Source organism: Chromatocurvus halotolerans, assembly GCF_004340525.1.
GTDB classification, from domain to species: domain Bacteria; phylum Pseudomonadota; class Gammaproteobacteria; order Pseudomonadales; family Halieaceae; genus Chromatocurvus; species Chromatocurvus halotolerans.
In genome coordinates this window covers 1-55,239 of the sequence record NZ_SLWX01000015.1, presented here as the reverse complement: position 1 = coordinate 55,239, position 55,239 = coordinate 1, and the positions used below count along the sequence as shown (strand labels likewise).

General features: G+C 59.5%; 64 protein-coding genes and 1 tRNA gene (1 of these 65 only partly in view). 38 read left to right on the top strand and 27 right to left on the bottom strand.

From position 1 onward, the window contains the following. The 3 genes in view from EV688_RS14140 to EV688_RS14130 are tightly spaced (at most 8 nt apart) and all read left to right on the top strand, a layout consistent with a single transcriptional unit that may run on beyond the window. Positions 1–1,121 carry the 3' portion of a type I secretion system permease/ATPase gene (locus EV688_RS14140; protein ID WP_117319330.1) on the top strand. Its footprint begins 637 nt before the window's first position, so only the last 1,121 of its 1,758 coding nucleotides appear in the window; the start codon falls outside the window, past its left edge; it ends in the stop codon at positions 1,119–1,121. A 4-nt stretch (positions 1,122–1,125) separates the two neighbouring features. Further along, on the top strand, positions 1,126–2,472 hold the full coding sequence (locus EV688_RS14135) for an HlyD family type I secretion periplasmic adaptor subunit (RefSeq protein ID WP_117319331.1): 1,347 nt from the start codon (positions 1,126–1,128) through the stop codon (positions 2,470–2,472). A gap of 8 nt (positions 2,473–2,480) precedes the next feature. Continuing rightward, positions 2,481–3,788 (top strand): TolC family outer membrane protein, encoded by a 1,308-nt coding sequence (locus tag EV688_RS14130; RefSeq protein ID WP_117319332.1) that lies wholly within the window; start codon positions 2,481–2,483, stop codon positions 3,786–3,788. 28 nt (positions 3,789–3,816) lie between these two features. Here EV688_RS14130 and EV688_RS14125 read toward each other — a convergent pair whose 3' ends face one another. Next, positions 3,817–4,617, bottom strand: coding sequence for an ABC transporter ATP-binding protein (locus EV688_RS14125; protein WP_240624441.1), 801 nt, complete (start codon positions 4,615–4,617; stop codon positions 3,817–3,819). 377 nt (positions 4,618–4,994) lie between these two features. Here EV688_RS14125 and EV688_RS14120 point away from each other — a divergent pair, with 377 nt between their 5' ends. After that, positions 4,995–5,963 carry an Rpn family recombination-promoting nuclease/putative transposase gene (locus tag EV688_RS14120; RefSeq protein WP_117319334.1) on the top strand — a complete coding sequence of 323 codons (969 nt, stop codon included), beginning with the start codon at positions 4,995–4,997 and terminating at the stop codon, positions 5,961–5,963. A gap of 202 nt (positions 5,964–6,165) precedes the next feature. Here EV688_RS14120 and EV688_RS14115 read toward each other — a convergent pair whose 3' ends face one another. The 3 genes from EV688_RS14115 to EV688_RS14105 form a co-directional block, all read right to left on the bottom strand. After that, positions 6,166–6,423, bottom strand: coding sequence for a helix-turn-helix domain-containing protein (locus EV688_RS14115; RefSeq protein WP_240624442.1), 258 nt, complete (start codon positions 6,421–6,423; stop codon positions 6,166–6,168). A 109-nt stretch (positions 6,424–6,532) separates the two neighbouring features. Further along, on the bottom strand, positions 6,533–6,787 hold the full coding sequence (locus tag EV688_RS17925) for a HepT-like ribonuclease domain-containing protein (RefSeq protein WP_424282684.1): 255 nt from the start codon (positions 6,785–6,787) through the stop codon (positions 6,533–6,535). A gap of 34 nt (positions 6,788–6,821) precedes the next feature. After that, positions 6,822–7,115 carry a nucleotidyltransferase family protein gene (locus EV688_RS14105; protein ID WP_117319337.1) on the bottom strand — a complete coding sequence of 98 codons (294 nt, stop codon included), beginning with the start codon at positions 7,113–7,115 and terminating at the stop codon, positions 6,822–6,824. Positions 7,116–7,498: 383 nt separating this feature from the next. Between EV688_RS14105 and EV688_RS17480 the strand changes: the two genes are divergently transcribed. After that, complete coding sequence (locus tag EV688_RS17480; RefSeq protein WP_162883989.1) at positions 7,499–7,672, top strand: hypothetical protein; 174 nt, start codon at positions 7,499–7,501, stop codon at positions 7,670–7,672. 46 nt (positions 7,673–7,718) lie between these two features. Here EV688_RS17480 and EV688_RS14100 read toward each other — a convergent pair whose 3' ends face one another. Beyond that, complete coding sequence (locus EV688_RS14100) at positions 7,719–8,495, bottom strand: ABC transporter permease (RefSeq protein WP_240624443.1); 777 nt, start codon at positions 8,493–8,495, stop codon at positions 7,719–7,721. Positions 8,496–8,574: 79 nt separating this feature from the next. Between EV688_RS14100 and rsmA the strand changes: the two genes are divergently transcribed. From rsmA to EV688_RS14085, 3 genes are read left to right on the top strand one after another with little or no spacing between them, the layout of a single operon-like run. Then, the gene (gene rsmA / locus EV688_RS14095) at positions 8,575–9,375 is read left to right on the top strand and encodes a 16S rRNA (adenine(1518)-N(6)/adenine(1519)-N(6))-dimethyltransferase RsmA (protein ID WP_117319370.1); all 801 of its coding nucleotides are present in this window, start codon (positions 8,575–8,577) and stop codon (positions 9,373–9,375) included. Further along, positions 9,368–9,781 (top strand): Co2+/Mg2+ efflux protein ApaG, encoded by a 414-nt coding sequence (gene apaG, locus EV688_RS14090; RefSeq protein ID WP_117319338.1) that lies wholly within the window; start codon positions 9,368–9,370, stop codon positions 9,779–9,781. Before rsmA ends, apaG begins: the two co-directional genes overlap by 8 nt. Positions 9,782–9,820: 39 nt before the next feature. Then, on the top strand, positions 9,821–10,657 hold the full coding sequence (locus tag EV688_RS14085) for a symmetrical bis(5'-nucleosyl)-tetraphosphatase (RefSeq protein WP_117319339.1): 837 nt from the start codon (positions 9,821–9,823) through the stop codon (positions 10,655–10,657). A 23-nt stretch (positions 10,658–10,680) separates the two neighbouring features. Here the strand turns inward: EV688_RS14085 and EV688_RS14080 are convergent, their stop codons facing one another. Beyond that, positions 10,681–11,112 (bottom strand): putative toxin-antitoxin system toxin component, PIN family, encoded by a 432-nt coding sequence (locus EV688_RS14080; RefSeq protein WP_117319340.1) that lies wholly within the window; start codon positions 11,110–11,112, stop codon positions 10,681–10,683. Continuing rightward, complete coding sequence (locus EV688_RS14075) at positions 11,109–11,345, bottom strand: ribbon-helix-helix protein, CopG family (protein WP_117319341.1); 237 nt, start codon at positions 11,343–11,345, stop codon at positions 11,109–11,111. Before EV688_RS14075 ends, EV688_RS14080 begins: the two co-directional genes overlap by 4 nt. Before the next feature lie 235 nt (positions 11,346–11,580). On the opposite strand from EV688_RS14075, the gene EV688_RS14070 reads away from it, so the two are divergent. The 4 genes from EV688_RS14070 to EV688_RS14055 all read left to right on the top strand — a co-directional run bounded on the left by EV688_RS14070 (position 11,581) and on the right by EV688_RS14055 (position 15,316). Continuing rightward, positions 11,581–12,384, top strand: coding sequence for a S1/P1 nuclease (locus tag EV688_RS14070; RefSeq protein ID WP_117319342.1), 804 nt, complete (start codon positions 11,581–11,583; stop codon positions 12,382–12,384). Positions 12,385–12,502: 118 nt separating this feature from the next. Next, the gene (gene abiEi / locus EV688_RS14065; protein ID WP_117319343.1) at positions 12,503–13,042 is read left to right on the top strand and encodes a type IV toxin-antitoxin system AbiEi family antitoxin; all 540 of its coding nucleotides are present in this window, start codon (positions 12,503–12,505) and stop codon (positions 13,040–13,042) included. Continuing rightward, complete coding sequence (locus EV688_RS14060) at positions 13,035–13,946, top strand: nucleotidyl transferase AbiEii/AbiGii toxin family protein (RefSeq protein WP_205686717.1); 912 nt, start codon at positions 13,035–13,037, stop codon at positions 13,944–13,946. Before abiEi ends, EV688_RS14060 begins: the two co-directional genes overlap by 8 nt. 149 nt (positions 13,947–14,095) lie before the next feature. After that, the gene (locus EV688_RS14055) at positions 14,096–15,316 is read left to right on the top strand and encodes a multifunctional CCA addition/repair protein (RefSeq protein WP_117319345.1); all 1,221 of its coding nucleotides are present in this window, start codon (positions 14,096–14,098) and stop codon (positions 15,314–15,316) included. A gap of 54 nt (positions 15,317–15,370) precedes the next feature. Here the strand turns inward: EV688_RS14055 and EV688_RS17920 are convergent, their stop codons facing one another. Continuing rightward, positions 15,371–15,517, bottom strand: a complete 147-nt coding sequence (locus EV688_RS17920; RefSeq protein ID WP_420867067.1) for an MbcA/ParS/Xre antitoxin family protein — start codon at positions 15,515–15,517, stop codon at positions 15,371–15,373. Then, positions 15,457–15,666 (bottom strand): antitoxin Xre-like helix-turn-helix domain-containing protein, encoded by a 210-nt coding sequence (locus EV688_RS17915; protein ID WP_420867066.1) that lies wholly within the window; start codon positions 15,664–15,666, stop codon positions 15,457–15,459. The genes EV688_RS17920 and EV688_RS17915 overlap by 61 nt, the downstream gene beginning before the upstream one ends. A gap of 189 nt (positions 15,667–15,855) precedes the next feature. On the opposite strand from EV688_RS17915, the gene EV688_RS14045 reads away from it, so the two are divergent. Then, the gene (locus EV688_RS14045; RefSeq protein ID WP_117319346.1) at positions 15,856–16,110 is read left to right on the top strand and encodes an AbrB/MazE/SpoVT family DNA-binding domain-containing protein; all 255 of its coding nucleotides are present in this window, start codon (positions 15,856–15,858) and stop codon (positions 16,108–16,110) included. Then, entirely contained in the window at positions 16,104–16,481 is a 378-nt protein-coding gene (locus EV688_RS14040) for a type II toxin-antitoxin system PemK/MazF family toxin (protein ID WP_117319347.1), read from the top strand. Before EV688_RS14045 ends, EV688_RS14040 begins: the two co-directional genes overlap by 7 nt. A gap of 41 nt (positions 16,482–16,522) precedes the next feature. Here EV688_RS14040 and folK read toward each other — a convergent pair whose 3' ends face one another. From folK to tsaD, 3 genes are read right to left on the bottom strand one after another with little or no spacing between them, the layout of a single operon-like run. Next, on the bottom strand, positions 16,523–17,035 hold the full coding sequence (gene folK, locus EV688_RS14035) for a 2-amino-4-hydroxy-6-hydroxymethyldihydropteridine diphosphokinase (RefSeq protein WP_117319348.1): 513 nt from the start codon (positions 17,033–17,035) through the stop codon (positions 16,523–16,525). Next, positions 17,035–17,394 (bottom strand): dihydroneopterin aldolase, encoded by a 360-nt coding sequence (folB, locus tag EV688_RS14030; RefSeq protein WP_117319349.1) that lies wholly within the window; start codon positions 17,392–17,394, stop codon positions 17,035–17,037. Before folB ends, folK begins: the two co-directional genes overlap by 1 nt. Next, positions 17,391–18,434 (bottom strand): tRNA (adenosine(37)-N6)-threonylcarbamoyltransferase complex transferase subunit TsaD, encoded by a 1,044-nt coding sequence (tsaD, locus tag EV688_RS14025; protein WP_117319350.1) that lies wholly within the window; start codon positions 18,432–18,434, stop codon positions 17,391–17,393. The genes folB and tsaD overlap by 4 nt, the downstream gene beginning before the upstream one ends. 214 nt (positions 18,435–18,648) lie before the next feature. Between tsaD and rpsU the strand changes: the two genes are divergently transcribed. From rpsU to EV688_RS14000, 5 genes are all read left to right on the top strand, one after another. After that, positions 18,649–18,864 (top strand): 30S ribosomal protein S21, encoded by a 216-nt coding sequence (gene rpsU, locus EV688_RS14020; protein ID WP_117319351.1) that lies wholly within the window; start codon positions 18,649–18,651, stop codon positions 18,862–18,864. Positions 18,865–18,888: 24 nt separating this feature from the next. Next, positions 18,889–19,344: a GatB/YqeY domain-containing protein gene (locus EV688_RS14015; protein ID WP_117319352.1), complete on the top strand. Its 456-nt coding sequence runs from the start codon at positions 18,889–18,891 to the stop codon at positions 19,342–19,344. 117 nt (positions 19,345–19,461) lie between these two features. Next, the gene (dnaG, locus tag EV688_RS14010) at positions 19,462–21,405 is read left to right on the top strand and encodes a DNA primase (RefSeq protein ID WP_117319353.1); all 1,944 of its coding nucleotides are present in this window, start codon (positions 19,462–19,464) and stop codon (positions 21,403–21,405) included. Positions 21,406–21,719: 314 nt separating this feature from the next. Then, positions 21,720–23,525 carry an RNA polymerase sigma factor RpoD gene (gene rpoD / locus EV688_RS14005; RefSeq protein WP_117319354.1) on the top strand — a complete coding sequence of 602 codons (1,806 nt, stop codon included), beginning with the start codon at positions 21,720–21,722 and terminating at the stop codon, positions 23,523–23,525. A gap of 103 nt (positions 23,526–23,628) precedes the next feature. Continuing rightward, complete coding sequence (locus EV688_RS14000) at positions 23,629–24,204, top strand: chorismate--pyruvate lyase family protein (RefSeq protein WP_162883990.1); 576 nt, start codon at positions 23,629–23,631, stop codon at positions 24,202–24,204. Here EV688_RS14000 and EV688_RS13995 read toward each other — a convergent pair. After that, a complete protein-coding gene (locus EV688_RS13995) occupies positions 24,190–24,681 on the bottom strand; it encodes a helix-turn-helix transcriptional regulator (RefSeq protein ID WP_162883991.1) in 492 nt (163 codons plus the stop codon). The two genes, EV688_RS14000 and EV688_RS13995, sit on opposite strands and share 15 nt — an antisense overlap. 146 nt (positions 24,682–24,827) lie before the next feature. On the opposite strand from EV688_RS13995, the gene EV688_RS13990 reads away from it, so the two are divergent. Continuing rightward, positions 24,828–25,448 carry a cytochrome b/b6 domain-containing protein gene (locus EV688_RS13990; protein ID WP_117319357.1) on the top strand — a complete coding sequence of 207 codons (621 nt, stop codon included), beginning with the start codon at positions 24,828–24,830 and terminating at the stop codon, positions 25,446–25,448. A 65-nt stretch (positions 25,449–25,513) separates the two neighbouring features. Next, entirely contained in the window at positions 25,514–26,626 is a 1,113-nt protein-coding gene (locus EV688_RS13985; RefSeq protein ID WP_205686719.1) for a peptidase M42, read from the top strand. Here EV688_RS13985 and EV688_RS13980 read toward each other — a convergent pair. Beyond that, the gene (locus EV688_RS13980; RefSeq protein ID WP_117319358.1) at positions 26,623–27,093 is read right to left on the bottom strand and encodes an Lrp/AsnC family transcriptional regulator; all 471 of its coding nucleotides are present in this window, start codon (positions 27,091–27,093) and stop codon (positions 26,623–26,625) included. The two genes, EV688_RS13985 and EV688_RS13980, sit on opposite strands and share 4 nt — an antisense overlap. 200 nt (positions 27,094–27,293) lie before the next feature. Between EV688_RS13980 and ald the strand changes: the two genes are divergently transcribed. From ald to EV688_RS13965, 3 genes are all read left to right on the top strand, one after another. Then, complete coding sequence (gene ald, locus EV688_RS13975; protein ID WP_117319359.1) at positions 27,294–28,412, top strand: alanine dehydrogenase; 1,119 nt, start codon at positions 27,294–27,296, stop codon at positions 28,410–28,412. A 155-nt stretch (positions 28,413–28,567) separates the two neighbouring features. Next, positions 28,568–29,911, top strand: a complete 1,344-nt coding sequence (gene aptA / locus EV688_RS13970; protein WP_117319372.1) for an omega-aminotransferase AptA — start codon at positions 28,568–28,570, stop codon at positions 29,909–29,911. 108 nt (positions 29,912–30,019) lie between these two features. After that, positions 30,020–30,502 (top strand): FKBP-type peptidyl-prolyl cis-trans isomerase, encoded by a 483-nt coding sequence (locus tag EV688_RS13965; RefSeq protein ID WP_117319360.1) that lies wholly within the window; start codon positions 30,020–30,022, stop codon positions 30,500–30,502. Between the two features lie 121 nt (positions 30,503–30,623). Here the strand turns inward: EV688_RS13965 and EV688_RS13960 are convergent, their stop codons facing one another. Then, on the bottom strand, positions 30,624–31,256 hold the full coding sequence (locus tag EV688_RS13960; protein WP_117319361.1) for a urate hydroxylase PuuD: 633 nt from the start codon (positions 31,254–31,256) through the stop codon (positions 30,624–30,626). Between the two features lie 229 nt (positions 31,257–31,485). On the opposite strand from EV688_RS13960, the gene EV688_RS13955 reads away from it, so the two are divergent. Next, positions 31,486–31,562, top strand: a tRNA-Ile gene (locus EV688_RS13955). 125 nt (positions 31,563–31,687) lie between these two features. Here the strand turns inward: EV688_RS13955 and drt2 are convergent. Continuing rightward, positions 31,688–32,965 carry an antiviral reverse transcriptase Drt2 gene (drt2, locus tag EV688_RS13950; RefSeq protein WP_117319362.1) on the bottom strand — a complete coding sequence of 426 codons (1,278 nt, stop codon included), beginning with the start codon at positions 32,963–32,965 and terminating at the stop codon, positions 31,688–31,690. A gap of 535 nt (positions 32,966–33,500) precedes the next feature. Continuing rightward, the gene (locus EV688_RS13945; protein ID WP_117319363.1) at positions 33,501–34,079 is read right to left on the bottom strand and encodes a DUF4145 domain-containing protein; all 579 of its coding nucleotides are present in this window, start codon (positions 34,077–34,079) and stop codon (positions 33,501–33,503) included. Between the two features lie 149 nt (positions 34,080–34,228). Between EV688_RS13945 and EV688_RS13940 the strand changes: the two genes are divergently transcribed. After that, on the top strand, positions 34,229–35,329 hold the full coding sequence (locus EV688_RS13940; RefSeq protein WP_117319364.1) for an MrcB family domain-containing protein: 1,101 nt from the start codon (positions 34,229–34,231) through the stop codon (positions 35,327–35,329). A 55-nt stretch (positions 35,330–35,384) separates the two neighbouring features. Here the strand turns inward: EV688_RS13940 and EV688_RS13935 are convergent, their stop codons facing one another. From EV688_RS13935 to EV688_RS13915, 5 genes are all read right to left on the bottom strand, one after another. Next, entirely contained in the window at positions 35,385–36,839 is a 1,455-nt protein-coding gene (locus EV688_RS13935) for a rolling circle replication-associated protein (protein WP_131917679.1), read from the bottom strand. Between the two features lie 836 nt (positions 36,840–37,675). Next, complete coding sequence (locus tag EV688_RS13930; protein WP_117319366.1) at positions 37,676–37,879, bottom strand: helix-turn-helix domain-containing protein; 204 nt, start codon at positions 37,877–37,879, stop codon at positions 37,676–37,678. A gap of 147 nt (positions 37,880–38,026) precedes the next feature. Further along, positions 38,027–38,407: a hypothetical protein gene (locus EV688_RS13925; protein WP_131917677.1), complete on the bottom strand. Its 381-nt coding sequence runs from the start codon at positions 38,405–38,407 to the stop codon at positions 38,027–38,029. Positions 38,408–38,595: 188 nt separating this feature from the next. Further along, positions 38,596–39,930: a tyrosine-type recombinase/integrase gene (locus EV688_RS13920; RefSeq protein ID WP_117319368.1), complete on the bottom strand. Its 1,335-nt coding sequence runs from the start codon at positions 39,928–39,930 to the stop codon at positions 38,596–38,598. A gap of 299 nt (positions 39,931–40,229) precedes the next feature. Next, positions 40,230–40,568 carry a transposase gene (locus EV688_RS13915; protein ID WP_276309910.1) on the bottom strand — a complete coding sequence of 113 codons (339 nt, stop codon included), beginning with the start codon at positions 40,566–40,568 and terminating at the stop codon, positions 40,230–40,232. A 415-nt stretch (positions 40,569–40,983) separates the two neighbouring features. Between EV688_RS13915 and EV688_RS13910 the strand changes: the two genes are divergently transcribed. Continuing rightward, on the top strand, positions 40,984–41,829 hold the full coding sequence (locus tag EV688_RS13910; protein WP_131917675.1) for a hypothetical protein: 846 nt from the start codon (positions 40,984–40,986) through the stop codon (positions 41,827–41,829). Positions 41,830–42,110: 281 nt separating this feature from the next. On the opposite strand, the gene EV688_RS13905 is transcribed toward EV688_RS13910, so the two are convergent. From EV688_RS13905 to EV688_RS13890, 4 genes are all read right to left on the bottom strand, one after another. Further along, a protein-coding gene (locus tag EV688_RS13905; RefSeq protein WP_117319692.1) for an IS3 family transposase occupies positions 42,111–43,267 on the bottom strand; the annotation gives its coding sequence in 2 pieces (ribosomal slippage) (positions 42,111–43,027 and positions 43,027–43,267; 1,158 coding nt in all). A gap of 63 nt (positions 43,268–43,330) precedes the next feature. After that, positions 43,331–43,618 carry a hypothetical protein gene (locus tag EV688_RS13900; RefSeq protein ID WP_117319693.1) on the bottom strand — a complete coding sequence of 96 codons (288 nt, stop codon included), beginning with the start codon at positions 43,616–43,618 and terminating at the stop codon, positions 43,331–43,333. 507 nt (positions 43,619–44,125) lie between these two features. Beyond that, a complete protein-coding gene (locus EV688_RS13895; RefSeq protein ID WP_117319694.1) occupies positions 44,126–44,953 on the bottom strand; it encodes a tellurite resistance TerB family protein in 828 nt (275 codons plus the stop codon). A 9-nt stretch (positions 44,954–44,962) separates the two neighbouring features. Continuing rightward, complete coding sequence (locus EV688_RS13890; RefSeq protein ID WP_117319695.1) at positions 44,963–45,442, bottom strand: hypothetical protein; 480 nt, start codon at positions 45,440–45,442, stop codon at positions 44,963–44,965. Between the two features lie 188 nt (positions 45,443–45,630). Here EV688_RS13890 and EV688_RS13885 point away from each other — a divergent pair, with 188 nt between their 5' ends. The 11 genes from EV688_RS13885 (at position 45,631) to EV688_RS13845 (ending at position 53,693) form a co-directional block, all read left to right on the top strand. Then, positions 45,631–46,173 (top strand): JAB domain-containing protein, encoded by a 543-nt coding sequence (locus tag EV688_RS13885; protein ID WP_117319696.1) that lies wholly within the window; start codon positions 45,631–45,633, stop codon positions 46,171–46,173. Between the two features lie 139 nt (positions 46,174–46,312). Then, positions 46,313–46,858, top strand: coding sequence for a hypothetical protein (locus EV688_RS13880; protein WP_117319697.1), 546 nt, complete (start codon positions 46,313–46,315; stop codon positions 46,856–46,858). A gap of 218 nt (positions 46,859–47,076) precedes the next feature. Beyond that, positions 47,077–47,253: a hypothetical protein gene (locus EV688_RS17475; protein ID WP_162884014.1), complete on the top strand. Its 177-nt coding sequence runs from the start codon at positions 47,077–47,079 to the stop codon at positions 47,251–47,253. Positions 47,254–47,255: 2 nt separating this feature from the next. Beyond that, a complete protein-coding gene (locus tag EV688_RS17470; protein WP_162884015.1) occupies positions 47,256–47,429 on the top strand; it encodes a hypothetical protein in 174 nt (57 codons plus the stop codon). 63 nt (positions 47,430–47,492) lie between these two features. Then, positions 47,493–47,756, top strand: a complete 264-nt coding sequence (locus tag EV688_RS13875) for a hypothetical protein (RefSeq protein ID WP_117319698.1) — start codon at positions 47,493–47,495, stop codon at positions 47,754–47,756. A gap of 231 nt (positions 47,757–47,987) precedes the next feature. Further along, positions 47,988–48,668, top strand: a complete 681-nt coding sequence (locus EV688_RS13870; RefSeq protein ID WP_117319699.1) for a hypothetical protein — start codon at positions 47,988–47,990, stop codon at positions 48,666–48,668. 96 nt (positions 48,669–48,764) lie between these two features. After that, on the top strand, positions 48,765–50,783 hold the full coding sequence (locus EV688_RS13865; protein WP_162884016.1) for a bifunctional DNA primase/polymerase: 2,019 nt from the start codon (positions 48,765–48,767) through the stop codon (positions 50,781–50,783). A gap of 78 nt (positions 50,784–50,861) precedes the next feature. Continuing rightward, positions 50,862–52,040, top strand: coding sequence for a tyrosine-type recombinase/integrase (locus tag EV688_RS13860; protein ID WP_117319701.1), 1,179 nt, complete (start codon positions 50,862–50,864; stop codon positions 52,038–52,040). Positions 52,041–52,166: 126 nt separating this feature from the next. After that, positions 52,167–52,526 carry a hypothetical protein gene (locus EV688_RS13855; protein WP_117319702.1) on the top strand — a complete coding sequence of 120 codons (360 nt, stop codon included), beginning with the start codon at positions 52,167–52,169 and terminating at the stop codon, positions 52,524–52,526. Further along, entirely contained in the window at positions 52,526–52,720 is a 195-nt protein-coding gene (locus EV688_RS13850; protein ID WP_117319703.1) for a hypothetical protein, read from the top strand. The genes EV688_RS13855 and EV688_RS13850 overlap by 1 nt, the downstream gene beginning before the upstream one ends. Positions 52,721–52,967: 247 nt before the next feature. Beyond that, on the top strand, positions 52,968–53,693 hold the full coding sequence (locus EV688_RS13845) for an HNH endonuclease (RefSeq protein ID WP_117319704.1): 726 nt from the start codon (positions 52,968–52,970) through the stop codon (positions 53,691–53,693). Between the two features lie 981 nt (positions 53,694–54,674). Here the strand turns inward: EV688_RS13845 and EV688_RS13840 are convergent. Beyond that, positions 54,675–55,106, bottom strand: coding sequence for a transposase (locus EV688_RS13840; protein ID WP_279388121.1), 432 nt, complete (start codon positions 55,104–55,106; stop codon positions 54,675–54,677). Positions 55,107–55,239: the final 133 nt, after the last annotated feature.

Here is a 55,239-nt window from a genome sequence, read left to right as displayed (position 1 = left end):
AGCGCCTGAGAAGCCGCTGGTCCGAGCGCAACCAGAGCGTGGTCTATTACCAGGGGCTGGCCAGCGACCGCGCCGGCATCTTCACCGCCGCGTCCAAAACCCTGCGGCTTGCCGTGCAGTCGCTGGCGCTTGGTCTTGGCGCCTATCTCGCCGTGCAGCAGGAAATCTCCCCGGGCACCATGATTGCGGGTGCCATCCTGCTGGGTCGGGCGCTGGCGCCGGTGGACCAGATGATCGGTGCCTGGAAAGGCTTTGTCTCCGCCCGCGGCCAGTACCAGCGTCTGAATGAGCTTCTCGACAAATTTCCGGCAACGGAGTCCGGCCTCACGCTGCCCGCGCCCGAGGGCGCCATCAGCGCTGAAGGTGCCGCCATCGTCCCGCCGGGGGCGCGTACGCCAGTGGTGATGGGAGCCACGTTTGCCATTGCGCCGGGCGACGCCGTGGGCGTCATCGGGCCAAGCGCGGCCGGCAAGTCCACGCTTATCCGCGCCATTATCGGCATCTGGCCAACCGCTGCCGGGGCCGTACGCATCGATGGGGCCGAGTCCACGTCTTACAACCGGGAGCAGCTGGGCCCACACATCGGCTATCTGCCCCAGGACATTGAGCTGTTCGACGGCACGGTGGGCGAGAACATTGCCCGCTTTGGTGAGCTGGATGCCGAGCGCATTGTGCAGGCGGCTCGCGATGCCGGTGTGCACGAGATGATTCTGCAGTTGCCCAACGGCTATGACACGGTCATCGGCCAGAGTGGCGGCGTACTGTCAGGTGGCCAGCGCCAGCGCATTGGCCTGGCACGGGCGCTGTATGGCGAGCCCGCCATCGTGATTCTGGATGAGCCCAACTCCAACCTTGATGACCAGGGCAATGCCGCGCTGCAGCAGGCGCTGCGCAAACTGAAGGAACGCGGCTGCACGCTCCTGATTATCAGCCATCGCACGGCAATTCTCAGTGAGGTCGACAAACTGCTGCTGATGCGCGAGGGACGCGTCGCCGATTTTGGCCCTCGTGATACGGTATTGACCCGCCTGAAGGGGCAGACCGAGGGCCTGAAACTGGCAAGCCCGGCGCCCCGCCCGGGCGCAAACACAGCGCCGCCATCGACCACGGGGCAGGGCTAAGGGCATGAGCGAACCCACACAGCAAGAGCAGTTACCCAGCACCACCACGGACGCCCCGGCCAACCTCCCGGTCGCCGAGACCTCGGACGCCAGCCCACGGCGCATTGGCACAATAATCGTGCTGCTGGTGTTCGGCGTTTTCGGCCTGTGGTCCGTGCTCGCCCCGCTGGACAGTGCGGCACTGGCACCGGGCGTTGTCGCCGTACAGGGCCATCGCAAGGCCGTGCAGCACCTTGAGGGCGGCATTGTTAAACAGATTCATGTCCAGGAAGGCGAGCGCGTCCAGGAAGGACAGCCGCTACTGGAGCTTGATGCAACGCAGTCACGGGCAGAACTCGGCATTGTGATGGGGCAGTATTATGCCGCCCGGGCACTCTCCGACCGGCTTGCCGCTGAACGCGCTGGCGTGGACGACATTACCTTTTCGCTGGAGCTTGAGGTCGACGATGAGCGGGCGCGCGAAGCCAGGCTGAATGAGCGCAGCATTTTCGATGCACGACGGGATGAGCGGCTCGGACAGATCAACGTGTTTGAACTCCAGATAGAGCAGCTGGAGGCCCAGATTGAAGGGCTGCAGGCGCAGCTCGAGGGCAAGCGCACCGTTGCCAGGCTTCTCGACGAGGAAATTGTCGACCTCACCGCCATGCTGGAAGAGGGCTTTGTCGACAAACAGCGCCTGCGGGAATTGCAGCGCACGCGCTCCACCGTCCTTGGCGAAATTGCCAATCATGAGTCATCCATCGCGGCTTCACGCGTCCGCATCGGTGAGGCGCGGCTGGAAATTCTGCAGCTTAACCGCACCTTTGTGAAAGACGTGGCCGATGAAGCCTCGGAGACGCAGGCAAAGCTCTTTGACCTCACGCAGCGACGCATCGCACTGGAGGATCGCACACGCCGCGTGATACTGCGGGCGCCCGTCTCTGGCCTGGCCTTCGGCATGAACACCCATACCATCGGCGGCGTCGTGAAACCCGGCGACACGCTTCTGGAAATTGTCCCGGAGAACGATGAGCTGATTGTGGATGCCAGAGTATCGCCGGCAGACATTGACCGGGTAGAAATTGGCACACAGGCGGAAATCCGCTTCAGCGCGTTCAAAAACACGTATACGGTGCAGGGAACACTGGTCAAGATCTCCGCAGACCGCCTTGTTGATGAGCAGACCGGCAATCCCTATTACGCCGCCGATGTCGCCATAGAGCGCGCGGGACTCAGCGAGCGCCTGAACGGTGGTCAACTGCTTCCGGGCATGCCCGCCGAAGTGCTGATCAAGACCGGCGAACGCACACTGCTGCAATACCTGATAACGCCTGCCAGCAATATGCTGGCACGCTCCCTGAACGAGGACTGACGCGCCATATGGTTCTTCGCCTCGCGCTGTTTTTTCTGGCGCTGCAAACCAGCGTTGCCGCCACCGCCATGGATACGCTGCTCGACGTGTACGGACTGGCGCTGGAAAATGACCCCAACATCAACATTGCGCGCCTGCGCGTCGAGGGCGGCGAGGCGGGCAGTCAGATTGCGCGAGGTAGCCTGCTGCCACAGGTCACTGCCAGCGGCCAGTGGACAGACAACCAGGTCGCGTTTGATGATGCCCAGGGCACCCGACAGAATTTCCCGGGCGAGCGGCGCAATATCCAGCTGCGGCAGATGCTGTTCAACTGGCAAAGCATTTCCGCCAGTCGGCGCGCCAGTCGCGTTGTCGATCAGCGGGAGAATGAACTGCTCGAGGCACTCGGTCAGCTCTCCATCGACGTGTCTGAACGTTACCTCAATGTGTTGCTGGCCGATCGCAACGTCGAGCTGCTGCAGGCCGAAAAGACGCTGGTTGAAGAGCAGCTTGAAGAGGCAACTGCGCTTTACGAGCGCAAGCTTGCCCGCATTACCGACCTGCTGGAAACCCGTGCCCGCGTCGACACCGTGCGCACAGAACTGATCGACGCTGAAAACGAGGCCGCGCTGGCGCGGGAGGAAATTACCGCACTCACCGGCACGGGGGTAGCGGCGCTCGCAGATGTGAGGGAATCGGCGGAGTTACCGCCACTGTCGGGCGATATAAAAACCTGGGAAGCCCGTGCGGTGTCTGATAATGCGCTGCTGCTGAGCAAGCAGGACGCGATAGAGGCCTCGCGCATGAGCGTTGAAGAGCAGCGCGGTGGACACCTGCCAACCGCAGATCTGGTGCTCAGTTACCAGGAAGCCGACGTTGGCTTTGATAACCTGCAGTCGCCGCCGCGTGAAGTGGAATACATTGGCATTGAAGTAAGCATACCGCTGTTTCGCGGCGGTGCCACGCGCGGACGCATGCGCGAGGCCTGGTCCAATTACTACATTGCACAAGAGGAAGAAACGGCCGTGCGGCGCGAAGTGCTCAAACGCGTGCGCAGCGCCTGGCTTACCACCACGGCGGCGAAGCGCCGCGTGGAGGCAAGCAAGCTCAGCGTCGAATCCGCCAACACCTCCTATGAGGCCATGCGCAAGGCGCGTGGCCTGGGAAGCGCCACGTCAGCCGCCGTGCTCGAGGCCCTACACAACCGCACTCGGGCCCAGCGTGACTACTGGCAGGCCGTGTATGGCTATCTCTTCAACTGGTTGAGCCTTCAGCGCGAGGCCGGTGCCCTGGATGCCGACGTTTTGCAGCAGCTCGACGTGCTGCTGTCGCAATGACCAGAGAGCTGGCAAGCCTTATGCGAGATCAGGCGGGCGCAGTCCCCGAGGGCTGGGCATACACGTCCAGCACCCCGTCAACCTCCCCCTCAGCCGCTACCCGCGCCTCCTCCAACAACACCGCCCGCCCACACAGCTGCCGCACCTGCTCCGCCATATGCGACACCAGCACCACCGTCTGATCCCCACCCACCTTGTCGCGCATGGCCGTTGACGCCTTCTGCCGGAAAGCGGCATCGCCCACCCCCAGCACTTCATCAATCAGCAACACATCCACATGGGTCATCAATGCGGTGGTGAACCCCAACCGCGCACGCATGCCTGCAGAATAGGTTTTCACCGGCTCGTCAAAGGAATGTCCGAGCTCGGAAAACTCCTGAATATCAGCAAGATACCCCTCAGCCTCACGCTTCGTCGCGCCCTGCAACATCGCGGAAAGCAGCGCATTATCCCGCCCGGACAGCGAGGGCTGAAAGCCCAGTCCAATGGTGAGCAAGGAACAGCTGATGCCCGGCCGGCGCCACACGGTTCCCCGCGAGGGCGCCAGAATACCCGCCATCAGCCGCAGCAGGGTGGTCTTGCCGGCGCCGTTGCGACCAATAATGCCCAGGGTCTCGCCGCGGTGCAGCTTGAGGGACACGCCATCGAGCACCCGGTGCACGCCGTGCTCGAAGTTGTCCTTGCGGGCATGGTAACTGTGGTAGACATCCACCAGCTCCAGCATTACCTCGCCACGGGCGACGCCAGCGCCAGCGCTGGAGACGCACCTGTCGCCAGGCGCGTCCCCGACAGCGCCCGCCACCCTTTGCTGGCCCTTCTCTACGCTCACGCCGTAATCGCCTTCAGTGCCATGCGGGCCTTCGAGTCGATAAGGCGGCTGAGATTCTGGCTGAGGGTTTGTCTGAGCGGCATGCGGCTGTCTGCGTCGATTATAAAGCGCATGTTACCAGCCTCAACTGCACTTCCCACCCCTACATCGTACAAACAAGGCCGTACAACTGTCGTGGAGCAATTTGAGACGCTGCCTGGGAATGCAAAATAGGTGACAGAAAGGCTGAGCCGGCTTTCACGCTGGCAAATAACGTTTCCGTGGAGGTGCACTTTCCATCAGATGCGGCCATCGGCTTGCCGGGGGCCTCTTCTCTGTTCCATGCTCTGATTTCGAGCGCCCAAAAAACGCCGACCAGCACCGCCACGGAGGGCGCGATGGCCAGCCAGCACCACGATACCGGCTACAAGGAGCTCTTCAGTCACCCGGAGTTTGTGCAGCAGTTGGTTGAGGAATTTGCCCCGCCCAGGATCGCCGCGCTAATGGACTTTACAACGCTGCAGATCCACTCCGGCAACTACATCACACCGCTATTTGAGGAGAAGTTCGAGGACGTGGTGTGGTCGGTGGCGATCCACTCGCAGGGAATGGAAACCAGGGTGTACCTCTACATGCTGTTGGAATTCCAGTCCAGCCTGGACCGGCGCATGCCGCTCCGGCTGTTGCACTACGTGGCCTGTTTCTACGACAACCTGCTGAAGTCAGGCGCCACCACCGCCGGCAAGGGACTGCCGCCGGTACTGCCGATTGTGCTCTACAACGGCTCGCGGCGCTGGACCGCCCACCAGGACATCTACAACATGATCCGGCCGGAACCACCGGAGTTCCTGCGAGTGTATCAGCCCCACCTGCGCTATTATCTAATCGATGAGGGGAGCTATACTGGCGAAGAGTTACGTGCCCGACATTCGCCCTTGAGCGGCGTGTTTGGCATCGAAAACGCCTCGCAGGACCTGGATTCGCTGCAGCAGGCTGTGGATCGGGTAATTGCCATCATCCGCGCAGACCCGAACAAGGAGCGCACAGACGCGATAATCACCCGCTGGCTGAAGCGTCACCTGCAGCGGCTGGGGGTGAGTGTAGACCTGGATCAACTGAACAGTGTCGTGGAGCAAAAAGATATGCTGGCGAAAAAATGGGGGTACCTGGGTGAGAAGGAGCGGCGGGAAGGTCGCCTTGAAGGTGAGCGACGCGTTCTGCAGCGGCAGCTGGCCCGCCGCTTCGGCGAGCTGCCGGACTGGGCTGCGAAGCGGCTGGAAACCGCTTCCGCCGAGCAGCTGGAGGCCTGGGCCGATGAAATTCTGGTGACGGCGAGTGTTGAGGAGCTGCTTGGGAATGCAAAATAGGCTATCGAAAGGCTGACCCGGCTTTTACGCTGGCAAAAAAATCTCCGCGGAGTCGTTTTTTGGTGATCAAGAACGCCAGACAGTGACCAAAAAACCGCCCAGATCGCATGGCGCCTGCAGCTGCGGCAAATTGCGAGAGTGCGACGAGAGTGCGACGAGAGTGCAGCGAGAATCTTTCCGACAGCCTGCACGTGTTACACGTTTAGTGGAGCTGCGTAAAAACCTCGGGGTGTTGCTCCGCAATACGCAACAGAGCCACGGCCGGGCCTTGCGGTTCACGGCGACCTTGCTCCCAATCCTGGAGCGTACGCATACTGACACCCAGTAAACCAGCAAATGCCGATTGCGACATGTTGAGTTTTGAGCGAATGACTTGCGGAGCTGAGGGTTCCGAAAGCTCCGTGGCTTTTAATTCAACCTTGCCCTTCTTGTACTGCTGGATTTCTCTGATGCCATCCAATATCTCAGCACCGATATCTCGTTTAACCGGGACCTGTAACAGCTATATTGGGTCGTCCCTGCCCTGGCTTGCACATTGCATTGGCGTTTCCGCGGAGGTGCACTTTCCATCAGATGTGGCCATCGGCTTGCCGGGGCCTCTGCTCTGTCCCATATTCTGATTCTGAGCGCCCACAAACACTGACCAGCAGGCGCCAGGGCACCCTTGGATACCGCTCGCGCACTTCAGTAGGAACATGTGTTGCCGCTTCGCCGATTAGCTCGAGGTTTCGCAATGTTGCATCGTACGTGATGCCACTCGACACGAAGCCTGTTTTGTCGTAGCCCTCAGTGTATGTAAGGACTCGCTCTGTAAAACCAATCATATCGTCAAGATAGAACATCCAGGCTCGACTGCTCTCATCCGACACGGATCAGCTCTCGTTCAATATAGGGGCGGAGCTCTGCTCTCAAGGCCTTGTCCGTCACCAGGTCAACCGGACACCCCAAAAGATCCTCCAGGTAGAACAACAGACCGAAATAACGCGCCGAAGTCGCCGGCCCATCAAAGGCCACAAGGACATCCACATCGCTGCGTTCACCGGCCTCATCGCGAGCGGTAGACCCAAACAGGCTGAGCCTGGTGACACCGAAGTCGTCACGCACCTCGCCCATGCTTTTCTTGAGCAACGAAAGTACTCTGCGTTTTTCCATGCCTTGCTCCCAAGCCCCACCCAAAGAGGCGCCAAAGAGATGTCAGGCGATTTGTGCAGTATACCCTTGCAACTGCTTGCTTAACGAGGAGGGACACAGGACTTTCGGTAATGCCCAGTTCCCGCTGCGTCATGTGCCGAGACTATCACCGCCGTCAGCGGCTTCCGCGGAGGCGCACTTTCCAACAGATGTGGCCATCGGCTTGCCGGGGCCCGCTCTCTGTTCCATATTTCCTGTAGCAGTTGGTTGAGTGATTTGCCCCGCCCAGGATCGCCGCGCCAATGGACCGTACAACGTTGCAGATCCACTTCGGCAACCACATCACACCGCTATTTGACGACATCTAGAAGATGATCCGGCCGGAACCACCGGAGTTCCTGCGAATGTATCAGCCCCACCTGCGCTATTATCTAATCGATGAGGGACGCTATACTGACGCGCAGCTGGCTGCCCGACATTCGCCCTTGAGCGGCGTGTTTGGCATCGAAAACGCCTCGCAGGACCTGGATTCGCTGCAGCAGGCTGGGCCCGCCGGATGGCCCATCCATTCGCCGTAATCTGCGTGAATGCGACAAAGGCGCGTATGTCGCTTGTGGGCTCAGGTCACGCCGTAATCGCCTTCAGCGCCAGAAACTGCCCACGCCGCTGCATTACGCGAACCATCAGCAGCGCCACCGCCAGGGAACCCAGGCCAATCGCAAGCAGATGCCCGCCCGCCGGCGCCACACCATGCATCAGCACCTGCCGGTACGCATCCAGCATGAACGCCAGCGGATTCACGGTCAGCACGGTCTGGATCATCGCCGGATCGGTGAGGCTGCGCACGTCCCAGAACACCCCCGAAGTAAACATCAGAAAGATCATCCCCAGACTGATGAACATGCTGAAATCAAACGCCAGACACACCAGAAATGCGCCGATCAGCGACCCCGCCACAATCATCAGGTAGCTCACCAGCATCAGCGGCAGCAGCCACAGCCAGCTGGCGCTGACGCCGTAGCCGTTCATCCACAGCACAACAACCAGCAGCAGGAATACCGAGGCCTGTTTGTATAGCCCTTCATGAATGGTGGCGAGCGGAAACAGCGCCTTGGGAATGTCGATCTTGGCGATCAGCCCCTGCGCCAGCACGATGCTGCGGGAGGCCTGGTTGATGGACTTGGAGAACCAGATGAACACCAGCTTGCCGCACATCAGGAACACCAGGAAGTTTTCCTGCCGGTTCTGCAGAATGATCTCGAACACCACGTAGAACACGGCCACATAGAGCAGCGGCTCCAGCACCCACCAGATATACCCCAGGAAATAGCGGGACGCGTCGGCCTTGAGCGACATGCGGGCCATGGTGTCCATCAGGCTGAGGGTGTGGCGGAGTGTCATGCGGGCATCTGCGGCAATGGAGGCGCAATGTTACCAGCCCGCGCTGTACTTCCCACCCCCACGCCGTACAATTGCCGGCATGAGAGCCGCACGCCCCAGAAAGCGCTTTGGCCAGAATTTTCTGGAAGATGGTGCCATTGTCAGCCGCATTGAAAGTGCGGTAGCGCCGCGCACCGATGATCGCGTGGTGGAAATCGGTCCCGGACGCGGCGCACTCACCGAGGCGCTGGTCAGCAGCGGCTGCTACCTGGACGCCATCGAGCTGGATCGCGACCTCACCGCCGGCCTGCTGGCGGCCTTCAGCATTTACCCCCGCTTCAAGCTGCACAGTGCCGATGCGCTCGAGTTCGACTACGCGGCGTTGCTGAATGACGGGCGCAACGGCGAACGCGACGAGCGCCTGCGCGTGGTCGGCAACCTGCCCTACAACATCTCCACCCCGCTGATTTTCCGGCTGCTGGAGAACACCGCCATCATCGAGGACATGCACTTCATGCTGCAGCTTGAGGTGGTGAAGCGCCTCGCGGCCCAGCCCGGCGGCGGGGACTGGGGGCGCCTGGGCATCATGGCGCAGTATCACTGCTATGTGGAGCACCTGTTTGACGTGCCACCCAGCGCCTTCAACCCACCGCCCAAAGTGCAGTCCGCCATCGTGCGACTCACACCCTGGCGCCACTCGCCCTACCCCGCAGTGGATGTGGAGACGCTGCGCAGCACGGTGCAGGCCGCCTTTGCCCAGCGCCGCAAGACACTGCGTAACAACCTGAAGGGCATCGCCACGGATGCGCAGCTCAAGGACCTGGATATAGACCCGGGCGCCCGCGCCGAAACACTGCAACTCACTGATTTCATTGCCATAGCGAACCAACTTCATGACTGAGAAAGCCTTCGACCCTGACAACGTCACCGTCGACGTCCGCACCACCTACCTGCCCTCGCACTCCAGCCCGGAGAGTGGCCAGTTCACCTTTGCCTACACCATCGACATCACCAATTTCGGCAGGCAGCCGGTGCAGCTGCTGTCCCGGCACTGGCAGATCACCGATGGCAACGGCGACGTACAGGAAGTGCGCGGCGACGGCGTGGTGGGCGAGCAGCCGGTGATCGAGCCCGGCACCCACTTTCGCTACACCAGCGGCGCCACGCTGCCGACGCCAGTGGGCTATATGCAGGGGGAATACACGATGATCGTGCACGATGGCGGCGAGATGGACCCGAAAGAGCAGCCCGCCTTCGAGGTGCCCATCCGCGCTTTCACCCTGCACACGCCCACGGCGCTGAACTGAGCAGCTGGGTTGAGCGGCTAGGCTGAGAGAGACGCGGGCGTGAGCACCTGGGCCGTTGGTGATCTCCAGGGCTGTCTGCAGCCGCTGCAGTGCCTGCTGGAGCGGGTGAACTTCAACACCGACCGGGACATGCTGTGGTCGGTGGGGGATATCGTCAATCGCGGTCCGAGCTGCCTCGACACCCTGCGCTGGTTCCACGAGCGCCGGGACAATATCCGCATGGTGCTGGGCAATCACGATCTGCACCTGCTGGCCGCCGCCGCGGGGCACAAGACGCTGTCCCGTAGCGATACCCTGGCGCCGATTCTGGCCGCGCCCGATCGCGACACCCTCCTTGACTGGCTGCGCCAGCGGCCGCTGCTATGGCAGGAGCACGGCGTGACGATGGTGCACGCAGGGATTCCGCCGCAGTGGTCGGTGGCTGAGTCGGCGGCGCGGGCGCGGGAAGTGGAGGCGGTGCTGCGCGGTGACTGTTATGAAGACTTCTTTGCCGCCATGTACGGCAACTCACCGGATATCTGGAACGACGCCCTGACCGGCAACGACCGCCTGCGAGTGATTACCAACTACTTCACTCGCATGCGCTACTGCACGGCCGAGGGCCGGCTGGACCTGGTGAGCAAGGGCCCGCTGCACGACCCCGGTGAGCCCGCGGCCAGCGATCCCGGCCTGCGCGCCTGGTTCCAGCACCCGCAGCGCCGCGCCGCGAAGGACCGCATCGTCTTCGGCCACTGGGCGTCCATTCAGGGCCAGACCGGTGACCCCAACGCGATCGCGCTGGATACCGGCTGCGTGTGGGGCGGACACATGACCCTGTACTGCCTGGAGACGGGGGAGCGGGAGAGCTGTCGGTGTCGGGATGGGGTGGCTGGCTAAGCGCTGTCAGGTTCAGACAGCGGTTACTGAAGCGAGCTGGCGATGCCGTGAATCCAGGCTGACGGAGAGATGACAGAGATTCCCGCAGGCGGTTTCTCCTGCAGCAGGCGATCTCCGGTGATCAAGGCACTCCCCGGAAAATCATGGAGCAGTTCCCAAAGATGATCATCATTGCGATCCGGCGCGTGTGGTGCGGCAGCCGGCTCGCGCCATATTCCGTTGGCGGTAAGCTCGACCAGTAGCTGATCGACGTCGGCTACCACCAGCCCGTGCAGCGCGGTCAGCTTTGGCCGCAGTAACACAGCGCGATACTCCGCAAGCAATGCTGGCGATAGCAGATAGAGCAACTGGCCGGACAACATTGCATCCAGAATAACCACCACCGGACTCTCTTTTGCGCCCGTAATCAGCCCGGCGACCACTACGTTGGTATCAACGACTACAGGCGGCCTCACCGGTCGCGCGCTACATGCGTCTCGTCGACCGCCACCGCCATTGCCTCATCGTCACTCAACTGCGAACGCTCACGGGCCTGTGCGACCAGGACCCGCGCGCTCGCCGAACCCTGAATGCCACGCAGACGCAAGCTTTCATCAATAATCGACGCAATTGAACGCCCCTGCCGCGCCGCTGTTTCCTTGAGGGCACGATGCATCTCATCATCAAGGGTGATTGTCAGACGGCTCATGTTGACGACTTCCAGCTAAACACCAAACAAGCATAGCAGCTTATCACCAAAGCACCAAAGCATCATATGCCCCGGACAAGACCGATGGCGGCACGGCTCACGCTGTGCGCCCGGAAGCACGGCGAGCACAGCGTCAGGATCAGGTTCCGCCCGATACCCCCTCGCAAATGCTGCCATCGGGCTTCACAATGGCATCATTACCCGGGACACGACCCGACTGCCAGAGGACAACGCCGTGAAAACGCGTCTTACCCCACTACTGCTATTCTTTTTCTCCGTCTCGGCCTTCGGCTGGGGCGCAACGGGGCACCGGGCTGCGGCCGGGATAGCCGAGCGCTACCTGTCGCCGGAAGCGCGCCTCGCGATAGCGGACATCCTGGGCCAGGAGACCCTGGTGGAGGCGTCCACCTGGCCGGACTTCATGCGCTCGGACCCCTCCGAATTCTGGCAGCGAACCGCCAGCCCCTGGCATTACGTGACGGTGCCGGAAGGCAAGACCTATGAGGAAGTGGGAGCGCCGAGGGAAGGGGATGCCTACAGCGCCTTACAGAAGTTCTCGGACGATCTGCGCGCGAAGGGCACCTCGGCGCAGGACCGGGCCCTGGCGCTGCGTTTCATCGTGCACATCATTGGCGATCTGCATCAGCCGCTGCACGCGGGCAACGGCACCGACCGCGGCGGCAATGACGCGCGGGTCACGTATTTCGGGCAGTCCACCAACCTGCACCGGTTGTGGGACAGTCAGATCATTGACAGTGAGCAGCTCGCCTACAGCGAGTGGGTGGAGTGGCTGGACAGAAAACTCTCGAGCGAGGAGTTTCGCGCATGGAACGACCCGGACCCGCTGGTGTGGATTGCCGAAAGCGCCGCGCTACGTGACCGCATCTACCCCGAGGACCCTGACCTGGGCTGGGATTATCGCTATGCCTGGACCAGCACGATCCAGCGCAGGATCTCCCAGGCTGGTGTGCGCACTGCCGCTTATCTCAATGCCTTATTTGACGGTGGTGCTGTGGGCTCAGGTCCTGGTAGGAGCTGATCTCGAGATAGAGCGCCAGAATTGATCAACAAATGCGATTTGCTACGCCTCTTTTACTCCTGAATAACAAGTGCACACGAAGGCCACGAAAGAGCGTCCTTCACGTATACTTAAATCCATGGACACCCTCACCGCGCTCAAACGACTTGATCTCTGGGACAGACAGGGACGTTACGTGTTTGCTCGCGCAGACCTCGCGAAGATTTTTCACGAAGACCACCCTCGCGCCCTGAAGGCCGGCCTGCAACGACTGGTAACAAAGGAAATTCTGCTGCGCCCGGTGCGTGGGGTGTATGTTTACGCGCGCAGCCGCAGCGCGGGCAGCGACACCATAGAGCACGTTGCCAGGGCGCTGCGTCGGGGCGACTACAATTATGTCAGCCTGGAATCGGCCTTGAGTGAATACGGGGCGATTTCCCAGATTCCGGTAGACCGGTTAACCGTAATGACCACGGGACGCAAGGGCGAGTACCGGACGCCCTTTGGTACTATCGAATTTACCCACACCAAGCGTGAGCCGATCGACATCCTGCCGGGCATTCGTGACGTTGGCAGGCCTCTGAAGTTGGCGACCCCGGCGGCAGCCTGGCGCGACCTGAAGAGAGTGGGCAGGAACACCCATCTGGTGAATGAGCAGGAGTTGTCAGCCCGTGGCTGAACCCGTCAACAAAGCGGACCTGGAGCGCCTGACCGCATTGGCCATGAGCGAGCCTGGCCGCGGCCACATGCGGCCAGTGATTCAGAAAGAGTTGCTGCACTACGATATTCTCTACTGCCTGGACAATGCCGGCCTGCTGGACCGGCTGACCTTTCAGGGAGGAACTGCGTTACGTCTGTGCCACAATTCTCCCCGATTCAGTGAGGATCTGGACTTCGTCGGCGGCAGTGGCTTTAACAGGCAACAGCTAGAGCCAATAAAGGACTGTATCGAACATTACATTGGGCAGCGCTATGGGCTGGAAGTCAGCGTCAGAGAACCGCAGGACCTGAGATATGAGCGTGAATATGCCGATCTGAAAATCGACAAATGGCAGATCGCCGTCACCACCTCCCCGGCGCGGAGGGATATTCCCCGACAGCGCATCAAGCTGGAGGTCGCCAATATCAACGCCTACTCACGCGAACCTAAAGCCTTGCAGCTTAACTACAGATTCCTGCCAGACGGCTACAGTGACACCCTTGTACTGACGGAAACTCTGGACGAGGTAATGGCCGACAAGCTGGTATCCCTGGTCAATACCACCGGCTACGTGCGCCACCGCGATATCTGGGATTTACGCTGGCTGAAACAGCAGGGCGCGAAAGTGCGCGCTGACTGGGTCGCGAACAAGATTGCCGATTACCGCATTGAAGACTACCCGGATAAGCTCGCGCAGATGTCTGACCGACTACCTGCGATCGTTGAGGACGCGGTATTTCAACGGGAGATCTCTCGCTTCGTTCCCCAGGAGGTGTTGCAGCGCACGTTGCAGAAACCGAAGTTCAAGCAGCACCTGATCGCCGAAGTCTCTGCCTTATTGCAGCAGGTGCAGGACTCTCCTGCGGTCAAACCAGTCCGTTGAGCTGTCGACGCCAAGCCGGAAGACACCCCCGCCGAACTGGATCCCCAGGTGGCTGCTCATGTCATTGCGATAGCCGGACCGTTTTCACCGCTGGCTGTCATACTGCCAGCTTTAACTCCATCAACGCTGCCAGCTGGTAGACTCCCCTCATGCAAACCTACCTGGTCGGCGGCGCGGTCCGCGATGCACTCCTCGGCGTCCCCTTCCACGAGCGGGACTGGGTTGTCGTTGGCGCCACACCCCAGGACCTCCTCGATCAGGGCTTCACACCTGTCGGCAAGGACTTTCCGGTCTTTCTGCATCCGGAGACAAAGGAGGAATACGCCCTCGCGCGCACCGAGCGCAAGCAGGGCCACGGCTACACGGGCTTTGCGGTGCACTTCGAGCCCTCGGTCACGCTGGAGGAGGACCTGCGCCGGCGCGATCTCACCATCAATGCGATTGCCCAGCATCCCGACGGCACCCTGATCGACCCCTACGGTGGCCGCCGCGATCTGGAACAGCGGGTACTGCGCCACGTCAGCGAGGCCTTCGTGGAAGACCCGCTGCGCGTCCTGCGCACGGCCCGCTTTGCCGCCCGCTACGCGCCACTCGGCTTTCGCGTCGCGCCGGAAACCCTCGAGCTCATGGCCACCATCACCGAGCAGGGCGAGCTGGCACACCTGGCGATGGAGCGGGTCTGGGTGGAGACAGAGCGCGCCCTGCGCGAGGACGATCCCGCCACCTATTTCCGCGTGCTGCGCGACTGTGGCGCTCTCGCTGCGCTGTTCCCGGAAGTCGACGCGCTGTTCGGTGTGCCGCAGCGGGCGGAATACCATCCCGAAGTCGACAGCGGCGTGCACACCCTGATGGTACTGACCCAAGCCGCGCGCCTGTCGGACAGAAGCGAGGTACGCTGGGCCGCCCTGCTGCACGATCTCGGCAAGGCCGACACCCCCAGAGACGAACTGCCACGGCACATTGGCCACGAAAAGCGCGGCCTGCGGCGGGTCAATACCCTGTGCGATCGCATCAAGGCCCCCAATGCTCACCGGGAGCTCGCCCTCACTGCCTGCGAATACCACCTGCTCGCCCATCGCTGCCGTGAACTGACCGGCAAGACCCTGCTCAGGCTGCTCACCGCGACCGGCGCCCTGCGTCCGGAAGGGCGCTTCGACGCCTTTCTCGCGGTCTGCGAGGCCGATGCCCGCGGACGGATGGGCAAGGAAGACGCGCCCTACCCGCAGGCCGACTACCTGCGCGAGGCACGAGATATTGCGGTGGGCATTACGGCGAAGTCTTTTGTCGAGCGGGGTTTGCAGGGCAAGGACATCGGGGAAGGCATTGCTCGGGAGCGTGTGCGGAGGCTGGAAGCGTTTCGGCGCAGGTAAACGTTGAGCTAAGTCAAACCAGACAAAACACAGCCCGCCTCGAGAGGCCGCTTCTCAGAGCGGAGCGCGCCGGGAATCCAGGTAGGCAAGGTCATGCGTCAAACCCGAAATCGTCTGAATCTGGTCGATGGGCCTACCCCCTAACGCTCGGTTCTCATTCCGTAGCCAGGCACGCGCCACCTTCGAATCACCCGCTGTGATGGCGTCAAGCGAGACACCGAAGGTTCGGAAACGCCGAGCACCCGGCCTAATTCTTTACCAGAGAGACCCAGCGTTTCAGACGCACGCAACACGGCAACGGTGATGACGCGTCCCCGCTCCTGGCTTTTGGCGACCTTTACCTGTGACATTTTCCCTACCTCCGAAGAAATAATCGCTAGTCGTTATTTCCATAGAAAGCAAGCGAATTTGACGCAAGGGTGCATGTTTTCGAAATCCGCACTCCTCACAACGGTAGCATCCGCCCTCGGCAGGGCCGGCCATGGCAAACACGGCAGCCAAAGTCTATACTTAGTTTAAACATCGATACTGGAGCGACCATGACCGAGACCGTTCTTGACATCAAGCACTGGGGTAACAATCTCGGCGTGCGCCTCCCTGCGGCCATCGCCCGCGCAGCGCACCTGCATGCCGACCAGCGGGTGCGCATTACCGTGGAAGGCGAACGGATCATCATCACCCCAATACATGATGAAGCCCTGAGCCTGGAGCAGCGCCTCGCGAGATTCGATCCCGAACGTCACGGCGGAGAGGCCATGCCTGTCGATGAGAGTCTGGGCGCGGAACGGTGGTAAAACCGGCAAAGGGCTGGGTACCCGACCGCCAGGACATCATCTGGATTGATTGTAGCCCCCAGCGCGGCAAGGAAATGCGAGATGTGCATCCTTTCCTCGTCCTGTCGCCACGAGCGTTCAACGAGCACACCTCACTCGTGGTGGGGCTACCCATGACCACCGCCGCCTACAACGCTGACAACCCTTTTGCCGTGGCGGCGGGTGTTGCCGGCGGGCGCAAAGCGGGGCGCACGAGCTATGTGCTTTGCCACCAGCCGAAGTCCTTCGACTGGCGACAGCGTAATGGCGCACCTCACCCGATGAAGAAAATCAGTGATGCACGCTTTGCCGAAACACTGGCTCTTCTCAATCAGATCGTGCAACTGGCCTGACACAGCGCCACGTTGACAACCGCCACTCAGCGCGAAGAGCTCTACAACAGCGGCAACTCCCGGCCCCGCCAGGAAAATTCCACGGCCTTGAGCCGCTGCGCCCTATGGTCATAGTCCGCCCACAGCGCCGCGTAGCTTTTGCCTTCCGCGGGGTGCAGCCGCTGCGGCGCCAGCTCCGCCAGCGGGCGCAGCACAAAGGCATTGGTGAGAATCTCCGGGCGCGGCAGAATCACCCCGTCCACCACGGCCACCCGGTTGTCATAGGTGAGGATGTCGATATCCAGCTGGCGCGGGCTGTTGCGGGTGGCGTTCTCGGGACGGCCGTGGGCGTACTCCAGCTGGCGCAGCTGCCGGGCAAGTTCGCCGACGGGAAGGTCGGTCTCGATGCGCGCCACGAGGTTGAGGAAGGGCTCGCCGCTGAAGCCGATAGCATCGCCGTCGTACACAGAGGAAGTGCAAGGCTCACCGAAAAGCGCTGCCAGCGCGTCCAGCCCCACGCCGATGTAATGCTCGCGGCGAATATTGCTGCCGAGCCCGAGAAACACCGTTGCCATCAGGGGCGCTCGCCGCGCTCGATGATCACGCCCACATCCCGGGCGCCCGCCACGGCGCCGGGCTTGCACAGGCGCAGGCGCAGCCAGCTGACCCGGAATTCCTCCCGCACCAGGCTGGCAAAGCGCTCGGCCAGGGTTTCCACCAGCTGCACGCTGTTTTCTGCGGCGTATTGCCGCAGGCGATCGGATACGGCGCTGTAATCCAGGGCGTCTTCCACCTTGTCGGTAGCGGCGCCCGCGGCGACGTCCGCGCACATGTCGATATCCAGCAGCAGCGTCTGCTGCACCTGCCGCTCCCACTCGTACACGCCGATCACGGTGTCGATGCGCAACTCGCGGATAAACACGGTATCGCTCATGCGGCGCGCTCGCCCGTCAGCGGCGGCAGTTCGTGCATGGGCCATCTTGGGCGCACGGCGGTCTCAAAGGCGTCCACCTGCCCGACCGCCAGTCGCCGGGCGCCGGCATAGGCAATCATGGCGCCGTTATCGGTGCAGAACTCCGGCGCCGGGTAGAACACCTGCATGCCGCGCTTGCCCAGATCGGCATCCAGCCGTGCGCGCAGGTTGCGGTTGGCGCTCACCCCGCCCGCCATGACCAGGGTAGAGAGCTGTTCCTGCTCCAGGGCGCGGCGACACTTGATCACCAGGGTCGCCACCACCGCCTCCTCAAAGGCGCGCGCGATATCGCAGCGATCCTGCTCCGGCAGCACGCCATCCACCGAGCACTCGCGCACCGTGGTGAGGGTGTGGGTCTTCAATCCGCTGAAGCTGAAGTCGAGCCCGGGGCGGTTGACCATGGGACGGGGGAAATCAAAGCGGCCCGGCGTGCCGGCCTCGGCCAGGCGCGCCACGTGCGGACCGCCGGGGTACGGCAGGTTGAGCATTTTCGCCACCTTGTCGAAGGCCTCCCCGGCGGCGTCATCCACCGACTCACCGAGCACCCGGTACTCACCAATGTCGTCCACGCGCACCAGCTGCGTGTGGCCGCCAGACACCAGGAGAGCAATGAACGGAAAGTCGGGGGCGCGCGCTTCGAGCATCGGCGCCAGCAGATGGCCTTCCATATGATGCACGCCCAGCGAGGGGATGCCCCAGCCCAGCGCGAGCGAGCGCGCCAGCGTGGCACCCACCATCAGGGCGCCCACCAGGCCGGGGCCTGCCGTGTAGGCAATACCGTCGATATCGGTGGCTGCGCAGTCCGCCTCGTCCAGAACCTGCTGTATTAAAGGAAGCGTCTTGCGGATGTGATCGCGGGACGCCAGCTCCGGCACCACGCCGCCGTACTCGGCGTGCACCGCGATCTGGCTGTACAGCGCGTGCGCGAGCAGGCCCCGATCCGTGTCGTAGATCGCCACGCCGGTTTCGTCGCATGAGGTTTCCAGTCCGAGAACGCGCATCGTTTCTGCTTCCGGGAAAGTCTGAGGGCGGCATGATACCGCACCGATGGAGTGAGGTCCCTCTTTCGGGTCAGGTCCGATCGCGGCCTGACCCGAAAAGGGCACCGCAAAACGGGGCTTTGCAAACCGCGCGTCTTGCGTTTAGAATGCGCGCCCTTTCTGGCGATGTGGCCTGCTTGCCCATTTGCCGTGGATTAATTGACAGGAATTGTGAATGCCTCAGATCAAGGTAAAAGACAACGAGCCCTTTGACGTCGCCCTGCGCCGTTTCAAGCGCTCCTGTGAAAAGGCCGGCGTACTGTCGGAAGTGCGTCGTCGCGAGCATTACGAAAAGCCGACCACTGTGCGCAAGCGCGCTGCTGCCGCTGCCGTGAAGCGTCACCTGAAGAAGCTCTCCCGGGAAAACCGCAAGCGCGTCCGTCTGTACTGATCGCGCCTTTCCCGCCCTCGCACCATGAGTGACACCTCCCTCGTAGACACCATCAAGGCGGCCATGAAGGACGCCATGCGGGCGCGGGACAAGGACAGGCTGGGCACCATCCGGCTGATTCAGTCAGAGTTCAAGCGCATTGAAGTGGACGAGCGTGTCGACGTTGATGATGCAAGGGCGCTTGCCGTTCTCGACAAGATGGTCAAGCAGCGCCGGGATTCCCAGTCCCAGTACGAAGACGCCGGGCGCCAGGAGCTGGCCGACAAGGAAGCGGCGGAAATAGCCGTGATCCAGGAATTCCTGCCCCGCCAGCTCTCGGACGCCGAACTCGACACCCTGATTGACGAGGCTATTGCCAGCAGCGGCGCCAGCGGTATGCAGGCGATGGGTACAGTGATGGCAGAACTCAAGCCAAAACTGCAGGGCCGCGCCGACATGGGCACTGTCAGCCAGCGGGTCAAGGCCAGACTGAACGCCTGACCCCGGCAATCCGTCCAGCGGCGACTCCTTCCGCGGCAGTCACCTCGACAGCGTCGCCGGATTTTGCGTTACCATCCGCCGGCTGAGCCACTCCGGCCCGCGCAGCGCAGAGACCCCATGGCAGGACGCATTCCACAAAGCTTTCTCGACGATCTGCTGGAGCGGGTTGACCTGGTCGATATCGTCGACCGGCGGGTCAAGCTGAAGAAGACCGGCAAGAACTACAGCGCCCGCTGTCCCTTCCACGACGAAAAAACGCCCTCCTTCACGGTCAATCCTGACAAGCAGTTCTTCTACTGCTTTGGCTGCGGCGCCGGCGGCAACGCCCTCGGCTTTATCATGGATTACGACAACGTGGACTTCCCCCAGGCCGTGGAAACCCTGGCCAATGGGCTGGGCCTGGCCATTCCCCGGGAAGACAGCGGCCGCGGCGGGCAGACGGCATCCGCCGAATCACAGCACCGACCCCTGTATGCCCTGCTGGAGAAGACCGCGCGCTTTTACCAGCACGCCCTGCGCACACACGCCCAGGCCAGCCGGGCGGTCGACTACCTGAAAGGGCGCGGCCTGTCCGGCGAAATTGCCCGCAGCTTTGGCCTGGGCTTTGCCCCCCCGGGCTGGGACAACCTGCTCAAGGCCCTGGGCGACGGCGACGAACCGCGGCGACAGCTGCTGGACACGGGCATGCTGGTCAGGAACGACGCCGGCCGCCTGTACGACCGCTTCCGCGATCGCATCGTCTTTCCCATCCGCGACCAGCGCGGACGCATCGTTGCCTTCGGCGGCCGCGTACTTGGCGATGACAAGCCGAAATACCTGAATTCGCCGGAAACCCCCATCTTCAACAAGGGCCGCGAGCTCTACGGCCTTTACGAGGCACGCCAGGCCAACCGCAAACTCGACCGCCTGCTGGTGGTCGAGGGCTATATGGACGTGATTGCCCTGGCTCAGAGCGGCATCAGCAACGCCACCGCCACCCTCGGCACCGCCACCAGCAAGACCCACCTCGAGCGCATTTTTCGCCTGAGTCCGGAAGTGGTGTTTTGTTTTGATGGCGATGAGGCCGGACGCAAGGCGGCCTTTCGCGCGCTGGAAGCCACACTGCCCTGCATGACCGATGGTCGCCAGGCGCGATTCCTGTTCCTGCCCGAAGGGGATGACCCGGATACCATGGTCCGCCGCGAGGGGGCGGATGCCTTCAGCCACCAGGTTGCCAGCGCCCGGCCACTGGAGCAGTTCCTGTTCGAGAATCTCGCCGAGGGTCTGGATACCGCAACGCTGGACGGTCGCGCCCGCTACAGCCAGCAGGTGCTGCCGTACCTGCGCCAGCTGCCGGTCGGGGTGTACCGCGAACTGATGTTCCGTGAGCTGGCAGAGCGCACCGGCCTGGAACTGGCCAGCCTCATGAAGCTGGAGGTACCGCCGTTGCCAGCCCGTCCGGCGGACGGCGACGCCAAAGCGCACGATCCGCGGTTTGATGCCGCCGGGCAGCAGACTGCGGAGCACAGGGAAGCCGGAGACCCCGGTCCTGAGTACGACGGACCCTACGGCCCGGACCCGGCCGACGACTACCCATCCGCAGACTCCCCGCGCAAGCGCCAGCCCCTGCGCGCCGCCAACGGCGGCCACGCCAACCTGGCGCAAAGCGCCATTGCCCTGCTGCTGCACAAGCCGGAGGCGGCGGCCATCGCCGACCCGGGTGAACTGGCGGATCTGCAGGGCGACGATGCGGCGCTGCTGCGCGACATTCTCACGCTGCTGCAGCGCCGGCCCGAGTCCAGCACCGCGATGCTGCTGGGCCACTGGTATGGCACGCCCGAGGGCGAATTGCTGAACCGCCTTGCTGGTCAGGAGCGCCTGATTCCGGCCGACGGCATTGAAGAGCAGTTCCGGGACACCATGTCGCGCCTCGTACTGCTGCCCCAGCGCGCACGCCTTGAAGCACAAGTCGACAAATTGCGAAGTACCGACTACGCTCTCATGGGCGTGGAACAAAAACAGGAATTGAAAGAGCTATTGCACCAACTGCAACAACTCGACAAGAGACACAGAGGGGGATAATCCCTTCTCTGGCGCAGCTGCAACGCTGCCACTGCAAAGTTCGCGCCCTGCTTTCGCCCCTTTGCGGGCAGCTGCCAGGCCAGGCCGTTACAGCATGCATCTCGCGACGCCCGGCAGAGCCAGTGCAAGGTGCACAGAGCAAGAAGGGACACCTGACAGAGCACCTGAGCACAAAGCGCAAAAAGCACGCAAAACGCACGCAAAAAAAGTGCAACGAAATATTTCCCGGACACATTGTGGGCATATTCTGCCGTTTCACGCTATAATGGCCGGCTGACTTTTTTGTATTTTACATATTGACGTAGGGTTTATTAATGGCCAATGTCGTTAAACAGCAGTCTCGCCTGAGATCCCTGATCGCCAAGGGCAAAGAACAGGGTTATCTGACGTACGCGGAAGTCAACGATCACCTGCCGGAAGACATTTCCGATCCGGATCAGGTCGAAGACATCATACAGATGATCAACGACATGGGTATCCATGTCTACGAGCAGGCGCCGGACACCGACGAGCTGATCATGACCGAGGGCGACAGCTCTGCGGATGACATCGCCGCCGCCGAAGCCGCCGCCGCCCTCGCCGCCGTCGAGACCGAAGCCGGTCGCACCACCGACCCGGTGCGCATGTACATGCGCGAAATGGGCACCGTCGAGCTGCTCACCCGGGAAGGCGAGATCGTTATCGCCAAGCGCATTGAAGAAGGCATCCGTGAATTAATGGCTGCCCTCGCGTTCTATCCCGGCGCCGTGAAGACCATCCTCGACGAGTACGCCCTCGTCACCAAGGAAGAGCGTCGCCTGAGTGACATTCTTGTTGGCTACCTCGACCCCGCAGACCACGTCCCCTCGGCGGCACAGATCGCCGAAGCCGCCGCTGCCGCCAGCGAAGACACCGAGGAAGAGACCGAAACCGGACCTGACCCCGTCGAGGCAAAAAAGCGCTTCACGGCGCTCAAGCGCCAGTACAACAAGGTCGAGAAGGCGATTGCCGACAAGGGCCGCAGCGACAAGACCACCATTGCCGAAATGGAAAAGCTCGGCGAGCTGTTCAAGTTCTTCAAGTTCACGCCAAAAACCTTCGAGCCGCTGAACGAAGCGGCGCGCAGCTCACTGAACATGGTTCGCGATCAGGAACGCGAGATCATGGCCATCGCGGTGCGTGATTGCGGCATGCCGCGCAAGGACTTCATCCAGTCGTTCCAGGGCAGCGAAGCCGACGTCAAGTGGGTTACCCGCCTCGCCCGTAAAAAGGATTACGGTGCAAAGCTGACGGCACGCAAGGAAGACATTCAGCGGGCACAGCGGCGCATTCAGCAGATAGAAGAGCAGGCCGGGCTCAGCGTCCTGGAAATCAAGGAAATCAACCGCCGCATGTCGATGGGTGAGGCCCGCGCGCGTCGCGCCAAGAAGGAAATGGTCGAGGCCAACCTGCGCCTGGTGATCTCCATCGCCAAGAAGTACACCAACCGCGGCCTGCAGTTCCTCGACCTCATCCAGGAAGGCAACATCGGCCTGATGAAGGCGGTGGACAAGTTCGAGTACCGCCGCGGCTACAAGTTCTCCACATACGCCACCTGGTGGATTCGCCAGGCGATCACCCGCTCCATTGCCGACCAGGCGCGCACCATCCGTATTCCCGTGCACATGATCGAGACGATCAACAAGCTGAACCGCATTTCCCGCCAGATGCTGCAGGAAATGGGCCGCGAGCCGACGCCGGAAGAACTGGGCGAACGCATGGACATGCCGGAAGACAAGGTGCGCAAGGTGCTGAAGATCGCCAAAGAGCCCATTTCCATGGAGACACCCATCGGCGACGACGAAGATTCGCACCTGGGCGATTTCATTGAGGATCACACCATCCACTCACCGGTGGATTCGGCAACCGGCCAGGGCCTGCAGGAAGCCACCAAGGATGTGCTGGGTGGCCTTACCGCGCGCGAAGCGAAAGTGCTGCGCATGCGCTTTGGCATCGACATGAACACGGATCACACGCTGGAGGAGGTCGGCAAACAGTTCGACGTCACCCGCGAGCGTATCCGGCAGATCGAAGCCAAGGCACTGCGCAAGCTGCGCCATCCCACGCGCTCCGACTACCTGCGCAGTTTCCTCGATGAATAAGCCGCAGCGTGAAAGGCAGTCGCCGGCAGCCATCTGACCCCATCGCGGCCCCGGGACTCGCAGCACCCTGATCAGCGCACCGTTCACATCTCCCTGGCGGCCTTTGGCCGCCTGGCCGAAGCGTCAGCTGCAGCCCGTCAGCCATTGGCTGCTGGATACCGATTCGCTGACGCAGCGGCTGCAGCTCGGTGGCGCGCCCTTCAGCGTGCAGCGACGCAGCCAGGGCTGGCACAAGCCGACGCTCAGCGAACGCAAGGCGCTCAACCTGCCGTCGAAACAGATGGCGTTGATCCGGGAAGTGGTTCTGCTACGCGATGGACAGCCCGTGGTCTTTGCCCGCAGTGTGTTTCCCAGCACTACCCTCACCGGGGAACTGCGCTGGCTGCGACAGCTGCAGAATCGCTCCCTGGGCAGCATCCTGTTCAGCAGCCCGGGGCTACGGCGCAGGCCCTTTGAAGTTGCCCGGTTGCCCGGCTCGACGCCGCTGATACCCGAGGACCTGCACCAGGATCAGCCCGCCTGGGGTCGACGGTCTGTCTTTCTGCTCAACCGGCGCCCGCTGCTGGTGGCCGAGATTTTTCTCGAGTCCTTCCGTCCCTGGTGTGATCACCGCTCGCTGCAGCGCAGCCAGCGCCGCTGGTCGTCCCGGACACTGTCCGGCGCATCACCTGCCAGGTAGCATATCTTCCAAAAAGAAGGCGGATAGCGCGGTCCGACCGGGCAGCGATGCTTTCCGATACGCCGCCTGGGCCTGGTGGCTTACCGTGCGCTCGCTAGTGTCGCGCAAGCTCGCGATTTCGCGATGACTCAGCCCCTTTATCAGCAGCAGAGCGACGTCTGACTCGGCCTCCGTATACCCCCAGACGGCAAATTGCGCCTTGATCGACTGGGCGATTCCCTGCACTTGCTTTTCGTTCTCACGCTGCCAGTGCACCGCCCGGCGTTGAGCATGCTGTAGATCGTTGCGCAGCGTCGCCAGCGAACGCCGCGCCTGGTATGTACGAATCACTACAACGCCACAGCCGATCCCCGCCAACAACAGCACAACGCTTTCGACAAGCAGATGCGCCACACTCACGCCCTCCCGGTAATCGGTCACGACGTCAAACAGCATCACACCGCCGATCAGGAAAAAAAGGCCAAACATCAAGGTCATTGCAGCCCTGTCCGATAGGTCATTCGACATAAAAACCCCTCCCTAGGCGGCGATCCCGCGGCATGGGCCATTTGGCGCATGGACGCAGGCGCCAGTAACACCAACACTCACTCGTCGGTACAAGATCACGACAAGGAGTGAAAACAATGTTAGAGACACCGAAAACAGTTTACGTGTGGGATCCGATTGTACGCGTCGGACACTGGGTTTTGGCCATTGGCTTTCTGGTCGCCTGGCTGAGTGCAGAGGAGTGGGATCTTGTCCACGTCTGGTCCGGCTACGCTATCGCAGCGGCGATAGCCATTCGTCTTGTCTGGGGCATCGTTGGACCCCGGCGCGCGCGATTCACCGATTTCGTTCGCAGTCCACGCACCGTTATTGCTTACCTGAAGGCGCTCCCCCGCGGCAAGGCGCCGCGCTACCTCGGTCACAACCCCGCAGGCGGCGCCATGACGATAGCGCTCCTGCTGGCGCTCAGTGTGACCGCCGGCTCGGGAATGGTGCTGTACGCCATAGAGGAGAACGCAGGTCCACTGGCAGCTTACATAAATCCGGTGGAGGATCGATCGACGGCGTCCTCGATGACTCGAGAAAAGCATGATGATGAGTCAGCGTCAGAGGAGCGCTGGGAAGACATCCACGAGGTCGCAGCAACGTCGACACTGTGGCTGGTAGGCCTGCACATCCTGGGTGTACTCGCGTCAAGCCTGGCACACCGCGAAAACCTGCCGCGCGCGATGATCACTGGCCGCAAGCGTGAAGAGTAATCCGGGAGGGGCCATCGCGACATGTCGCATGACGACACCGGGCGATTTACGGATATACTTGACCGATGAGCGACTCTTCCCAGAAAAGCGTATCCGACAGGCCGGGCGGCGCACTGCCCGATCGCTTCACCGCGCTGCTGGCATCGCTGCTGCGCCAGCCCTCGGTTGTCGGCGCCGAGCATGCGTTTTTCCGCTGCCTGCAGCGCGAACTGGAAGAGCGCGGCGCCAATGTCACCTGGTACGAGGGTCTGCTGGTGGCCCAGGGGCGCAAGCCGAACAGCATCATGTTCTCGGCTCACGCCGACCGTCACGGCCTGGTCTGCACCGGGCCCAACGAATTCCAGTACGCCGCCTTCGTGGCCGGCGCGCGCTCCGACCTGCTCGGCAATTCCGTCTCGGAGCAGCTGATGCGCAAGATTGTCGGCCGCTTCACCCAGATGCCCGTGTTCGCCTACGATCCCTGGTCCGGCGCCTACCTGGGTCGTGGCGATACCCGCAGCAGCTATATCTGTGAATTCCGCAACAATCTCATCTTCGAGATCAACGGCCTGAACCACCTGATTGCGGGCACGCCGGTCGCCTTCACCGATCACCTGAAGATCACGCCGCAGGCGCTTCAGGGCCAGCTGGACAACGTCATTACCATTGCCGCCCTCGTGTATCTGTTCGAGTGCGGGTTCGAAGGCACAGCATTCTTCACCGCCCAGGAAGAGGCCGGCAAGAGCTGGCGCTATCTGCTGGAGTGGTTCCGGCGCTTCGGCGGCTCCACCAACCAGCTGATTGTGGTGGATACCAGTCCCTTCCCGACGCTGGAAGCCGCCGCCGCACAGCATCTGGTGTTGCGCAACCGTGATGCCAATGCCAGCTTCAATCGCGCGCTGACGCAACGCCTTGCTGCCTCCTGCAGGGAAGCCGGCTATGGCGTGCTCTACAAGGATACCTGGGTGGAAGACCAGAACAGGCGCGCCGCCGAACGCGGCGAGCCACCAGCCAGCCTGGGCTCTACCGAGCTCGGTCGGATTATTGCCGCATCCAGCGGCCTGGTGGATGGGACCACCCTGCAGATACCCACCTCCGGCTATCACACCATGCTGGAATCGGCGCCGATCACCTCCGTCAACGCCTTCCTCGACGTGCTTGGACGCCTGTCGGCCCAGTCTGCCGCGGAAGCCGCCTAGACCGCCGGCGCCACGGGTATCGGATAGCCACGCCAAGTCTTGACCGGGCGCAGGGTGAAAATGGTCTGCATGCTCGAGACGTGGGGCAGCCGCGCCAGGCAGTTGCGGTGGATGTCGGCGTAGTCTTCCATGTCCCTGGCAACCACCCGCAGGATGTAGTCGGCATCGCCGCTGGTGAGATGGCACTCCAGAATGTCATCGAATCCCTGCACGGCATTTTCGAAGGCCTCAAGCACCTCCAGCGCCTGGGAGTTCAGACTGATCTCGACAAACACCAGCAGTGACAGCCCAAGCGCCGCCCGGTTGATACGCGCCGCGTAGCCGACAATCACCCCCGCCTCTTCCAGCGATCGTATGCGCCGGTGACAGGCCGAGGTGGACAGGCCGATAGCATCAGCGAGGGCGGCAATCGGCTGGGCAGAATCCTGCTGCAGCGCGGCAATTATCCTGCGATCAAAGCGATCCATGCGTTTTTTTCCTGCTATTTTGCATCTGCGCGCCATTAAAACGCATAACTCGGCCCTTTTCAGTCAAAAAACCGGAAAATTTTCACGCGGAGTAATGTCACACTCGCAGGGCGAGATATGTACTGCTCACGCAGCCAACGGCAGCGGAGTGACAGGCAATCTGCGGACACTTACCAGCCCAGACACCACCGGAGACTCCCATGATCGTAGGTACCCCTAAAGAAATAAAAAATCACGAATACCGCGTGGGCCTGACACCAGAAAGCACACAGGAGCTCACGGCCCGCGGCCATGAGGTTCTCGTGCAGACGGGCGCGGGCCTGGGTATCGATGCCACCGATGACGCCTATCGCGCCGCCGGGGCGGAAGTGGTGGACACCGCGGCAGAGATTTTTGAACGCTGCGACATGGTCGTGAAGGTGAAAGAGCCGCAGGCGGACGAGCGCAAGATGCTGCGCGAAGGCCAGATTCTGTATACCTACCTGCACCTGGCGCCCGACCCGGACCAGACCCGCGACCTGATCGCTTCCGGCGCCGTCTGCATTGCCTACGAAACCGTGACCGACGAGGACGGTGGCCTGCCGCTGCTCAAGCCCATGAGCCAGGTGGCCGGGCGCATGTCGGCCCAGGCCGGCGCCGGCGCGCTGGAAAAAGCCCGCGGCGGACGCGGCGTACTGCTGGGTGGCGTTCCCGGCGTTGCACCGGGCAAAGTGGCGATTATCGGCGGTGGCGTGGTTGGCTTCAATGCGGCGCAGATGGCGGTCGGCCTGGGTGCCGATGTCACCATTCTCGACCGCTCACCCACGGTGCTGGAGCGCCTGGGCATTTATTTCGAGGCCCGCGCCAAGACGCGCTTCTCGAACACCGCCAATCTCGCCGAATGCGTGGCCGAGGCCGACCTGGTGATCGGCGCCGTTCTGGTACCTGGCGCCGCCGCGCCCAAACTGGTGACCCGGGACATGCTCAAGACCATGCATCGTGGAGCGGTCGTCGTCGATGTCGCCATCGACCAGGGCGGCTGCTTTGAGACCTCCCACGCCACCACGCACGACGACCCCACCTATGTTGAGGAAGGCGTCGTGCACTACTGCGTTGCCAATATGCCCGGCGCCGTCGCCCGCACCTCCACTTACGCGCTGAACAACGTGACACTGCCCCGCGCACTGCGCATTGCAGACCTCGGATGGCGCGGCGCCCTGGCCGAGGACAAGCACCTCGCCAATGGCCTCAACGTCTGCCACGGCAAGGTCACCTACAAGGCTGTCGCTGACGCACTCGGCCACGCGTACACCCCTGTGGCTGACATACTCCGCGGCTGACGGTACGGCAGACCCGGCGGGTGCCCTGGCACCTGCCGGGACCGACACTGCGGCAAACACCTCTGCACGGGCCTTCTGAGCGGGCGCTTCTCCAGGCGGGAAACCGGGCGTACACTGGTGTGCATCATGCGATGACAGCCAGCGAGGCAACCGCGATGACTTCCGTACTCCCCGAGACACACAGTCCCCTCACCCGTGACGAACTGGAAGCCCACTGGATGCCCTACACGGGCAACCGCCAGTTCAAGAACGACCCGCGTATGCTGGTGGGCGCACAGGGCATCTACTACATTGACGATCGCGGAAGGCGCATTCTGGACGGACTCTCCGGCCTCTGGACCTGCGGCCTTGGGCACAATCGCCCCGAAATCGCCGAGGCGGTCTACCGGCAGCTGAAGACCCTGGACTACTCCCCCGCCTTCCAGGTCGGCCAGCCCCTGTCTTTCCAGCTGGCCAACCGCCTGCGGGATCTGACCCCAGCGGGTCTGGATCATGTGTTTTTCACCAATTCCGGTTCTGAATCCACCGACACCTCCCTGAAAATGGCCCGGGCCTACTGGCGTTTGCGCGGCCGGCCGGAAAAGACCCGTCTCATCGGTCGCGCCAGGGGCTACCACGGCGTGAACTTCGGCGGCATTTCCGTGGGCGGCATCGGCGCCAACCGCAAGATGTTCGGCCAGGCCGTGGAGGCCGATCACCTGCGCCACACGCTGCTGCCCGAAAACCTCTTCAGTCGCGGCATGCCCGAGCACGGCGCCCACCTCGCCGACGAACTGCTCGAGCTCATCGCCCTGCACGACGCCAGTAACATTGCCGCGGTGATCGTTGAGCCCATGGCCGGCTCCACCGGCGTACTGCCGCCCCCGGTGGGCTACCTGCAGCGCCTGCGCGACATCTGCAGCGCACACGACATCCTGCTGATTTTCGACGAGGTGATTACCGCGTTCGGTCGCTGCGGTGCCATGACCGGCGCCGATGCCTTCGGGGTCGTCCCCGACATCATGAACATTGCCAAGCAGATGACCAACGGCGCCGTACCCATGGGTGCGGTGATCGCCTCCAGCGAGATCTACCAGACCTTCATGGCGCAGGATACGCCGGAACACCTGCTGGAATTTGCCCACGGCTACACCTATTCCGCGCATCCGGTGGCCTGCGCCGCTGGGCTTGCTGCGCTGGACCTGTTGGTAAAAGAAGAACTGCCGGCGCAGGTCGCGGACCTGGCGCCGCATTTCGAAGATGCCGTGCACCAGCTGAAATGCTGCCCGCATGTTGCGGATATCCGCAACTACGGCTTCGCCGCAGCACTGACGCTTGAGGCGAAAGACGGGGACCCCACGCGACGTCCCTTCGAGGTGGCCATGCGCCTGTGGGACAAGGGGTTCTACGTGCGCTACGGCGGCGACACCCTGCAGATGGGGCTGCCTTTCGTGATAGAGCGGGAGGAAATTGACAGTCTGGTGAATGCGCTGGGGGAGGCGTTGGTTGAGAATGGGTAAAGGGCGTTACTCTCCTCGGTAGCCAGCCGGGCAGGCGAAAGGAGACTTGCCTGCGAGACCATTTTCCCCTGTAATCGCGCTCCCGAACTTTCAATAGCGCAATACTCGATGAATATTGACCGAAATACTGTCGTCACCTTCCATTACACGCTCCGCAACGCCGCCGGCGATCAACTGGAAACCTCCCGGGGCGGCGATCCATCCGCCTACCTTCACGGCGCCGGCAACATTCTCCCGGGGCTCGAAAAAGACATGGAGGGCAGAACCGCAGGGGATATCTTCAGCGTCAGCCTCACCGCCCAGGATGCCTACGGTGAACGCGACCCAGAGCGCCAGCAGCGGGTACCGGTAAAACACCTGGTGTTCAAGGGTCGACTAAGACCCGGCATGCTGGTGCAGATCAACACTGACAAGGGCCGCCGCGCAGCGACCGTGATCAAGGCGGGGAAATTCAGCGCCGATCTCGACACCAACCACCCCCTGGCCGGGCAGGACCTCGTGTTCGATATCGAGATCGTGGACGTGCGTGCCGCCTCACGTGAAGAGATAGCCCACCGGCACGTGCATGGGCCGGGTGGGCATCAACATTAATGGCATGAGCGGGCGACCACCGGGCGATGCAAACGTAAGTTAACGCGCTCGTCCGGTGCTTTGGTTTTTTCTCTGGCCCCCTATTGAACCGTTGCCAGCAAACTCGCCCGAATCCCGTCAGTTACAGGAAATGTACCAGCAGGTACACGACAGCCGTGAGCGCAAGACTCATGTGGATAACGCCTTTCACGGACGCCATGGGACCCAGCTTGCCGACCAGCGCGTTCACTTCCAACGCGACGATCAACAGGAGGGGAATGAGAAAACCCATATCGGCGAAACTGATCCCGCCAAGACCCGCAGCACTGTAGCCGCCGTGCTTCGAGGCGAGCATGCCCCAGAGCATCGGGGCCGAAAACAGCGTGTTTGTGCGCGATGCCAACAGCGCTTTGGGCGCCGCCTTTGCCTTATCCCCCTCGACAAGGCCGACCACAATCTTCTGGGCCGGCCAGATAACCAGCCAGACGTTGAGGAACATGAGGATGCCCATGACCGCACCTAGCGCGATGTACTGGTTGATGCCGCCACCAAGGGCATAGAGAAGATACAGCCCCGTAAGGAAGGTGAACATAGCTCCCCAGCGAAACCACCATAAGGCACGTGGCGCGAGCTTACGCGTGGCGTCAGCCTTGGCGTCCGCCTCTGCTTCCTTGAAGTACTCACCCTGTACAAAATTGAAATAGTAGAGCATGCCAATCCAGGTGATACCGAACAGCACGTGCCCCCAGCGGAAAAGAAATTCAACAAACATCATAACCTAGCCCCCTGTTATGGATAGTCCACGATCTGCGTCATCGACGCCTCGCCAGCTTACGTTATCACTTTGTCGGAGAAACATCAGGCTCATGACACAAAGCCAGCGCGACTAAACCGGCCACTACCGTGACATGACGACTGGATATTGAACAACGTGGTGTCTGGCCACGCCAGGGCGGCCGGTTTATACTTCGCGCTGATCGCGCGTGTCTGGCGACATCTCTGAAGGGCCCATAGCTCAGTTGGTCAGAGCAGTCGACTCATAATCGATTGGTCGTAGGTTCAAGTCCTACTGGGCCCACCAATACTTTCAATAAGTTACGATCAATTGCCTTCTTACGTAGAGCCCTCGTGCTACCAATGTGCTACTTTTTAGATGAATTGCCGGGGTCACTGCAGCTTCTCGGGCCAAGGGCGCCCGGACATTGCTTACCTTTCAATTTCCTCTTCCAGCCTACGCCATAAGGGTTTAAGTTGACGCTTTATCGCAGGGGAGTTCATCCTTCTTGCGGCTCTATACCCGTAGCTAAGAAAATTTCGCCTTCCGACGTGGGAGTAAAGTCGATACAAACTTTTGCGATAAAGAGGCTTTACCGGCTCCCCCCGTAAAACCCTTAGGCCGTTCCTTTTCCGCATCGTGGCTTTGGCGAATTTAACCCCCCGTTTCATTTTGTCAGAATATCGAGCTAGCGCCGCCGAGCGTATAAGTATCCGCTCGCCATCAAATGTGAACCCAAGGTATTGAAGGGGGTAATCGGCTCTTTGGATATTCCCGCGCTGAGTAAAGCTTCTAACCGCTATTTTCTTTTTATTTATTTCTAACTTGAGACCTCTGATCATGGTCTTCGCTTTGTTTGCTATGCGGTCCTTTTGGTCAATTGGAACAATGAACAAAATGTCATCGCAATACCGATAATACTTTCCGTTTATAGAGCGCGCGAGTTTGGACGCCTCTTCATCAAATTCAACCATATAAATATTCGAAAGCAGCGCACTGATCGGTGAGCCCTGCGGAATTCCATAAGCATTCTCATTAGTTGTAATGAGGTTCCCACCTCGCACTATTTCGCGAAATATCCGCGGCTCGCAAACTCTTTTCCGGTTATTTTTTGGGTTATGTTGCGATATTCCCAACTGGCGATAAAGCGCAAGCTTGGGGACATAAGAGTAAGCGGTAAGGGACTTGAAGATTGCGAAGTGGTCGCCCGGCAGCCGAGCTTCGCCCAACAAATCGCACCACGCATCTTTAAGAATAGCGTGATCTATATTGTCGAAAAATCCGGTGATATCGAGAGCTACTGCAGCACAAGTCCCCATGACTCGTATGTCTTCGAATGCTTCGGCCGCAAAATCTATATTATTTTTTCCCAGCGGCCTGAACGCCAGAACATGCTCTGATAGCGCTTTGTCTCTAAGTAGATCTTCGTATTTTTGCGAAAGGATTGTTGAGTAGAAGCTATATATATGACTGTCTGCGTGGGCAGCATAACGGATAGGCCGCGGCTTCTTTTTCTTTTCAATACTACCTGATGCCGCATCCTTGGCGATCTTGATTGACTCAATTTCGTAGGAAATCAGGGGGTAGAAAGAATGAGATTTAACTCTTAGCGGATTTTTAACAAGCGCTTCTGCCGATTTTTTACCTAACGGGTTATCGAAGTGCAGATAGTTACGATGGCGATACCAGCTGAAGTCGTCTGTTGCCATCTTTTCCTCTTAGCAAAACCGGAGAGGGTAAAGGACTGCGGCGATCCAAACCCCTCTCCGGCTTAACCAAGTGGACTTTCTCTCACCATCCCACCCAGAGCATAACTCGGGGCCGCGCCGCTTCTGTTAGCAATGATATATAATGTCTATATCACAAAGGAGGTATCCATGCGGATTACCGTCGCAATGCTCGCGTCAATCATGACAGGCTGCCGTGAAGGCTGCCTGGAATGGCTTGACATTCTGTGACATTCCCTAGCGCCCGAGCCGCCAGGCCTAAGTATGGTAGCATACTTTTCGAGTGCTGGAGATTCTCGTGGTTTTCGCGTAATTGATCAGGATCTCGCTGCGTTTATCTTACGAGGTTTTGAAAACCTCGATTTCATCAGCATCCCTTTCTGAGTAGTCTATCTTTGGGTCAGCAATCTAGTGCGAGAACGCCCATTCAATTCCGAGTCCGAGCGCCTGACCGCGCCTCAACAGAGCTACTCAGCAAACTGTAGGTTATTCTCCTACAACCGGCCGCGTTGGCGTTTTATTGTTCAATCGGCACTCTTGCCGGGAATTCAAAAATAAACTTAAGTAGCATTTCCGAAAAGGAAATGAGTTCTGCAGCACCCTCACGTTCCATTAAGACAATTTCGTGGGTGGCTTCATTTCCCTTGGTTCTAATGTGGTCAACCCAGCCCCTTCCGTTTGGAGGAATAAAGCCCCCATCCGCAAGAAAATCTACATATTCGATGAACCGAAGTTTTTCGGGGGCTCCTTGCGAGACCGCAATGTTCATCAGCAACTTCCGGCTCGCGAGCACGGAGGCCGTGTAGGCGTTAGCGGCTGCGGCATTCCTCGCCTCCTGGTATAACGCGTACACCCCATCTGGAACGTGGTCGACCTCATTCCCGGGAGCTACGTCAGGGCATCTGCTCTGCCCGTGGAAAAATGTCGGCTTGGCGCAATGAGAGCAAAGGCGAATTTCGGCATAGCGCCCCTCGATCGAGTCGGCAGCGACGAACCCCAGGCTTGAGGCAACATTGATTCCGCAGTAGCCGCAACGATAACCTTTTGAACCGAGATTGGACGCGTTGGCCCATGGAACACCCTGATATTTCGACATACCCAATCTCTTTTGTGAGGGGCGGGAAGGCTTTGCACGGAGATGCTAGCAACTATACGGCTTGATGTAATGTAGTTAGTCGCTAAGGAATCAGGCCCGGAAGTAAATGCCGCGAACTATCCCGAATCAAGACCAGCACGGATGAAACAATGAAAAGTGAAATTGCTCGGATAGCAAACTTGCAACGCGAGTACACCAGCGAAAACACCCCCGCGATGAAGCAACGAGGGGAATTAATTCGCCAAACTTTGCCTAACCTTTTCAGGAGCGCCTGGCCGGCCCTCACAGCGCGAATGGGGCAGTTCGCTGCCACCCTAGCTGTGCACGGTAAAGACGGCATAGGGCGCAAAACAGAAGCTCCCTGGGTGCGCTTCCATTGCCGAGAGCGCTCGCCGAACGCGACCGATGGCTACTACGTCGTTATTCATTTTTCTCGGGATGGTCGGCGCGTATACGTCACCCTGGGGTGCAGCTCTTCGACCTGGGATGCGGAGCGCGGAGACCTTCGGACAACATCCGGCGAAGAACTCGATGCCCGCATCTTATGGATGCTTCAAGAATTGGAGGAAGCCGGCGCCGATGTTTCCGGCTTCCCGGACCAAATAGAGCTAGGTGCGACCGCCGCACTGCCGAAGTCTTTTGAACGCGCTACGGCGCTGGCTCGGGCGTTTGACCCCGAGAACCTAGACGAGCAGGCGTTTCTCGACGCCATAGCGGAGGCGCTGGGGCTGCTCGCGATCATATACGCGTCCGTTGATCGCGGGCGCAACTTGAACGCCCGAGAAATCGATTTAAGCGCTATAGAGGCGATTACGAACCCAACCCGCCAGACGGCAGCCAACCGCCAGGGATTCGCGCTTACCGGCGACGAGAGGCGTGCAGTCGAGCTGTGCGCAATGGCGGTTGCCAAGCGCCAGCTTGAGCTTGAAGGGTATGCCGTGGAGGACACATCGGCTAGCAAGCCCTATGACTTCCTGGCGGAACGCGACGGCGTCGCGATCAAAGTCGAGGTCAAGGGAACGACCAGCGCACTCCTGGACGCAGTATTGATGACCGCCAACGAAGTCGCGTTGCACACCGAGCAAGCCGGCAAAACCGCTCTCGCCCTGGTAAGTAACATAGAGCTCGATAAATCGGTCTCACCGCCAGCGGCGGCGGGGGGCAAGCTCGAACTTTTCAATCCCTGGGATATTGCCGATTGGGATTCGCGGGCCGTCACGTTTCAGGTTTCGCGCTCGCGTCAAAGATAATTCAGCATTCACTCAAAGGCATTGGCGGTGCCACATGAGTGACCCGGGCGGCTTCTTAGCGAGGGCGCAAAGTACATTCAGCGCGCTCTAATTCGCGCTCCGAAAGCATCGTGGCGCATTGTTCATACTCGTCCCGAGCTTGCATCCATTCCCAGTCTGTCCACTTGCGTCGCTCAGCCTCCCTACACTGCCGGCGCCAGCCGATACAGCGGCGCATCTCGGCTACATCGGCCGGCGGCGGTTTCTTGGTCACTTCCCAGTATTCACCCGCCGGCTTTTCCGGCAGATACGAAACCACGCCCGAGGGGTAGTGTCTCGCTTGGCCCAGCCAAGTACGGACCTCGCGGAACGCATCACGCCCCCGGCAAATTATCCGGTAACGGTTCGCAACGATCGGCCTCGCGCGGTCGTGGCGGCGACACCTCTCAAGCCGGCGCCGGGCACGCTCAAGGATAGCCCGGCGCTCCTTTGAGGGCTCTCGACCCTGTTCGCGGATCTTCCTCGAGGCGTCTCTTGCGGCCTCACATTCCTCACGCGAGCGGCGCAGCTCGGCCTGTTGCCGGGCATAGACATGCTGACAATGGTCCGCGATATCGGCGATGAGGGCGCCAAGGGCCCGCAGCTCCCTTTTTTCGATGGTCACCCAGGGCGGTGCGTGCGCGCCTTGCGAGATTGCATAACGGTTGCCCCGTATCGGCCCTTGGTCGGCAGCCTGCGCGCCTTTCGTCATATAACCCAACGCCTTGAGCAGGTAGCCAGTCGCGGCCTGGGCCTCGCGAATTTTCTCGAGATGGGCAAAGCCCTGCCCCCACAATTTCTCGAGGCGTACCGCCCAATCCTTGAATAGATGATATGGGACGCCCCAATCCATCAGTACATGAACGTGGGGGTTCTGCTCGCCCGATGCGTTTACCGGGTTCTCCGCCACCCAGCAGTACCTCAGCGGCCGACGCGGGACTTCCGGGAAATAGTCGCGCGTCGCCTCCACCGCCCGCATAGGCGCCCGTTTGCTGCGTGGCCAGGGTGACACCATGCCTGCCGCCTCTTTTCGTTTATTCGCGAGAGCAGCGCGGGTTACGGCGTCGTCGTGGCAGGGCGGCGAGCCCGGGACACGGCGGCCTTTCCGCGTTACCCAGCCTCGGTAATGCATCTTTCGCGCGCCGTCGAAGAATCGCGACACCTCGCTCTGTATCGTGGTCGGCGTGGCGGTCCGGAGACAGGACGCGGGGCGATCAATGATCCGCGGGAACGGCGACCAGGGCCCGCTGATGTCCGAATTCTTCGGTAAGGCCAGGCGAGCGCGGCTAACTGCGTCAAACGTTAGGGTCAGGAAAGTCCTAAAGCCACCGTGGCAGCTCGCCATATAACGCCCCGCCTCCGCGAGCTTCATCGCCGCGCGCTCGGTGAGCATCGCCGAGCGGCGGCCGCCTGCCTGTGGGGGCGGTGCGGGCCCGCAATCTGCCTCTGTGCGGATTCGATATTCGTCGCACCACGCCCGATATTCGACCACGCCGTAAACGCCTGGCGCGCCTGCCGCGCTTCTGGGGCGTGGCGCGATCCATGGGTCGGGCGCAGAGGCTAGAGTCGACCGCCAGGCCCGCCCATCGTCCAAAATTTGCTCGCTGTTGGGGCATGTCTGACTTTTGGACTCCCGGACTAGCCTATGGTCCCGGCTATCGCCGGGACCCAAAAAAGCCGGCTTTGCCGGCTTATTAGAATATAAAATTTCGGAAGGGGGCTCGCCAACAGGCGGACGGCCTGGGTCATGAAAATAATAGGCCAGCAAATCCGCTGGTGCTTTACGACAGTCCTGGGGGGTCACCCCAGGCTTGCGCTGCACTATATGGGGCGCATCAGCCATATAGCCTCCAATATTGATCGATTTCCGTGCGAGCAAACTCGACTGTCCTGTGTCGATTCGTACTCATCTCCCTTGGTGGCGCCGCTATATAGCACCAGCGGCCATAGGCAGGACCCCACAAGATCCAGAAACCCCGATACTTCTCTTCACGCAAACCTTCCCGCGCCAAACCCTCGGCCACCGTTTCACATGGCTTGCTGGGGCCAACCAATGCCATATCGCTATGGAGCGGGCATAGATGCCGGCCGAGGCTGCATACGCAAACCGCACTGGGAAGTACTGGGTCGTTCCCAGCGGATCGACCCGCCTCACCCGCATTGGAGCTACCCGATGCTTCCGGATTCCCAGCGAAATCCCGATGTGCGGGCCCGGGATTACCCGGGGGAACCATTTTCCGACGTAAATAGGCGGTCACCTTAGAAACCCCACCAACGCCGCTTTTTTGGGAATACATTGCCTCCTGATCCCCTAGCGAATTGTTGGGATTATCCATCGCTCTTCCCCCCAGCACCGATGCAACGACGCTGCACAAAAGCCGATACATCATCGCGGCGATACCGGACGTAGCGGCCGACTTTCACATAAGGCAAGTCATAGCGGCCATTACAACGCCACACCGCGAGCGTCTGTTGGCTGATGCCGAGCAGTTCAGCCACGTCGCCGGGGGTGATTAGGTCAAGTGAACTCACAGGCAATCCTCCTCAATGCCAAGCGCCTCGTTGGCGCGTTCGGGAGGAAAGATCGATCAGAATCAATCAGAAAAAAATTGCGGCTTTAGAAAAAGCATCTTTTCCCATATGGGAAATATGTATAGTTTTGGCTTCAGTTTGTATATTTTATGACTCGCGCTTTCTTGGACGTCCAGGCTTATTGGATGGCGCGAGATTCTTTATCCATCTGCGGCGCTGGCTATGCGTGGTGTCCATTTCCGGGCAGCCGAACCGTCGAAGCTCATCCCGGTCTGCCATCTCTCGAATATTGACCTTGGGCTCGAGCGACCAAAAGTAGGCGGCTAAACCGCGGCACCGATATTTCGCTTCTTGCCGGCTGTCAGGCTTCCTGCCCTCATCCTCGGCGATCAGGTTTGAATCAACCAAGCTCTCCGTATGACTCAGAAAATCGGCGTGCAACAAATCAGGGACATATTTACTAGCCCAGTGTGCGAACTGGCGCGGCTCGACTCGCAACGGTAAATGCGGACGTTCATCATCATTCACGACCGAGAGCCCTTCCCCAACGCATCCGAGCGCAACCTCGCGTATGAGTAAAACCGCCTCTTGGTGAGCCCCCCCGGTGTCCGGAGTGCCCGGCAGCCGCCCTACTGCGAGGTCACACGCGGCGCGCAGTGTCCAGCTAGGCAAACCCACGAACAGCGCCAAGGTCTCCGTGTAGGTCGGCGCGCTCATCACAGGGCCTCACTGACACGTTGCTGCGCCGAAAGGTCAAAGATCAGGCGCCGCTTATCCGCCTCGGACAGCCCCGCAACGAGCGCCTCCAAGGCGGCATCCATGCCACCGCTTGCGGCATCAAAGCGCCCTGCGTGGGTCATGATGGCGTCAGCGATGCGCTGGGCCGGCTGCCGCAGTTCTTCCGGCGTCAAGACCAAGTAGCCGGCGGTTACGTCATCGCGCCGCGTCCGATGATTCAGCAATCGTTTGATGGTGTAGGTACCCACGTTAAGACTCTCGGCGGTCGTCGTGAACGTGCGACGCAAGTCATGCAGGGTAAAGCCGACGCCAGCGTGTTCGGCTATCTTCGATAGCGCCTTACGCGGGTCTTGGAGCCTTCCAAGCGCATTCGGAGCATTGAACACGAAGCCAAGGTGGTCGAACGAGGCGTCACGGCGCCGTCTTAAGATTGCGTCCAAGTGCGTCGTGATCGGAAGCTCGAGCGGTTCGCCATTTTTCGTGCGACTGATAAAAAAGCGGCCCTCGTCGAGATTCACTTGCGCCCAGGTGAGTTCCATCAACTCGCTCCGACGCAAGCCGGTGAGCAGCGCCACCTCCGCGAGATCGCACACTGCGCATTGATAAGGCCCAAGGCCACGCAATGCGTCCAGGGCATCAAACCAGCCTGGCAACTGCCCGCGAGTCAGGCAGGTGTTGCGCCTCGGTACCCGGTTCCAGAGCTTCTGGTGATTAAGGATCGCGATGGGGTTGTGCTCGAACAAGAAGCGCCCATTGGGACCGCGATATTCGTACTTGGCGAAGTTAAAAAGCGCCCGCGCGAAGCGCATCACCAGATCCGCCTGGGCGGGGCTGCGCCGGCTGATCGATTGGTGCAGACGCTTCACTGCCGATTCATCCAACGCCGACAGCGGGCGATCCGCGAATTCATTGAGATAGGTGCGAACGTTTGTGTCGTAGCCCCGGCGGGTACTCTCCTTTAGCCCCTTGCAGTTCGCGTAATCCGCGTACACCTCTCTGAGCGTGATTCGCGCCTTCCGCCGGACTCGAGCCTCCTCGTTAGGGTTTGCGCCGCTGTTGAGCTCCTTTAGGGCTTCGATTGCGGCCTTGCGCGCTTGCTCGATAGTCATGCCCGGATATCGGCCCAGCGTGACGCTGATCGCCGTCGTGTCGCCCTTGCGCTTCTTGTATACGCGGAATGTCCGAGTGCCTGAAGGGGACAGCTCCAGGATCAGTCCGGGGAGTGCCTCGTCCCGAATCCGGGTGCGCTTGTCAGGTGTTGGCCATCGATCAATGGCTGCCTTGGTAAACCGAAACCGGGTCGAGTGCGTCACGCCGTGCTACCTCTGTGCTACTTTGTAGAGGAATTGTAGCGCATTAAGGGCAACCGACGTAAACCCGAGAAACCATATAAATGATTGTATCTACGGCATTTATTAATCTAGCGGTATCTTGAAGAATGTAGAGAAATCAACGCCCAATATGACTCATAATCGATTGGTCGTAGGTTCAAGTCCTACTGGGCCCACCATCTTTTTGAGGCTCTACCCACTTAACGGGGGATGCACCGGTTTTCATTAAACGCGGTTAATAATGGGCTCTACCCACTTAACGGGGGATGCACCGGTTTTCACTAAACCCGGTTGATGATGCCATCCCATCCACAATGGGTTAACACCCTCAGTCGATAGTTCTCGAAATTCCTGAATCCGTATGCCCTCCTGGTCATCATTTCCATCTTGGTATGGTAACCCTCAGTGACTCCATTGCTCTTCGAGAAACGCCACATAGCGGCGATGGGCTCCAGCCAGGATGTCAGTGTCTTTGCCAGCGCGTGAAGCGGGCTGGCATGTAGCGGTTCTACCCACTTAACGTATTCGTCTGTGCTACGGCGGTAGCTTGTCTGAGCGCTGGACTCAACCCCGAGAAGTACGGGTCCAGCAAAGACCAACGCCCACAACTTCCAGAACATCGCTCGCATAAACTTTCCATCAGCGTAAACGGCACGATCCGCCTCCGCCTCCGCCTCCGCCATGCTAACGAATCGTTCATTCCTTGGGTCTGATATCGGCAGTTCCAGGTTTAGGTGCCACGAGCCCGCCGATAGCCTTATTCAAGGAAGGGCGGGGTTTGTGGATCCATTACGAACAATCCCCGCAAAACCAGATCAATGATCAATCTGACTGTCTTGAATTAAGTGTCTAGATTTTTTACACGATGTAAGAAACACCACGAAACTAATGTACACGAAATTTTTATCACATTGGTTTTCCTTACCTTTATGGGTTTCGGCATGAACTCTGCATCTAGGCTGCCCACGTAATTTATACGTGGATAACTCAGAAGGTAGCAACTTAATTTCAGAGCAAAGCTAGGAGCAAAGCTAAATGATGAAATTCTCAATACGACCTTTAATTCCTATATTTTGTGCTATGGCCACCGTAGCTTACGCGGGCAGCGCTTTAGGAGCGGCCATACTAACCGGCGACTCTGCCGCTGATGGTTGGACTCTGATTGGCAACTCGCGCGACTCTGAAAATGTCATTTTTTCACGCTTAGCCAATGGTAGCGAACCGACAGACTTCGACACCTATTTCACTACCTTTGTTTTGTCAGCGAGCGACAGTTTCAATGCCAATTCGACGGATGACGTCCGAGGAAGCGACACTGGAACCCTTGTGACTGGCAGTTGGATGACTGGCGACCGAATCATAGGTTTAGGCATCAATGATGCCTCCCCGGACACACAGGAACTGACGACCGCTTTTTTTAAACTCGATTTCGGTGGTACAGGCAATTGGACTCCGGCCTCGACGCTTGACGGCAATGATGGCAGTGCTAGTACTTCTGGCGGCGGACCGGGATCAATAGGTGCCTCGACGCGCTCGTCGGGCCAGTTTGCTCCTCAGGGCCAAACGTTTACCCCTGCCTTGCGCAGTTTTGCTGTAGTGTCTGGTGATACAAGCGACGCACTTGACCGGCGCTACAGCAGCCTGCAGTTTCTTGTGAACTATGACGCGCTGCTTCGAATTGACACGTCTAGTATCACAGGTTTCGTCTCCCCAGAATTCGGTGACGTTTCGAAGTTTGTAGTGAATGCCAGCGGTAAGGGTAAAGGTACCGACGTTGTTTTTTCTCAAGCAGCGCTCTTTTCAACTGTGCCAACGCCCGGCACCTTAGCTTTACTGCTGTTGGGTTTGGTCGGAACAAGTATAGCGCGCGAGCGTCGTTGACACTGTTTGCGCTATGGTTGGAATAGCCTGGCTAGCTACGGGGTTTTTGGCGATGTAAAAAAGATTGCGCAAGTCAACACCAAGGATCCATCGCTTTTAGCCTCGCTGGCCAGGCGAACAGAGACCTGCTCAAATTATTATCACGAGCGACGCACGCAAGCCATGGAACTGCGCATGGAGGGTAAAACCTTCGACCGCATGTGCTGAGGTGGGAGTATCGCGTCAGCGCGCGTATCAGCTCGTTCACGGCGCCTTGGGCAAGCTGCAGCGAGAAACGGGTTCTACCCCGCTTCTACGGACGTTTCTAAAACGGCTGAGTACTCAAGATCGAGCTTGGCCACTCTTCGCCGCTTTCGCGGATTGTGAAAACGCTCAATGTAGTCGAACACATCAGACCTGGCGATATCCCGTGTGCGATATTTTTTCCGGTTTACACGCTCACGCTTGAGCACGCCGAAGAAACCTTCACAGGCCGCGTTGTCGCCGCAGTGACCGACTGCGCTCATGGAACTGATTAACGCGTTCTGTTTCAGGAACCGCTGGTAATCACCGCTTCGAAATTGACTGCCCCTGTCCGAATGTAGAACGACAGAGCCCTTGTCCTGGCGTTGCCACACGGCCATCTCGACCGCGCGTATTACCATTTGTCGATCCTGCCGGTGGTGCATTGACCAACCGACCACCAGTTTGTTGAACAGATCAATGACGACGCATAGAAACCGTTTGCCCTCGCCCGTAGGGATCTCCGTAATGTCAGTCACCCACTTGGTTTCAGGCTCCAGCGCACTGAAGTCACGATTCAGCCGATTCTCGATCCCCGGCGGCGACAGCGCCGGCTTTGCCCTCTGGCCGCGCTTCTTTCGTCGTGGCCAACCCTGAAGCCCTTCAGACGCCATCAGGCGAGCGATGCGGTTCCTGCTCGCTGTTTCTCCTTCATGCGTAAGGTCGTCGTGCATGCGCGGCACGCCGATCGCACCCTGGCTATCCTCGTGGATCTGGCGAATACGCGACATCAAGCGCGCATTGTCCGACTGCCGGTCACTGGGTAACCGTGATTCCCAATCATAGTAACCACTCGGTGATACCTTGAGGCATCGACACATCATGCTTAGAGGAAACTCGCTGCGACAACGTTGAATCGCCTGATACTTCAGGACGACTCCTTTGCAAAGAACGTTGCCGCTTCGCGCAAAAAATCGCGTTCCTTCTCTACCCGTGAGAGTTCCCGCTTGAGCTGGGCGACTTCTTCATCCCTGGGAGTTCCGGTACCGCCGAATACTTGCCGGCCTGCGGAGTCTGCTTCACGGACCCAGCGGGTCAGGACATTGCCGCCAATTCCCAGTTCCCGGGCAACCTGGGCGCAGCTGACGCCCGGTTGCCGCGTCTGTTCAACGGCGCCGCGCTTGAACTCGGGGCTATACTTTCTTCGCTTGGACATAAACACTCCTTTTGCCCATTATGGGCTTCTTTGAAGTGTCCGTAAAAGCGGGGTAGAACCCAATCAATGCAGCCTGTCCCCGCCATCTGCACCACTGAGCACCTCTTCGGCAATAGATCGGCACATGACTGCTATATCTGTTGGGTTTGTGGGAAGCCGCTCAGCATAAAACCGCACGGCAGTGCATAACATCAAATCAACCGCGCGTTCTTCGTCGATACCCTCCTCCTCACGGGCAGCGCGAATCATGCGCTCAAGGAATAGGTGCATCTTCGCGCCAATCCGGCTGTCGTGTTCTTGCTCTTCTTCTGAAATCGCATCGGGATCGGGGTATGTACGGTTAACACTCATGGGTCGTGGCTACACATCAGAATGAGATGTAAGGCTACCCGTTCTGGGGCTGCAGAGCACGTTCACGAGTTGCCAGGCTCGTGAAAGCCGTTACTCGCAAGGTAGGCCTGGATGGTTCTGGAACCGTCATTGAGGAAAACCGGATGCCTCAAAAGCATCGCACTGCTGAAACGAAATTGTAAAAAATCTTCCGGAAACTGACCACAGGCGTTTCATAAGCGCTGCATTCGGTGGTTGCTGTATTGCTGCCGTAAATAGGCCACGGTAGAAAAACCAAATGCCACCTGTTTTCTATTACCGTCTGGACTGCAGAGACAGTCGCCGTTATTTCCACAAGAGCGAGGGCTACTGACTCGAAGACATGCCTACTATATCGTGGGCATAGATTTACCAAGCCTATAAATGCTCTTGTGCAAACCCGCACACCGCGCCCGGACGCACGCCCAAGATTTGCCGGAATCTCAGAATTCTTGCTAGAAGCGGAATCGTTGACTGCAACGCAGCAGCCTATGCCAGCCGCAGAAACCCTCGAATATATTGAATGCACCGCCTAATGGCTTCACGCACGCGAGTCCAGAGACTACGCGGTGTGTCGACTCCAACAGCATCCCGCAACCGGGCCAGCTGAACACGTTCACTCTGCGTAACACGGCCATCGCTCTCAGCCACATCTTCCGCTATGCGCACCAGCTCTCTCGCAAAGCCAGAGACTTTGACATCTTTCGTTGACCTCAGGCCGGCAATAGCCTCGCCCAGCTGACTCCAGTCCCAGTCAGCGACATGCTTTGCGTCGAAAACCAGTAGGGATTTCACATACTTCTCGTCGTATCCCCATTCATCACAAAGATACGATTCCACCCGCGAAATCTCTTGGTCCGCTACTTCACCGTCAGCCAACACAATCTTGCAGAGAACCGGTGCGAGGATTTCGCTGATACTTACTCCCAGCACGTCGAGTGGTGTATTGATAAACCGAGGTATCTCTTCGGTTGTTGCTTGACGCATCTTCCTAAGCAGCCGATGTGTTAACAGGAACGTGCCAGCACCGACAGCGCCTGCTGCCCCCACCCAACCAACGGGTGTAGATACCATGCCGATCCCCGCGCCGATCTTGCCAAGCACACCAAGCGACGACCACCAGGCGGCATAAGTCGCCCCCGCAGCACCGGCGCCACCGGAAAGCGCGTTGACGTAGCTGCTGGTGTTTTCGGCCCTGGTGAGCAGGGCGAATGCTTCACCACCAATCTCTAGTTTTCGTCGGAAACGATCTGAATCGGCAACAACGGTCTGAATATCAGCGGCGAAGAAATCTTCCAGCTCAGCATCAATCGTCATTGTCTACGGTCACCCAGCCAACGGCTGAAAGACTTCTTCCGAGGCGAGGATGTCACCAGCGAGACGAGGTTCCTGGGCTTTTACATCATCCCAGAGGCCTTTCGCTAGGCCGAAGAGCATTAACAATGGCCCCAGGAAAGCTGCCAACGGGGGACCCAGTAGCGGTATGGCGCCGATCAGGCTGGCGATAAGGGCACCCAGAATCACACCCAAGCCAGCGTGCGGATACTTGTTGACCAACAGCATCGCTATTTCAAGCAGGCGCTTACCAAATCGTATGATCGCGTTACCCACGGTTATCGTGAATTTGGTTATTCGAAAGAGTAGCGCCTTGATTTCAGCGGACACGGGCAGACTCTCGAGGTAGTCCTTTATCTGCACGTCCTTGGCGTACTCCTGTTTCATTCGTTCAAGGTGCTGCTCCGTGAGCGTGGGGATATCCACGGTGTAGCGCTCTCCGGTGTCGGGATGAACAATTTCTGCGATCACGGCAACTGCCTCTCTGTTCGAAACTTGCCCTTTTTTACCACAGGCACGCTGGCCGTGGCTAAGACCAGAATCTACGTCCGCGGTTCTCCCGCCTCACGCCCGCAAGGCGGTATTTAAAAGAGCGGTTTCGTGTGTATCTAAATAGGAATGATTCTTATTCCCATATCGTTTATTAAACGGAGGTCGCTATGAATACTACCCCTCGCTCTGCTGCAACACCCCCCAACAACCCTGAAGACCCGATTGACCCTGATGGTCTGTCCACAGAGACCTTTCTACCCGATGCCTGGACCCCAGCGCAACAACGCATCATCGACAAGGCCCTCGTCCTGCTGGAATCCCGCCTGATCCGCAGCGATGCCCTGACGTCCCCAAACCGTGTCCGGCAGTACTGTCAGCTACAACTCGGTCGCGAGCCTGATGAGCAGTTCGCCTGCCTGTTCCTGACAGCCCAGCACCATGTCATTGCTTTCGAGCGACTCTTCCAGGGCACCATTGATGGCGCAGCGGTGTATCCCCGTGTCGTTGTCCGTCGCTGCCTGGAGCTCAATGCCGCAGCGGTGATCCTGGTACACAACCATCCCTCCGGCGTCAGTGAGCCCAGCGCTGCCGATCGCCGCATCACAGAACGCCTGCAACGGGCGTTACAGCTCATGGATGTCCGCGTACTGGATCACGTCATTGTCTCGACGGGTGGCACCACGTCCTTCGCAGAAATGGGGCTGCTGTAGCTCGACGGACTCCCCCAGGCCAGGTCTGGCCTTCCCACCTATCGCATCATTCTCGGCAGACCGGTAACGGCTTGCCAGCACAACCCTGCGCGACAATCGCGCTCACACAACCCACAACCTCAACTATCAGGAGGCCTCTATGGCAACTCAATCTCGCACGACCGAAAAGAACCCCAATAACCCCGAAACCCCCACCGTCAAAACCGACGAAACCCCGACCGTCACCTTGTTGCGCAAGAGCAGCTGTAAATCCCTGGAGGGCAAGGCCACCCTGGGCTACCACCTTGGCACTGATGCCGATGGTGCCCTGCACTGGCGCCTGGCCAGCAATAGCGGCGGCGGATTTTTCAGTGATGAGTGGGTGCCCTTCCAGGCCATCCAGAACGCTCTGGAGGCGTGGCCACAGGACAAGCCGATCACATCCATGGCCCTGCGCCAGTTGTTCGTCGGCAGGTCGGCCAACAACCCCAGCTTTCTCCTGGCCACTCTGGTTGCCGAGAAAGTCCTGGACCGCGTCCCGGAATCAAAGCGGCACTACCAGCTTGGTGATGTCGCCGGTTTCCTGTCCGTCATGGAGGGATCGAAGGCTGGCCATAGCAAACCGGCCAAGCCTCGCGCCAAGGCAAGGGGTAAAGCAGGCACCGGTATGACTAAGGCAAAAGCCGGGACCTCCGGTGAGAAGTGATCGGTCACTTACCCCACGATCAACAAGAGCTCTCTAGTCGGTTGGTCTGGCTTTTGAAGAACCCATAACCCCAGGTGGCGCAAGGCCTCCAGCTCGCAGGCAAACCCTCACCCCCTGAAAACCGACCCTATACCGACCCGGCTGGCGCAATGCCTTCCGTCGAGCCGCCGTGCTCGCTCTGTACGTCGCAAACCCTCAACTCAACACAAGGAAAACCCATGCTGTCACTACTGCTGTTCGCCGCCGTGGTCCTCGGCTTCATGTCGGGATCGCTGTGGTTCTTCACCGTCGCCTTTAGCGCTCTGCTGATGTCGATGTATCCCGTCCTGGTTCTGCTGGCTGCCCTGGGCGGCCTGTCCTACCTCGCCTACCGCTACTACGAAAGGAAGCAATGACTATGAACTATGAAACCTACATCCCCGAAGCCCTGGAAATCGTGTCTGCCTGGGAAATTGATCCAGAGGATTTTGCTCAGGTGGTCAATGATCAGGCCCGCATTATGGCCGCTAGCGATCTGGACCTGATCGCAAACGCTGAATTCGATAACCCCTACTACCCCCTGCAGTTCTGACCCTCCCTGCCCGTCCTGGGCATTGAAAGACTCAACCACCCACCGTTAATCAAGGAGGACCCTATGACTATCCGCTCATTGGCGGAGGTCGGCGCTCGCCTGGAGGAAGCTGTTGCGCTTCTTCCGGGGGAACCCGATTCACCGCAAGACCTATATGACCGCTACGAAGAGATGGCGATTGCCATTCTGGATTCGGAGCACGCGGACTGGCCGGCCGGGCTGCTCGAGGAGTACCTGATGCTATGGCTCCAAATCCGGCGGCTGGAGCTGGGGGTAAGCGAAGTTGAAGTGGAAGCGCCGCCAGTATCCGCGAGGCATTTACCCTGAGGAGGGGGGCTGCCAGTCTGAAAATCTGCCGGACTCGTGAATGAAAAAGACAAAGGCGTCGACGGTTTGGCGCCCCTAACCATTCAGTTTTTTATACCTGTTTATATTAATCTGAAGTGATAAGGGCGGCAGTTCGGCAGTTCTTCAGATTTGCAGATCTGCCACTCCTAGAGCTACCCCTAATGCCCCGCATTGAGTACGATTTCTGCTCTACATGATCGGAGATAGAAAATGCTGGAATTAACGCTGCAAGAGGGGCGGGACGCGCTCATTCGTGACCACGCCTTGAGGCGATGCGGACTCAATTCGGAACTGCTGAAACAGTTACTACCTCAGCACGCGCAGTACAGTATCGCGATGGCCACACCCGGTCACACAAAAGAACCGCTGGAGCCAATCAGCGTCGAGGGTGCTCTTGAATCGACTGCCTCAGAGAGCGACATCATCAACGCCGTGCGTAGTGAGCTCGAGCGCCTCGATCACGAATTCTGGCAAGAGGTAGCACTCGACCTTGATCGAGCAAGCAACGGTGAAAAGACGGTGCTCACGTTCATCGGAGCTATCCCCGAAGATCCGTATCAGGCTCGAGTCACCTCCACATCGCTAGCAAAAATGATCAACGGAATACTCGGGCAAGAAGACTCACCGGCAGAAAGCGCGCCACCGCAAGAACTCGACCCCACCCAGATGCCCGCCAGAGACCGCACACTGCTGCGCATGCTCGCACTCGCTGCTCGTGATCTCGCAGCCAACAACCCCAGGCTCATTAAGCAGACCGGCAAACTGAATCTTAGCTCTATCGCGGCTAGCTGGCTTGGGCACTTGCGATCCGACGAGTATGAAATCGGCTTATCCACAGACAATGTATCTCGTGCCATAGGAGAGGGGCTTAAGCAGCTCGACAAGATATAGAAGGTTTTTTTCGGGAATCCCGTTGGGATTTTCCCGATGTGCAAGGCGCGCTGGTGAACTGTGTGGCGAATGATCCAACAACACAGGAGAACTGCCATGCAAATCAGCGCAACGTGCCAAGCGGCACTCGATCTCTTTCGCCGGGGCTTCTGCCCTATCCCCATCATCCCGAGCACCAAGCACCCCGCCTGCAAATGGGATCCGTGGAAGCAAGACCTTGACGAGGAAAAGATACGACACCATTTCGAACGGCACCCCGAGCATTGGCTGGGCGTCCTGACCGAGGGGGGATTGTTTGTCATCGACGCCGACACGCCGGAGGGGGTCGCCGCCCTACATCAGCTCAGCGACAGCCTCGACATAAGGCCCGGCATTATCGTCCAGACCCGGCGCGGGGAGCATCACTATTATCGACTTGCCGATGGGGTGTTCGCGAAGTCCGCCACGCCTGACACGAAGCAGTTTCCAACACGGTGCGACATAAAAACTGGCCGTGCGTTGGTAATAGTGCCGCCATCACCGGGTAAGAGCATCGAGATCGATGAGATCGACCACTTCAACGACCTGCAGGCGCTCACACAGGACCAGGTCGACGCAATCTTCCGCCATAACGGCCAGGAACCGCCGAGAGAGCACATGGCCCCGACGCCGGGCAGTGACCACGAGCTACCCGCGTTCGGTGAGCCATCCGAAGATTTTCTTCACGCGATACCACGCGTCAACGCCCTTTTGTCGGCCATTGACGCCGACTGTGGGTACCAGGACTGGTTCCGCGTGTGTGCCGCGCTGTACTCAGAGAGCAATGGCAGTGAGGAGGCGTTCGTCCTCTTCGATGAATGGTCGTCAAGAGGCTCCAAGTATCCGGGTCGGGCGGAAATCATGCGGCAGTGGGTGCATTGTCGTCGCTATGCAGGCGGCCGCCTCACGCTCGCCACGGTGGCCTACATCGCCCGCAACCACGGTGCTGATTTGTCGGTCATTGCTCGTGAGTTCCCTGACCCATCGGAACCGGCGGCCACGACAATCACCGCTGCCGAGCTCTCAGAGGCTGCCCAGACCTCAGACTCCGTGCAGAACAGAGAACCTGTGCCGCTCGCGCAGTTTTCATTACGCGGAAACAGCGAAATCATGCGGGCTGATCTGAAGGACCATGTTTTCTTCATCGACGGGCTAGCCAGTGTGGGACAGCTAACGGTCTGGTTCGGCAAACCCAATTCTGGGAAGACGCTTCTGGCAATGCATGGGTGCATCGACGCGATTAACGCGAAGCGTGTTGACCCAGACAACGTGTACTACGTCAACGCAGACGACTCCTTCTCAGGCCTGACGAGCAAGGTCGAATTCGCGGAAGAACATGGCTTCCACGTGCTCGCCCCTGGGCACCACGATTTCCGGCCGGAGATGCTGCTCAGGCTACTGCGCACAATGGCGGCGAAGGACCAGGCACGGGATATTGTCGTGGTGCTCGACACCCTGAAGAAGTTTACCAGTCTCATGGACAAAACCGCCGCGCGCGAGTTCGGCACTGCATCGAGGGAATTCGTCCTCAAGGGCGGCACGATCCTCGCTTTATCGCATACAAACAAGAATCGCGGCGACGATGGCCGGCTCGTACCTGCTGGTACGTCTGATTTCGTCGACGATGCCGACTGCGCCTTCGTGATCGATCATCTCAACGAGACAGAGGATTACCGTACCGTCCGCTTCGAGAACATCAAGAACCGGGGTCCAGCTGACCGCGTCGCCGCATTCCAGTACAGCATTGCAGGTGATGATCTATCCTACGCCCAACTGCTCGAATCCGTGGAACGCATCCCCAAGGCCGACATCGCAGCATTACAGGCCGATGTGTCCACACGAGCAGAGCACCCTGAAGATCTTGTGAACGCGATCATTGAGCATATACAGCGCGGCAGGACCTCCAAGCAAGCTCTCATCGAAGCGGTCGCGATCGATACGCAATATGGGCAGAAGAAGGTGCGGGCGACGATCGATGCGCTGCAAGGTACCGACCCCACGCGGCATCGATGGACCGTGACCAAGGGGGAGCGCGGACTTCAGACCTACGCCGTGCTGAAGCCCGACGATACCACGGGCGGCACCGGCAGCAACTAGCACACACCCAACACGCTATCCATGGCCGGCACGTCCCGGCCGATCACTAGACCAACCCGGCAATACGGAGGAATCCTCATGCCTAAAATCCGCCTGACCCAGAAACACCTCGACAAGCCGCCACCCTGCCCGACAGGTAAACGGCGCGTCGAGTACTGCGACATCGCCATCCCCGGACTCTATCTGGAGGTGCGCGATACCTGCCCCGACCAGGGTACGCTGTACCTGCGCTACAAAAATCCTGAGGCCAAGACTTGTCATCGAAAGCTGGGTAACTCCCAGGAACTGTCCCTCAAGGAGGCCCGACATCGTGCAACGCGATTGAAAGCCGAAATCGCTCTGGGGGCTGACCCGCAAGCAGAAACGCGCCAGCGCAAGGCGGTACCTACCTGGAACCGGTTCTTCGAGGACAGCTACCTGCCGCATGCAAAGCAGGCCAAACGCACCTGGAAGAACGACGCCGACATGCAGCGCCTGCGTCTCAGTGACCGATTTGGTGTAACGCCCATCAACAAGATCACCCGGCATGCGGTTCAGCAGTTCCACGATGAGCTACTTGATGAGGGCATGAAACCGGCGACGGCGGATCACCACCTCAAGCTGCTCCGCCACGCGCTGAATCTGGCCGTGGACTGGGGGCTATTGGGAGAGAACCCGGCCGCCAAGGTGAAGCAGTTCAATGCAGACAACCAGATCGAGCGCTATCTCACCCAGGACGAGCTGCAACGGCTCTTGACGGTCTTGAAGCAGCATCCGAACCGGCCTGTCTGCTGCGCCATACTGTGGTTACTGGCCACGGGAGCCCGTGTAGGTGAAGCCCTGTCTGCGCAATGGTCGGATATCGATCGTGACCGCGGTACGTGGCTGATTCAGGCAACGAACAGCAAGTCGAAAAAGCGACGGTCGGTAGCGCTCAATAGCATCGCTCTGGGTGTTCTCGATGAGCTTGAGGCCCTCCCGAAACGCCGCACGAGCGATCGGTTGTTCGTCGGCAAATGTGGTCCCCTTGGCACCATCAACAAGGTCTGGTGCGGAATCCGCACGCAGGCTGGCCTGGAGAACTTCAGGCTCCACGATCTGCGGCACTCTTATGCCTCCATGCTGATCAACTCCGGGCATTCGCTGTTCGAGGTGCAACAGTCCCTGGGTCACTCAGACCCGAAGGTGACGATGCGCTATGCCCACCTATCGAATGACAGCCTGCAACGGGCTGCGAACAGCGCTGGCGACTTGATCAGTCAGTCCATGCCGAAGTAGTCACACCGGGCCTCGCAATGGGGCCCCTATCCTCCCCCCTGGCCAATCTTGCATAGTTGATTGCACGCGGCAAATGCCTATCGCGGGCGGGAGACCCTTCTTTTCCAACCCCTCACGGAGGTATTCATGAACGGATCTACCCATCAAATGCAACGCTGCGGTCGCGGCATGATCGCCTGGCTGCGTCGTATCGGCATTCTCGCCAGCGCAATCATTGCGGTGGAACTGGTCGCGGCAGTGGGGATCGCCTTACTCGGCCCAGACGCCCTGAGGGTCATTATCGACTTCTACAACCCAACGCCAGAGGCAGGGGTAGTGGTGGCGGGCCACCTTCCCAATGGCGGAAGAACGAAGTGCTCCATATACCGGGGTGAGGCCTTCTGTATAGACGATTCTGACCCGACTGCCAGCCACGACCCGTCAGCTTCAGCCCGGCGCTGTGCTGTCTTTCACGGACAACCTGTTTGCATAGAGGAGGAAATCTGATGCCAGCATTGTGGATACTGCTGACCCTGCTCGCCACGGCGGGCGCTTCAGCGACGGGCTACTACCTGCTAGGACCTGATGCGTCTAAGCAACGGACGGAATGCGTGGAAAAAATGACGGAGGCGCTGGATCCGTCAACCGTCAATAGTGTAAAGGCCATTGTGCGCCAGTGTCGGGAGCGTTTTCCTGACTGAAGCTTCAGCGCAATCAAAAGCGGTCATTCGTTGCTTCCGGCCGCGGATGATCAATTTCGGCCTGAGGTATACTGTCGGAATCCTTTAAAGCCATTTCCGCTTTCGCCATAAGTGGCCGGCCGCGAAGCCGTGGAAACCACGGGATCGTTGCGTAACCGCACGAATTTCGTCGCTCTGAAAACTTGCTTCGTCGGCCCGGAAAGTGGTCCACTGATGAGTCCTCGTAGGCGCCAGCAAAGTCTTGGAAATGTCCGAAATAAAACGCAACCCTCCGTGGGACTACGATGAAATCATTCTCGCCTTAGATTTCTACTTTGAACACTCCCCATCGATTCCTGACAAGCAATCGTCGGAAGTCGCTGAACTTTCCTCAACACTGCGCAAGCTGGCGAAGCGCTTGGGAAATGCCGTCAGTGGCGATTACCGGAACCCTAACGGCGTTTACATGAAGCTCATGAATTTCAAGTCACTCGACCCGGCATATGACGGTGCGGGACTGGCGTCAGCTTCAGCAAAGGACCGAGAGGTTTTTGAGGCCTATGGTGATGATCTCAAGTCGCTACGCGAAGCCGCAGCCGCAATTTATGACGGAGCTATGTCAGACGAGCCGATCGCTGTTACAGATGAACCTGATGACCTTGACCACGAGGCGGTGGAAGGGAAGCTACTTATTCGGACGCATCGAACGCGAGAGCGGAACGTGGGGATCATAAACAAGAAAAAAGAAGCAGTAAGGAAGGCTACTGGCAAGCTTGCCTGCGAAGCGTGTGGTTTTGACTACGAGGAAAAATACGGTGAGCGAGGTCGGAGCTTCATTGAATGTCATCACACAGTCCCGGTGAGCCAGCTGCGTCCAGGGCAGAAGACAAAATTGTCTGATCTCGTGGTGCTCTGTGCCAACTGTCATCGTATGGTGCATAGGGGCAAGCACTGGCTGTCAATCGACGAGCTACAGGAAGTCGTGCTCGGGTAGCCATTTACGTTCCTCTGCTACAACGCCGTCCGATCATGGCGCGAGGTAGATGTTCGCAAAATGACATGAGATGTCCGCTTCCGACCCAAGTCTGCCATTCGTGTTGCGTTCACGGAGGGGATCCGTATTTTCGATTCATGCAGTGTATTCGGTCACCGGCTCATCGACAGCCCCAGGGGAAAACTCTATCGAACAACCCTGAAGGCGTCCGCCCGTTGTGCGTAGATTGATTCGGTATAGCGTTACGCCGTAGAAAACTGAGGCGCCGATTGCTGTCATGATCCCTTTCTCATCTTCGATTGGTGTGAATCGCAGGGGCATCCAATCAATTAGAGGCATATCTACGCATACAACGACCGCCTCCCTTATCAGACTTATTTCGCGATCAGATAGGGCATTGAACGGGCGAACGTAAAACACGTAGTAGTGCACAAACGCGACAAGCGTCAAGATCATTCCCACGACAAGCGTAGGTATACGCCGATTTCCTCTTCCACTTCTAGTCATGTGTTCCCAGGGTCGTATGTGTCCTCACCTAGCGGCATCGTACTCCAATATGCACTCCCTTGATCCAGCCGCATTTTTGCACACGACACTCCGGCGAGCACGGAGCAATGCAAAGGCAGAATGTCTGTCAATGGCCGAAAGCGGACATACGGTCTCGCCCATTCGGATCTGGTTCGGTGTTCGGTTTTGAGAACGCCTTACCCGTCTTCGGCTTACGGCTACAGCAGCGGAAAACCGATCCAGGCCAGGTTCGGTATACGTTCGGTTTCGGACCGCGAGGCTGGGAGTGCCAGAAGAATCCCTTACGTTTCTTGGTCTTTCAGAGGCCGCTCGGGCATCTCCCCCATCCTCATAATCGATTGGTCGTAGGTTCAAGTCCTACTGGGCCCACCATCTTATTGATTTTTATAGCGATCACCCGCCGACTCCGGAGCATGGGCTCTACCCACTTAACGGGGGATGCACCGGTTTTCACTAAACGCGGTTAATGATGCCATCGGGACGCCGCACCGCCCATCCACAATGGGTTAAGACTCTCAATCGATAGTTCTCAAAATTCCTGAATCCGTAAGCCCTCCTGGTCATCATTTCCATCTTGGTATGGTAGCCCTCAGTCACCCCATTGCTCTTCGAGAAACGCCACATGGCGGCGATTGGCTCCAGCCAGGATGTCAGTGTCTTTGCCAGCGCGTGAAGCGGGCTGGCATGTAGCTGGTCGATCAATGTGAGCAGCTTGGGCAGTGCCTTTTTCGCCCGTTTTCTCGTCAAGGTTTTCAGGAGCAGCAGCCGGTTGAGGCGTTGCTTGGCGTCGTACAGGGCGTTCAGCACCGGAAACTCTTCGAGGTATTTACCGAGGTTCTCGATTGGCGTCGAAGCGAGGGAGTGTCGCCCATCGCGGGCCAGCAACCCACTGACAGTGTTGTCGTCAGTGCGGCCCCCGAACCGTAACCGGTCATTCCAAGACGTCGTTGCCAGCGTGACTATTTTGCCTTGGGCGGTACCAACGCACGGACGGTTGCAACGATTTCCCGCAAGTCAC

Excerpts from the sequence above, each read along its gene's own strand:
- EV688_RS14135 (WP_117319331.1), top strand. The coding sequence starts at position 1,126 with ATGAGCGAACCCACACAGCAAGAGCAGTTACCCAGCACCACCACGGAC.
- EV688_RS14130 (WP_117319332.1), top strand. The coding sequence starts at position 2,481 with ATGGTTCTTCGCCTCGCGCTGTTTTTTCTGGCGCTGCAAACCAGCGTT.
- EV688_RS14120 (WP_117319334.1), top strand. The coding sequence starts at position 4,995 with ATGGCCAGCCAGCACCACGATACCGGCTACAAGGAGCTCTTCAGTCAC.
- EV688_RS17925 (WP_424282684.1), bottom strand. The coding sequence starts at position 6,787 with ATGATTGGTTTTACAGAGCGAGTCCTTACATACACTGAGGGCTACGAC.
- EV688_RS14105 (WP_117319337.1), bottom strand. The coding sequence starts at position 7,115 with ATGGAAAAACGCAGAGTACTTTCGTTGCTCAAGAAAAGCATGGGCGAG.
- EV688_RS17480 (WP_162883989.1), top strand. The coding sequence starts at position 7,499 with ATGTATCAGCCCCACCTGCGCTATTATCTAATCGATGAGGGACGCTAT.
- EV688_RS14100 (WP_240624443.1), bottom strand. The coding sequence starts at position 8,495 with ATGACACTCCGCCACACCCTCAGCCTGATGGACACCATGGCCCGCATG.
- rsmA (WP_117319370.1), top strand. The coding sequence starts at position 8,575 with ATGAGAGCCGCACGCCCCAGAAAGCGCTTTGGCCAGAATTTTCTGGAA.
- apaG (WP_117319338.1), top strand. The coding sequence starts at position 9,368 with ATGACTGAGAAAGCCTTCGACCCTGACAACGTCACCGTCGACGTCCGC.
- EV688_RS14075 (WP_117319341.1), bottom strand. The coding sequence starts at position 11,345 with ATGAGCCGTCTGACAATCACCCTTGATGATGAGATGCATCGTGCCCTC.
- abiEi (WP_117319343.1), top strand. The coding sequence starts at position 12,503 with ATGGACACCCTCACCGCGCTCAAACGACTTGATCTCTGGGACAGACAG.
- EV688_RS14055 (WP_117319345.1), top strand. The coding sequence starts at position 14,096 with ATGCAAACCTACCTGGTCGGCGGCGCGGTCCGCGATGCACTCCTCGGC.
- EV688_RS17915 (WP_420867066.1), bottom strand. The coding sequence starts at position 15,666 with ATGTCACAGGTAAAGGTCGCCAAAAGCCAGGAGCGGGGACGCGTCATC.
- EV688_RS14045 (WP_117319346.1), top strand. The coding sequence starts at position 15,856 with ATGACCGAGACCGTTCTTGACATCAAGCACTGGGGTAACAATCTCGGC.
- folK (WP_117319348.1), bottom strand. The coding sequence starts at position 17,035 with ATGGCAACGGTGTTTCTCGGGCTCGGCAGCAATATTCGCCGCGAGCAT.
- folB (WP_117319349.1), bottom strand. The coding sequence starts at position 17,394 with ATGAGCGATACCGTGTTTATCCGCGAGTTGCGCATCGACACCGTGATC.
- tsaD (WP_117319350.1), bottom strand. The coding sequence starts at position 18,434 with ATGCGCGTTCTCGGACTGGAAACCTCATGCGACGAAACCGGCGTGGCG.
- rpsU (WP_117319351.1), top strand. The coding sequence starts at position 18,649 with ATGCCTCAGATCAAGGTAAAAGACAACGAGCCCTTTGACGTCGCCCTG.
- EV688_RS14015 (WP_117319352.1), top strand. The coding sequence starts at position 18,889 with ATGAGTGACACCTCCCTCGTAGACACCATCAAGGCGGCCATGAAGGAC.
- dnaG (WP_117319353.1), top strand. The coding sequence starts at position 19,462 with ATGGCAGGACGCATTCCACAAAGCTTTCTCGACGATCTGCTGGAGCGG.
- rpoD (WP_117319354.1), top strand. The coding sequence starts at position 21,720 with ATGGCCAATGTCGTTAAACAGCAGTCTCGCCTGAGATCCCTGATCGCC.
- EV688_RS13995 (WP_162883991.1), bottom strand. The coding sequence starts at position 24,681 with ATGACCTTGATGTTTGGCCTTTTTTTCCTGATCGGCGGTGTGATGCTG.
- EV688_RS13990 (WP_117319357.1), top strand. The coding sequence starts at position 24,828 with ATGTTAGAGACACCGAAAACAGTTTACGTGTGGGATCCGATTGTACGC.
- EV688_RS13985 (WP_205686719.1), top strand. The coding sequence starts at position 25,514 with ATGAGCGACTCTTCCCAGAAAAGCGTATCCGACAGGCCGGGCGGCGCA.
- EV688_RS13980 (WP_117319358.1), bottom strand. The coding sequence starts at position 27,093 with ATGGATCGCTTTGATCGCAGGATAATTGCCGCGCTGCAGCAGGATTCT.
- ald (WP_117319359.1), top strand. The coding sequence starts at position 27,294 with ATGATCGTAGGTACCCCTAAAGAAATAAAAAATCACGAATACCGCGTG.
- aptA (WP_117319372.1), top strand. The coding sequence starts at position 28,568 with ATGACTTCCGTACTCCCCGAGACACACAGTCCCCTCACCCGTGACGAA.
- EV688_RS13965 (WP_117319360.1), top strand. The coding sequence starts at position 30,020 with ATGAATATTGACCGAAATACTGTCGTCACCTTCCATTACACGCTCCGC.
- EV688_RS13960 (WP_117319361.1), bottom strand. The coding sequence starts at position 31,256 with ATGATGTTTGTTGAATTTCTTTTCCGCTGGGGGCACGTGCTGTTCGGT.
- drt2 (WP_117319362.1), bottom strand. The coding sequence starts at position 32,965 with ATGGCAACAGACGACTTCAGCTGGTATCGCCATCGTAACTATCTGCAC.
- EV688_RS13945 (WP_117319363.1), bottom strand. The coding sequence starts at position 34,079 with ATGTCGAAATATCAGGGTGTTCCATGGGCCAACGCGTCCAATCTCGGT.
- EV688_RS13940 (WP_117319364.1), top strand. The coding sequence starts at position 34,229 with ATGAAAAGTGAAATTGCTCGGATAGCAAACTTGCAACGCGAGTACACC.
- EV688_RS13915 (WP_276309910.1), bottom strand. The coding sequence starts at position 40,568 with ATGTTCTGGAAGTTGTGGGCGTTGGTCTTTGCTGGACCCGTACTTCTC.
- EV688_RS13910 (WP_131917675.1), top strand. The coding sequence starts at position 40,984 with ATGATGAAATTCTCAATACGACCTTTAATTCCTATATTTTGTGCTATG.
- EV688_RS13900 (WP_117319693.1), bottom strand. The coding sequence starts at position 43,618 with ATGAGTGTTAACCGTACATACCCCGATCCCGATGCGATTTCAGAAGAA.
- EV688_RS13895 (WP_117319694.1), bottom strand. The coding sequence starts at position 44,953 with ATGACGATTGATGCTGAGCTGGAAGATTTCTTCGCCGCTGATATTCAG.
- EV688_RS13885 (WP_117319696.1), top strand. The coding sequence starts at position 45,631 with ATGAATACTACCCCTCGCTCTGCTGCAACACCCCCCAACAACCCTGAA.
- EV688_RS13880 (WP_117319697.1), top strand. The coding sequence starts at position 46,313 with ATGGCAACTCAATCTCGCACGACCGAAAAGAACCCCAATAACCCCGAA.
- EV688_RS17475 (WP_162884014.1), top strand. The coding sequence starts at position 47,077 with ATGCTGTCACTACTGCTGTTCGCCGCCGTGGTCCTCGGCTTCATGTCG.
- EV688_RS17470 (WP_162884015.1), top strand. The coding sequence starts at position 47,256 with ATGAACTATGAAACCTACATCCCCGAAGCCCTGGAAATCGTGTCTGCC.
- EV688_RS13875 (WP_117319698.1), top strand. The coding sequence starts at position 47,493 with ATGACTATCCGCTCATTGGCGGAGGTCGGCGCTCGCCTGGAGGAAGCT.
- EV688_RS13870 (WP_117319699.1), top strand. The coding sequence starts at position 47,988 with ATGCTGGAATTAACGCTGCAAGAGGGGCGGGACGCGCTCATTCGTGAC.
- EV688_RS13865 (WP_162884016.1), top strand. The coding sequence starts at position 48,765 with ATGCAAATCAGCGCAACGTGCCAAGCGGCACTCGATCTCTTTCGCCGG.
- EV688_RS13860 (WP_117319701.1), top strand. The coding sequence starts at position 50,862 with ATGCCTAAAATCCGCCTGACCCAGAAACACCTCGACAAGCCGCCACCC.
- EV688_RS13855 (WP_117319702.1), top strand. The coding sequence starts at position 52,167 with ATGAACGGATCTACCCATCAAATGCAACGCTGCGGTCGCGGCATGATC.
- EV688_RS13850 (WP_117319703.1), top strand. The coding sequence starts at position 52,526 with ATGCCAGCATTGTGGATACTGCTGACCCTGCTCGCCACGGCGGGCGCT.
- EV688_RS13845 (WP_117319704.1), top strand. The coding sequence starts at position 52,968 with ATGTCCGAAATAAAACGCAACCCTCCGTGGGACTACGATGAAATCATT.